Source organism: Aliiglaciecola sp. SL4 (assembly GCF_041538045.1).
In the GTDB taxonomy this organism is placed as follows: domain Bacteria; phylum Pseudomonadota; class Gammaproteobacteria; order Enterobacterales; family Alteromonadaceae; genus Aliiglaciecola.
The window spans coordinates 56,432-99,613 of sequence record NZ_JBGOSE010000014.1; the positions used below are offsets into that span (position 1 = coordinate 56,432).

Consider the following 43,182-nt stretch of genomic DNA (forward strand, 5'->3'; position numbering starts at 1 on the left):
AGGCAACTAGTTAACAGAAAATGAAATATACCCAGTTTTTGCCAGATGAGGCAGCTACACTCGATATTGCTAAACAAATCGCGCAACTCACTACTGAGCACTTAGTGATCTATTTAACCGGAGATCTTGGCGCTGGGAAAACCTCTTTCAGTCGCGGCTTTTTGCATGGTTTAGGGCATGTGGGAAATGTCAAAAGTCCCACTTATACTATTGTCGAACCATATGAAGTTTCATCTTGGCGAGTGTTTCATTTTGACTTGTACCGTTTGGCAGATCCTGAAGAGCTTGAATACATGGGAATTCGGGATTATTTCGCAGATGATTGTATTTGTTTGATTGAGTGGCCTGATAAAGGTGCTGGTCTATTGGCAACTGCTGATTTAGAGATTAGTATAGAATTTGAAGCTGATGGAAGGCGCATCCATCTAGCGTCCCAGTCTGAAGTCGGGCGAAAAATTGTTGAGATATTACAAAAATAATAATGATGAAAAGTGTATCTAGACTGAAGGTTCAAGTATTGAGTGGCATTTTGATGCTGCTAATCAGTCATTTGTGTTTCGCACAAAATGCCATTGAAGCATTACGAATGTGGCCATCTCCCGATAATACGCGTGTGGTATTAGACCTAACCCAAGAGCCTGAATATTCTTACTTTACCCTTTCCAACCCTGAGCGCTTAGTTATTGATTTAGCCAATACCAAAGGCAAGATTGACCTAGCTAAGTTAGCCAAGTCGTCAAATTTAGTTAAAAAAATACGCTACAGCACGGCCAAAGATCCCTCATCAGTTAGGGTTGTGCTTGAACTTAAACGGAAGTTGAATACGGAAATTTTTGCATTACCCCCAACAGCTCCCTATAAAAACCGTCTAGTGATAGATTTAAGTGATCAATCCGAAAGAACTCAGCAAGTGGTAATGAGTTCTGAGAGCTCTACTAGAGATCGCGACATTATCATCGCCATTGACGCTGGCCATGGTGGAGAAGACCCTGGCTCAGTAGGTCGTGCCGGGACCTACGAGAAAAATATTACGCTTAGTGTCAGTAAAAGGTTAGCTAAGTTGATTGATGCTGAACCTGGTTTACGGGCTGTATTAATCCGAACTGGGGATTATTATATTTCACCTAATGCACGTCCGGATATTGCGCGTAAAAATAAAGCAGACCTCTTTGTGTCCATTCATGCCGATGCCTTTACAACTCCTCAGCCCAAAGGTGCATCTGTTTGGGTGTTATCAATGGGCAGGGCGAATTCAGTGTTAGGGCGCTGGATGGAAAGAACTGAACGCCATTCAGAGTTGCTAGGCGGGGCGGCTGAGGTGATTCAAGATACCGCAAGTGAACGCTACCTAGCCCAAGCTTTGTTGGATATGTCCATGGATCACTCATTAACTACCAGTTATGACATCAGTAAAATGGTAATTTCTGAACTAAAACAAGTCACAAGCTTGCATAAAAAACTCCCGCAGGCGGCAAGTTTAGCGGTGTTAACTTCGCCTGATATTCCATCCATTCTTGTGGAAGTGGGGTTTATTTCCAACCCAAATGAAGAAAAGAATCTCAATTGGAATCAACATCGTCAAAAATTAGCGAGTTCAGTTTTTTCAGCCATTAAACAGCATTTTCGGAAACTGCCACCCGATGGTACCCTATGGGCTAACAATGCACGCTCTGAAAAACGAACCCACAAAGTACGAAGTGGTGAATCCTTGTCATTATTAGCACAACGATACAAAGTTCGAATTAGCGCCATAAAAGAAGCGAATAATATGCGTAATGATACGGTGAGAATAGGTCAAGTATTAACCATTCCAAGCACCTAAATAAAATCGTTTTTCGCCCCTCCAATTTTTAAAGGTTACCTGTGTCAATTCAAATTCTATCTCCACAACTTGCTAACCAAATTGCCGCTGGTGAAGTGGTTGAACGTCCGGCTTCTGTGGTCAAAGAGTTAGTTGAAAATTGCTTAGATGCGGGGGCAACTAATGTCGAAATTGAAATTGATAAAGGTGGCCATAAACGAATCGCCATTCGAGATAATGGCAAAGGGATCCCGCAGCAAGAGCTAGAGTTGGCGTTAAGTCGTCATGCAACCAGTAAAATATCCAAGTTAGATGATTTAGAAAATATTTGCAGCCTTGGTTTTCGAGGGGAAGCCTTAGCAAGTATCAGTTCAGTATCGCGTCTAACTCTAACCTCAAAGCCTGAAGCACAATCGCAAGCGTGGCAAGCCTGTGCAGAAGGCAGAGAAATGAAAGTCACATTGCAACCTGCTGCTCATCCAAAAGGCACCAGTATTGAAGTACTGGATTTGTTTTTCAATACTCCGGCAAGACGTAAATTTTTACGAGCTGAAAAAACCGAGTTTAGTCATATCGATGAGGTAATACGACGTATTGCTTTGAGTCGATTTGATGTGACATTGAGCCTTAAACATAATGGTAAAACCGTTCGTAAATACCCTGCAATTAAAGAGGAACGCTCTCATTTAAAACGGATTTCAGCTGTATGTGGTAGTGATTTTGCTGATCATTCTATTGCTATCGACAGCAGTTATGAAGGCATACGTCTTATTGGTTGGTTAAGTGCTGCTGGTGCCAGCCGCATGCAAAGTGACTTGCAATATGTTTATGTAAATGGACGAGTGATGAAAGATAAACTCATTAATCACGCAATTCGCCAAGCCTATGAAGGCCTAATTGAACCCAATACTCATCCTGCTTTTGTGCTTTTTTTAACGTTGGATCCCACCCAAGTGGATGTTAATGTTCATCCGGCTAAACATGAAGTGCGTTTTCATCAATCTAGGCTCGTCCATGATGTCATATTCCGTTCAGTATCCAAATCTCTGAGTGAATCCTTTACCGCATACTCGGACAATACCGATGGTGAAGAAGCTGTCTCACAAGTCACTCAAACAATCTTGGAGGAGGTTCGACCTTCACATCAATATATTCGACCATTGAGTCCGGAAATTGACAAGCCGATTCAAGCTGAGGTGTCTGCACAGCCTAGCGCCGAACCATACCAACAAGTTACAGCTCAGCCTGCTAAGGTATTTAATCATACTGCAGCAAGGCCCCATTCGAAAACAGCAGCAAAGCACTACAATAGCTTGATGACGCCACAATTTGGCGAGTCTTTATCCTCTAATATGCCTAGGTTTTTGCAGGTTGCTGAAAATCGATTGTTGATTGAGTGGGAAGCGGTCTTTTATTTATGTAAAGCACAAGATTTAGCAGCAAAAAAATTGTCTGACGATGCCCAATTTAACTCTTTGGTGATGCAACCGCTGTTAATGCCAATTTCTCTTGCTTTAGAGCAGATTGAATTAAACATAGACGAAACTCTAATTCAGCAAGTTAGACTTGTTGGACTTGAGCTTGCTATCATCAATAAACGATTGTTGTTAAAACAAGTGCCGTCAGGAACGCGGGCCTTAGATTGGGCGAGTGTGTTATTGAGTTTCTTTGATGCCCTAAATATCGCGTTTGAAAAAGGCCCAATCACCTCCGCTGTCAAAACAAATCCTGAAGTCGAAGAACAAACTATCAAGGCAATTTTACTCGAGTCTTTTTACTCGGTTTTGGCGCGCTATCAAATTCAAAGTTTGGCGGCAAAAAACAACGATTTGAGCTATCTTTGTGTGTGGTTACACAAACAAGCTAATGCCGCAGAAATACTTAAATCTTGCGCCACAGAAATCCCACTAAAAGATTGGTTATCACAATTTGATGAATAAAAAGCATACTGAAAACTTACCGCCAGCTATTTTTCTTATGGGGCCGACTGCCTCTGGTAAGACTGATTTGGCATTAGAAATAAGCAAAAAGCTACCCTGCGAGATCATAAGTGTTGATTCGGCGTTAATTTATCGTGGAATGGATATTGGTACGGCTAAACCAAGTGCAGAAGAGTTGTCTCAAGTTCCCCATCGGCTGATAGATATTCTTGATCCTAAAGAGTCTTATTCAGTGGCCAATTTTAGAAGCGATGCACTAAATGCGATGCAAGCGGTTACAGATGCTGGAAAGATTCCTTTGTTAGTTGGTGGGACTATGCTGTATTTTAAAAGTCTAGTTGACGGCTTATCAACTTTGCCAGCTGCTAACCCGGAGATTCGAGAGCACCTGCAAAACGAAGCAAACGCCCTTGGTTGGCAAGAGTTACATCACAGATTAGAGCAAGTAGACCCTGTATCAGCAAAGCGCATACATCCAAATGACCCTCAACGCTTATTACGTGCATTAGAAGTGTATATGATAAGTGGTAAAACAATGACTGAGCTAACTTCAGAAAAGTCCAGTAATTTACCTTATTCGGTAAAAGAATTTGCCATCATGCCTAGTGATCGGGGTATACTTCATGAACGTATAGAGAAACGATTCAATAATATGCTTGAAAATGGCTTTCAGCAAGAAGTTGAAAATCTTAGATGCCGCGATGACCTGCACCTTGATTTGCCTTCTATGCGTTGTGTCGGTTATCGGCAGATGTGGCAGTACTTGGACGGTGATTTTGATTATACCGAAATGGTATTTAAAGGGGTAGCGGCAACACGACAACTAGCAAAAAGGCAAATAACTTGGTTGCGAAGTTGGAAAAATATAACTTTTTTAGATGGTATTGAAAAAGAGAATTTGACTACCATATTGAATGTCAGCAATACTGTAAATTAATAGGCAGCTATACAGCCCCATATTTTACTGTATAATTTGTATATCAGGCGAAAATCATAATAAAAATAAAAGGATAAGGAATAGTGATGGCAAAGGGGCAATCTTTACAAGACCCGTTTTTGAATGCGTTAAGAAAGGAGCGTATTCCTGTCTCGATTTATTTAGTCAACGGAATCAAGTTACAAGGTCAAGTGGAATCATTTGACCAGTTTGTGATTCTGTTAAAAAACACTGTTAGTCAGATGGTATACAAGCATGCCATTTCAACTGTTGTGCCTTCTCGGGCCATTAATATGTCAACCGGCGCACAACCTGACTCTGATAACGGTGAATAAAACCTTATAGGAGAAAAGCTTGTTTGACCGTTACGAAGCAGGCGAGCAGGCTGTTTTAGTTCATATTGATTTTTCTGATGATTCTAGCAAAGAAGATTTGCAAGAGTTGCAAATGCTAGTGTCATCTGCCGGTGTTAATGCTGTTGAAGTAATTACGGCTTCACGACAAGCACCTCATCCCAAATACTTTACCGGTAGTGGGAAAGCAGAAGAAATAGCTAATTCAGTACGCACAAATAATGCAGATGTCGTTATTTTTAATCACCCTTTATCACCCTCCCAAGAACGAAATTTGGAAGCATTGTGTAAGTGTCGAGTGTTAGACCGTACTGGTTTAATATTAGATATCTTTGCTCAGCGCGCGCGAACCCATGAAGGTAAATTACAAGTGGAGCTTGCCCAGCTTCGGCATATTTCTACCCGATTGATTCGCGGATGGACTCACCTGGAGCGACAAAAAGGTGGTATTGGTCTTCGAGGGCCGGGGGAAACTCAGCTAGAAACCGATAGACGACTTTTGCGAGTAAGAATCAAGAGTATCCAGCGTCGTTTAGAAAAAGTACAGAAACAACGTGAACAAGGACGCAGGGCCAGAAAACGTGCTGAGATGCCGACGATTTCACTGGTGGGCTATACCAATGCGGGTAAATCAACCCTGTTCAATACCATCACTGACGCAGGCGTTTATGCTGCGGATCAATTGTTCGCCACCTTAGATCCAACGTTGCGAAAAATTCAGTTGCAAGATGTTGGACAAGCAATCTTGGCGGATACCGTAGGTTTTATACGCCACTTACCCCACGACTTAGTTGCAGCGTTTAAAGCCACGTTACAAGAAACGCAGGAAGCGGATTTGCTATTGCATGTTGTAGACTATTCAGATGAACAGTACCTCGACAACATCGATCAAGTGAATGACGTTTTAGACGAAATAGGCGCATCTGAAATTCAACAATTAATGGTATGCAATAAAATCGACCGAATGGACGGGGTTGAACCCCATATAGACTGCAACGATGAAGGCGTTCCCATTCGTGTTTGGATATCTGCACAACATAATCAAGGCATTGATTTATTGTTTAATGCCCTCACTGAATGTTTATCGCAAAGCATAGTGCAATTTACATTACGCATTCCGCCCAAAGAAGGTAAACTTCGAGGCGCTTTATTTCGTATGAACTGTATCGCTGCAGAATCCTATGCAGAGGACGGCGATTGGCTGGTGGATGTAAGAATGCCGACCAGTGATTGGCACCGATTGGAAAAAAGGTCTGAGATAGACTTATCCAGTTTGGTAGTAAAGCATTAGTATATGCAAATTAAGCAAATCTCGATGATAGAATCGGGGTTGCATAGATTTAGACTTAACCTAACGGAGAGTGATGATGGCTTGGAATGAGCCCGGTGGAAAGAATAACGACCCTTGGAAAAACAAGGGGGGGCGCGATCAAGGCCCACCTGATTTGGATGATATATTCAAAAACTTGTTTGGCAAATTTAGCAAAGGTGGCGGTGGAGACGGCTCGTCTGGCGGTAAAAGCATAGGTGGAGTTGGCCTAACTGTAATTGCAGTTTTGCTAGTTGTCATTTGGTTTATTAGTGGCTTCTACACAATTCGAGAAGCAGAGCGCGGTGTAGTTTTACGTTTTGGTGAGTTTAGTCAATTTGTAGAGCCAGGTTTGCGTTGGAAACCAACATTTGTGGATGAAGTTATACCAATAGACGTTCAATCTATTAAGTCTATGTCTTCCGAGGGCAGCATGCTTACTGAAGACGAAAATGTAGTTGGTGTAGAAATGGAAGTCCAGTACCGCGTAGTTGAACCTTATAAGTATAGTTTTGCGGTAACTAACCCTGAGCAAAGTCTTAGTCAGGCATTAAATAGTGCTATTCGCTACGTTGTGGGTCATTCAAAAATGGATGATATCTTAACCAGCGGTCGTGAAACTGCTCGCCAACAAGTATGGCAGGAGTTAGAAGGTATTATTAATCCTTACGATATGGGTATTTCTATCGTTGATATTAACTTTAAAGACGCGCGCCCACCGGATGCTGTGAGAGCCGCTTTTGATGATGCGATTGCGGCACAAGAAGATGAACAACGTTTCATTCGTGAAGCAGAAGCCTATTCTCGTGAAATTGAACCTCGTGCAAGGGGTCAGGTAAATAGAATGGCTGAGGAAGCGCAGGCTTATAAAGAGCGCGTTACCTTAGAAGCTCGTGGTGAAATTGCGCGTTTTGAGGAATTGTTACCTCAATATGAAGCTGCGCCTGAAGTTACACGTCAGCGTATATATCTAGAAACCATGGAACAGGTTTACCAAAACACCACCAAAATTATGGTGGATAACAAAGGCAGTGGAAATATGATGTATTTGCCTTTAGATAAAATTTTGGATAACCAGAGTAAACAAGCGCCTAAAGCAAACTTCCGCAGTACTTTAGAAGGGCTGCAGCAGAATGATGCCTCTAGTTCGCAAAGCTCTAACTCGGCACCGACGACATTACGTGGCGACAGAACTAGACAAGGGAGAAACTAAAAGTGAAAAATTTAAGTATTGGCGTAATCGTATTGGTTGTCATCGCTGTTTTCCTTTCTTTGTTTGTAGTGCCTGAAGGTCAAAAAGCAATTAAGATCCAATTCGGTAAAGTTGAACGAGATGCCGCCGGTGAAACTGTCGTGTTTAGCCCAGGTCTTCATTTTAAGTTTCCGTTGATTGACAGAGTCGTAAATCTTGATGCAAGAATCCAAACATTAGATGATCCAGCAGGGCGTTTTGTTACGTCTGAAAAGAAAGATCTAATAGTTGATTCTTATGTTAAATGGCGAATTAAAGACTTTGCGACTTATTACCTCTCTACGGGTGCGAATAAACTGCAAGCTGAGTCTCTTCTAAAGCAAAAAGTAAACAATGGGCTTCGCTCTGAGTTTGGTACTCGTACTATTTCTCAAATCGTATCAGGTGAACGTTCTGAGTTGATGGATGAGGCTATGAAACAGGCTTCTACTAGTTCAGACGAGTTAGGAATTGAAATTGTTGATGTAAGAGTCAAACAAATTAACTTACCGCCAGAAGTAAGTAGTTCTATTTTCCAACGTATGCGTGCAGAGCGAGAAGCTGTAGCAAAAGAGCACCGCTCTGAAGGTCGTGAACAAGCTGAAATAATCAAAGCGAATATTGATGCTAAAGTGACCGTCATGTTGGCAGATGCGGAAAGAAACTTACGTAAAATTAAAGGTGAAGGGGAAGCTCAAGCAGCGCAAATTTATGCTGAAACTTACTCTAAAAGCCCTGAGTTTTACGCATTCCTAAGAAGTATGGATGCTTATCGCGCCAGTTTCGACAGCAAACAGGATGTGTTAGTTGTCGAGCCCGATAGTGATTTCTTCAAATACATGAAAGATATCACAGGCACTAGAAACTAAGCTTTCCTACTTTAAAAAGCGCCTATATGGCGCTTTTTTTTATTACTAAGATAGGCATTTTGAGTTAAGGATTTTTATGCTGGAATTTCGTATCAGAGATGCGGTTCAAGATGATTTTTTTGAAATCAAACGCTTAAATGATAAGTTCGTTCACTTTACTAGTCCGATGGACCTAGCTCGTATTCAACATTTAGATTTCCTTAGTACTTATCATCGTGTAATCGAACAGTACGATCCGCAAACAAGTAATAGTTTGATTGTTGGTTTTTTAATGGCTATGGCGCCTGAAGTTGCTTACGCAAGTGACAACTATCAGTGGTTTGAGCAACGCTATCAGAGTTTTCTCTATGTTGACCGTATTGTCATTGATTCATCGGTGCAAGGGAAAGGTTTGGGTAAAGACTTGTATGATGATTTATTCCGCTTCGCAAGGGAACATAGGTTTGCAGCTATTTGTTGTGAATATAATTTAATTCCCGCCAATCAGACTTCAGCACACTTTCATCAATCTTATGGCTTTTCTCAAGTGGGGCGGTTGGGTTCAGAAGATAGTGATAAAGTTGTGTCTATGCAAATCGTAAAATTACCTAGTTAAGTTCAGTTTGAGAACATTAAAATGAAAAAATTTAATTGGCAAGATCCTCTTAATTTAGACTCTCTATTAAATGAAGATGAACGTATATTGCGAGATTCAGTTCATCAGTTCTGCCAACAACAGCTTATGCCTGATATTTTGCAAGCCAATCGAAACGAATACTTTGATATCGACATTATGAAAAAGATGGGGGAGTTAGGCTTACTTGGGGCTACTCTTCCTGAGAAATACGGTTGCTCAAACGTCAACTATGTCTCTTACGGTTTAATTGCTCGTGAGGTTGAGCGGGTAGATAGTGGCTACCGCAGTGCCATGAGTGTTCAATCTTCATTGGTGATGCATCCTATTTTTACTTATGGTAGTGAGCTTCAACGTCAAAAATATTTGCCTAAATTAGCCACTGGTGAATGGATTGGTTGTTTTGGCCTTACTGAGCCTAATTCAGGTTCTGATCCTGCAAGTATGAGTTCCCACGCTAAAAAACAAGAAGGCGGGTACGTTCTAAACGGTAGTAAAATGTGGATCACAAACTCGCCCATTGCCCATGTCTTTGTGGTTTGGGCTAAATTGGATGGGGTGATACGAGGTTTTATTTTAGAAAAAGGAATGACAGGGTTGTCAGCGCCTAAAATCGAAGGTAAGTTTTCTCTTCGTGCATCTATTACCGGTGAAATTGTAATGGATAACGTGTTTGTACCGGACGAAAATTTATTACCCAATGTTTCTGGATTAAAAGGCCCATTTGGTTGTTTAAACAAAGCGCGATACGGAATTTCATGGGGAGCTTTGGGAGCGGCGGAGTTTTGCTGGTACGCAGCGAGGCAATACTGCTTAGATCGCCAGCAGTTTTCCCGGCCATTGGCGGCTAATCAATTAATACAAAAAAAGTTAGCCGATATGCAGACAGAAATATCTCTTGGTTTGATGGCGTGCGTGCAAGCGGGTAGGCTTATGGACACGGACTCATTAGCCCCTGAAGCTATTTCTTTGATCAAGCGCAACTCCTGTGGCAAAGCTTTGGATATTGCTAGGAGTGCGAGAGATATGCATGGCGGGAATGGAATTTCTGATGAGTTCCATGTTATTCGTCATGTTATGAACTTAGAAGCGGTAAATACCTATGAGGGCACACACGATGTCCATGCACTAATTTTGGGTCGTGCACAAACCGGTCTACAGGCTTTTAGTTAATAACCTTTATGGGAGTTTTGTATCAACACAGTAATAAAAATAGTTAATTTTTACTACTGTGTTTCTCGGCTATCAAAAGTTCACAAAACTCGGTTAATGGTAGTGGCCTACTAAATAAATACCCTTGAGCGATATTACATTTATTTTCCAATAGAAAATCGACTTGATATTGATTCTCAACGCCTTCTGCAATTACACCCAACTTAAGACTATGGGCCATGGCAATCACAGCCAAAATTATGGCTTTATCATTTTCATTTTGTTCTAAGTCAATAATAAAAGAACGATCGATTTTAAGGTTATCAATTGGCAGTTTTTGCAAATATGAAAGTGAGCTATAGCCAGTGCCAAAGTCATCAATTGAGGTAGAGATGCCGATTTCTCTTACCTGATCCAGTAAGTGTTTTACTTTGTCATAATTATCAATCAACACGCCTTCGGTTAATTCTAACTCTAAGTTTTTTGCCGGCACTCCGCTATGATTAATAGCTTGAGTGACAAAATCAAATAGATGTCTGTCGGCTACCTGTCTGGGTGATAAATTCACAGAAATTTTCAAGTCGGGCTGGTATTGCATTATCACTTTCAACATTTCTGTTGCGCGGCAGATTACCCATTTGCCAATGGGTACAATTAACCCTGTCTGTTCGGCAATGGGGATAAATTTATCTGGGCTGGTAATCTTACCATCGGCTAAACGCCATCTTATTAAGGCTTCTGCTTTAGCAACTTTGCCGGTACTCAAATCTACTATGGGTTGTAAATAAAGTTCGAATTGATTATCGCTAATCGCTTTTTTCAACGCGTTTTCTAACTCAAGTCGATTTCGAGATGCTTCTTTTAGTTCTTTTGAATAAAAGCATAATTTACTTTTATCTTCTTTTTTAGCTGAAAACATCGCTAAATCCGCAAACTTCATTAACTCCTCAGAATCTGATGCGTCGCTAGGAAAGTGAGCTGCACCAAGATTAAGGCCAATCTGTACCTTTTGTTTTGAGGCGGTATAAAAGGGCGGTTCCATGGCTTCAATTAGTCGGTTGGCAACTTCGATGCAATCATTTTGCTCTTTACAGTCGGTTAAGATAATACCGAACTCATTGCCTCCCACTCTTGCACATAAATCTGTAGTACTGATGCATTGTTGTATTCGTTCAGCCAAGGTTACTAATATTTGATCGCCTGCTTGATGGCCATGTAACTCGTTGATTTGTTTGAAATGCTTTACATCTAAATAGACGATGAAAAATGCTTTGGCTTTTTCAATTTGGTATTCTAATTTCTGCCAGAAAAACTGGCGATTAGGTAAATTAGTGACATTGTCGTATAGGTTTAATTTTTCGTTTCTTTGTAATAAATACTTAACCCGACTGATATCGCTAAAAATAAATATCCAATGTTGTAAGTTTTGGTTTTCATCTGTTACCGGGTATAACGCTAATTTTAACCATTTACTCGAATAGGGGGGATTATGCCAGAAAAGTTCGCCATGCCATCGACTGCTAGTGCCGATAACTCTCTCAAACTCAGCACATTGATTCTTAAACAGTTCCATTAGTTTCTCAAATGGAGAAACCTCAAGGGGTAAATCGGAGGTTTCAAAAACTGTGTATGAATTCGGGTTTTGAGTTATAACATTTAATTGTGCATCAGTAATCACTACACCAAAGTCGGCATTTTCAATAACACGTTGTATTGGCTTTTGTAATGATTGCAGGGTTTGGTTTTCACGCAATACTTGATCTAGGCGTTCATGAATATATTCATGCTGAGCGAGTACCTTATCATTTGAAATCAGTAGTTCTCGAGCCGCCTGTAAAGTTTGCTGCTGTTTTTGGTATTCACCCTCTAAATTGTTAATAACTAGGTATGATTCACCGTCTGAAATAGCGGCAAGGGCCTCTAAACGTAGAAGTTTATCTTTAGATTGTTCGGACCAAATGCCGGAGTGAATTTGCCCTTCTTTACCAGTTTGCCAAAACTCCTCAGCATCAATGAAAAAGTCATCTAGATAAGCTGAGTTACCGGCAAACTCGAAGCGTTCACTGTCGATTGCTTCAGGCGCTATAGAATAGAACCAATCTTGGCTGCAATAGATAATCTGAAACTGCCCATGTTCTACTCGTTTTAAAATAGCGCAGTTTATAATACCTAAAGCTTGAATAAGTGACTGTTGCATAATGGATTAATTCAACGTTAGTTGTGCGATAAACTTAAACATTTCTTCAACCTGATCGCCGGTTTTAGCGCTGGTGGAAAAATTACGTATAAACTCTTTGCTGTAGCCATTGAGTTCACTTTCAGTCCAATGCCAGGCTACATCAAGGTCGCTTTTGTTAATAATTAGGATCGCAGGAATATCACTTACTTCTCTTACCATGCGATGTATTTCCATTGCTTCTACAAGACTTTGTGAGCGTGTATGATCGGTTACTATTGCATAAGCTGAAGCGCCCCGTAGGTATTTAGGTTGGAATCCACAGTAGCGGTCTATCCCTTCGATATCCCAAATCATGAGCTGAACTTGATCAACGGCTAAGTCAACGAGCTTTTTATCAATCTTGACACCAATTGTGGTTAGGTATTTTTCGGAAAAAATACCTTCAACATACTGTTTAACCAAACTGGTTTTCCCTACTCCTGATGGTCCAAGTAGGCAAATCTTTTTCTGGAACATAATGCGGTTAATGTCCTTATTTAATCATTCTTGAAATTAATTATATTAAAAATGACTTTTCGTAAGCCTGACCCTGAAGCTGCATTTTCAACAACACCTAAACCGATGGCGTTTAAATATTGCCCTTCAATACCTTCCTCGACTAAAAATTGACGTACTATTAAAGCTCGTTTTTGACTCAACGACTTATTGTAATTAATGGAACCAGAAGAATCACTTGCACCCATGATAATCAAACCTACATTTAAGCCCAGCTTTTTAGACAACTCTATAGTCGTTCTCAGATAGCTCGCAAAAGTGCGTAATTGATCTTTAGCTTTTTCATTTAAGGCGCTTTGTCCTTTTTCAAACTCAACTTGTGTACTATCAATGTTGGCTTTGTTGATTTCGAACAACGCCATGAGTATTTCTGGATTATCTTTATTAATTGTAGCCAATTCTTCAGCTTTGATACCAGAAATTAACTCTTCTGCGTAAGTTAAGCCAGGAATAGCATGTATTTTAGTCGCTAATGCTAAACGTTGAACATTCGGTAACGAGCCGGTTAAAACTGGTATCTTCTGTTGCCAGTCAACTTCTATCTGTGGATATTTAGCCAAAATCGTTTTCAAACGAGTTTTAATCAATGATGCTTCTAAAGATAGGTATTGTTTTTCCAACAGTAAAATTTTGCTCGCATCAATGCTCTGTTCAGTTAGCCATTTTTCTACTTCAATAGCATCTGGATCTCGTAATATAGAAAGCGCAATGTCCTGCCAGCCTGTTCGTTCTACTTTCCTGGTAACAATACCAGGTTGTTGACCGATTTGTGCTATTCGAGCAACTAATTGATTTTGTTGATAGTTGTGAAACCCTAAAAAGCCAAACCCAACCAACAAAATAATGACTAATCCAATGGCCATTATTGGTTTTTTATTCTTTTTCTTTAACGCTTCTGGGTGCATCTTTGCAACTAAACAGTCTTGAAGTTGCTGGGTGGCGGGCTCAAAAACCATTGTATCGCCATTAAAATTAGCAATTTCTTTCGCATATAATTTATGGATATATTCGTTAGTTATTTGAAACTTGGTGGAAATGTCTTGAGGAATATTACCAGTTACCGCGGCTACCAAGAGTAGCTTAGGACCGCGCTTTATCACCAATGAAAAGTCTTCTGTTTTGATTACTTCTAAGTTTTGTTCCGGTGATTCTTGTTGCGGATTGAACGAATCTGATACGAAATCATTTATCGCTGTCAGCATCGCTGAAACAAGATCTCCGTCGGCAGACTCATGAACCGATTGAGCAACCGAGTTTAGTAAAATTCCGGTTTCTCGATGGATTAATAGTACTTGTTCAACTTTAAATATAAAGGTCTGGCTTGCAACGTATTGGGAAAAGCTCACTCCCGATTGCCACGCCTTAAAACGCCATTTGATACCTTTAAAGGTCAAGCTGTTTTCAATTAAAACGTTGGTTTTTTCTAAAAATTCACTGAGGAAAGAAGTAACAGATTTACGGACTAAGCGACCTACGAGGGGGTATAAATAACCAACAAATTGTTCACTTTGTTGGTTGACCGACGTCTCTACGGATTTTTGCACCACAGGGGTTAGCATCTTACTAAAGTCGTCATTACGGTTCTGACGATCATGAATAGCTTCTATTACTACCTCGCTAACCATTTCTCTTGCATTGTCTTGTATAACTTGCTTAACAAATTCCTGATTTTTGCCCAGTATTAGTTCTCGTAGCTGCTGCATAGCTACTTCATCTTTACTGGGGACCTTAGAGTTTGGACAATCTGCCATGGAATTTGGCTTTAATCTTCGTCGGTTTCTAGGTTAACTGCCATGGTTGCAAGTAATTTGGCCAAGGTTTTTCTATCTGTTTTAGTTGAACTAAGCTCTTTGGTTACTTCATCCAATCTTTCTAATGCTTCTGAGAATCGAGCGTCATATTTTTCAGTCAGCATGGCAACCTCTTTGTCTACTCTAGTGTGCAATTCATCTGTCTCTTGGCGACCATTGCTGTCAGACATCTCCAATTCAGAAGACAGCTTATCTGCATATGCATTTAGTTCGGAGGTTTTATCATCATACATTTTATCAACAGAGTTAACTTTTAACTGCAATTCTTCAAATCCAGTTTGCATGGCTTTATTTAACTCGCTTACCTGCGCAGCTAATTTCTGGTCGGATTGTTGGAAGCGTTCTAACATCTTACTTTCTAATCGAGATAACTTGAGTTCAATATCTGCTTGAGCAGCACCAAATACAATTTGTCGCAAAGTGGCTAGATCTGTGGGGGTGTCACTATCGCCTTTGGCTGGATTATCTTCCAATGTTCTGTCATCGGTGTTTTTATTCGCCACTATCACTTCCTTCTGCTTGTAATACCGTTAATCAATCATAGCTCAAAAAAACTACTTAATGCACGGGAATTAATTGACACCTATCACTTTTTTTATTTTAAGATACTGGCAATAATAAAATTCAAGATTGTTTATTTATCACTTTGCCACTTTGCCACTTTGATTAACTTGCACTTTTGGTGTTCGAAAATTGGTATGTGCATTGTAATGATTTTTACAAAGTTAATTAGGAAGCATTGTGTCTCGATTTATCATTAATTTCTTAAGACGTTTTAGTGTCATCAAAATAACCTTAATCAGCCTTATTGTATTCTCCATTTTAGTGATTTTTTTAGCTTCTGTTAGCTTGCAAAGTGCATGGCTGCAAGTAAAACAAAGTGAAGACGATCAGCAATTACTAACCTTGTTGGATAAATTAGAAAAAGTGGCTCATCATCACGCGGTTGAACGGGGATTGACCGCAGGCTTTTTAGCTTCTGGTACTGCTTCCCAATTCAAAGCATTAAAACAGCAACGCCTGTTAGCGGATAGTGCCACTGAGGACCTTAACAACACACTAAACGAACAATGGTCAGATCCAAACCAGCTCAATGCTGCGCTGCGGTTGTACTTTAAGCATATTCAGCAAAAGGCGGCTATGCGTAAACAGGTTGATGCACAAGATGCTACTGGTGCATTTAGGTATTACAGTTTATTGAATCGTTTTGCTTTAGAGGCTATGCAGAATCTTCGCGGCAGCATCAACAATCAAGAGGTTTACCAAGGGGTTAGTGGAGCACTTTATTTGGCATGGTTAAAGGAGTATGCAGGTCAATCAAGAGGTAAAATAAACAGCTCTATAGCGAAAGGAGAGATTTCAGATATTGCTAAATATGAAATTGAAGGCTATGTCACCAATTTTGATATCACTAGCCAATATTTACCACTTTTCTTACCTATATCTCAGCAACGACAATTAGAAAATATTTTTACTTCCTCTTCGTATCAAAAGGTGTCCAAAATCCAAACCGAAATCTTACAATCTGCAAATGGCAATATTGAGTCGGCTTACACGCCTGCACAATGGTTTACATTAGCAACTCAACAAATTGTTGCGCTGAAAAAGGTGCTGGATCAACAATGGTTATCTCAGCACCAACGAACTCAGAATATCCGCTCTCAAGCCGCGATTTTCTTAGTCTTAGAAGCTGGAATTTTAACCCTAGTAATGGTGCTGTTAGCCATATTGAACATCTATTTAGTTAGGTCAATGCGTTTACGCTTAAATAAACTAAACATTGATCTGCAAAAAATCGCCGATAATGGCGATTTGACGGTTGATATTAGACTCAGAGGGAATGACGAGCTTGGGGTAATTTCAAGATCTATGCATTTAATGTTTGTGGCCTTTCGGGATCTGATAGTTAATTTAATTAATTCAATAAAATCAGGCCAAATGTTAGGAGAAGAGTTAAACGTCGCTAGCAAACTGGTACTTCAAAATGGCGAGCATAATCATTTGTTGGCGAGCAATATTGCAACGTCACTTGAAGAAATGTCTCAAACCAGTGAAGAGATTGCCAAATCTGCAGCTAACACTCTTGAAGCAAGTGATAAGTTGCAAGAAAAAAATAATCAAAATATCGAAGCGAATTTAACCAACAGTAACGCCTTAAAAACTATGTCGCAAAATATGCTGGAAGTTCGTCAAAAGGCAAACAATATGGAGCAGCAAGTTACCTCTATAAGCAGTATTCTGGAAACTATTAATTCTTTAGCCGATCAAACCAACCTTTTAGCTCTCAATGCAGCCATTGAGGCGGCTAGAGCAGGTGAGGCAGGACGCGGTTTTGCTGTTGTTGCAGATGAAGTTAGAAAACTTGCCAAAGGTAGTAAATCCAGTTCGGACTCTATCTCACAGTTGCTTAAAGATTTGCAAGGAGCGAGCAATGACGTAGTTCTGTCCATTGAAGAAAATGTATCAACTGCACAGGATTCGTTACAGCGAGCAGCCAATGTGGAGATATTGTCAGCAGAACTTATTAACCAAGTAAGTGAACTTGAGCAGTTATCCATTACAGTTTCCGCCGCAGCGGAAGAGCAGGCAGTAACCATCAAGCAGATTGCCGAAGATACCACTGAAGTCCTTGATTCATCGAATGAAGGGCTGTCGATTGCTAAAGATTTAGAGAGTATATTTGGTCGCCTTTCAGCAAACGAAAAGTCTCAGGAGCAGATGATAGAGAGCTTTGTTGTAATGCGATCGAATCTCTAATATCCAAACTATAAGGCTTATTTTAATCATAGGCTGCACTTTGCAGATATATTTCGCTATCATATGCAAAAAAATAATAAGGATTTTTGCCTAACGGAGTTGGTAGTAAAGTCCGTAAAGACAGAGGAATAGTTTTGGTACAAGAGCAAACAAACAATCAGCCGTCTAATGAACAAAGTTCGGGATGGTTTTCCAGGTTTCTAGCAACCGTAGAATGGCTAGGTAACTTACTTCCACACCCCATCACCTTATTCGCTATTTTGGCACTGTTCATTGTGATCCTCAGTGGCATCCTTGGTTATTTTGATGTTGCTGTTTTAGATCCACGGCCGTTAGGGGCTAAAGGCCGTGATCCAGATGGCTGGATTGAAGTGGTTTCCTTGCTCAATGCTGAGGGGCTGCAACGTATTGTCACAGGGTTAGTAACTAACTTCACTGGGTTTGCCCCTTTAGGAACGGTATTGGTTGCGTTACTAGGTGTTTCAGTTGCTGAACATTCTGGATTACTTTCAACTGCGATGCGTGCCATGGTGATGAACGCTTCAGAGCGTATGGTAACTATTACGGTAGTGTTAGCCGGTATCTTATCTAATACTGCATCTGAGTTAGGTTATGTGGTGTTAATTCCTTTAGCTGCGATGATTTTCCACTCCCTTGGTCGTCATCCCTTAGCCGGACTGGCAGCGGCTTTTGCCGGAGTTTCAGGTGGTTATAGTGCGAACCTATTGTTAGGGACAGTTGACCCATTATTATCTGGAATTACTGAATCTGCAGCGCATATGATTGCGCCAGACTATATCGTTGGTCCAGAAGTTAACTGGTACTTTATGATTGTTAGCACCTTTGTCGTAGCCGCTATGGGGGCTTTTGTAACTGAAAAAATAGTCGAGCCTAGGCTCGGCAAATACGACCCGAGTGAAGCGTCTGTTGAGTTAGAAAAACAAGAGATGACAGCACCCAGTGCGCAAGAAAAGAAAGGCTTAAAAATAGCCGGTTTATCTTTTGTGATTGTGTGTGCATTGTTGGCGCTTACCGTCGTACCGGAAAACGGTATTTTACGCAATCCTGATACTGGACTTGTGGCAGGCTCCCCATTTCTAAAAGGAATAGTTGCATTTATTTTTATCACTTTTGCCATTCCTGGGTTTGTTTACGGCAAAATCGTCGGCACTATGAAAAATGATAAAGACGTAATTAATGCAATGTCGAAAAGCATGGGCTCGATGGGTTTATACATTACCTTAGTGTTTTTTGCGGCACAGTTTGTGGCTTTCTTTAAATGGACTAATTTGGGTACTGTGCTTGCGGTTAAAGGTGCCTCTTTATTAACGGCACTAGGGTTAGACGGACCAGAAGTCTTTATTTTATTTATTTTCATGTGTGGCTTAGTAAACCTCTCCTTAGGCAGCGCATCTGCACAATGGGCGGTGACGGCACCTATCTTTGTACCCATGTTAATGTTGATTGGTTACTCTCCTGAAGTGATTCAAGCTGCATATCGAATTGGTGACTCGGTAACCAATGTTATTTCACCAATGATGAGTTATTTTGGTTTGATTTTGGCTATCGCCGCCCGTTATAAAAAGGATTTAGGAATGGGAACGTTAATTGCCACCATGCTGCCTTATTCAATCACCTTTTTTGTCGGTTGGACGTTACTTTTCTATATTTGGGTGTTTTGGTTAGGGATGCCAGTAGGACCAAATGTAGAAACTCTATATAATGGAGGCTAATAACCGTTAACGGTTTGAATTATTTAGCACTAGGTTTTACGTACTAATCCATTCATGGTTTTGGTGCGTAAAACTTATAAAATTGAGACCAAGTCATTAATGAAATATTCAGGCAGCCCCAAATTTAAGCACGACCAAGCGGATAAAGTAGGTGTATTGATTACCAACTTAGGTACACCAGAAGCGCCGACTAAAAAGGCTCTTAGAACCTATCTAAAAGAATTTCTATCCGATCCTAGAGTAGTCGAAATTCCCAGGTTGTTATGGTGGATGATCCTGAATCTAGTCATCTTAAATATTCGCCCTTCGCGCTCAGCTAAAGCCTATGCCACTGTTTGGGAAGATGAGGGCTCGCCTCTGATGACCCATTCAAAAAATCAAGCGGCTGCGTTGAAAAAGAAAATGCAAGAGACCCATGGCGAGGGAGTCGTAGTTGACTTTGCTATGCGGTATGGTTACCCTAGCATTTCTGGAACACTGGAAAAAATGATGCAACAGGGTGTACGTAAATTAGTTGTACTGCCTTTGTATCCTCAATATAGTGCATCAACTTCGGCTTCTACCTTTGATGCAGTGGCTGATGATTTCCAAAAGCGTCGTTGGATACCAGATTTACGCTTTATTTCGCAATATTGCGATCACCCTGATTATATTCAAGCAATAGCGGATAAAATACGTCAACATTGGCAACAACATGAACAAGCTGACAAACTCATTTTTTCTTACCACGGTATTCCTCAGCGTTATTTAACCAATGGCGACCCATATTTTTGTCAATGTCATAAAACCTCTCGTTTAATCGCTGAAAACTTAGGTTTGCAACAAGACCAATTTTTGATTTGTTTTCAATCTCGATTTGGACGCGAAGAGTGGCTAAAACCTTATACTGATCACACCCTCCAAGCTCTTCCTGCTAAAGGTGTTGAGTCTGTGCAGGTGGTCTGTCCGGGATTCTCCGTTGACTGTTTAGAAACCTTAGAAGAAATCGGTGTAGAGAATCGAGATTATTTTCTGGAAGCCGGCGGAAAACGTTACGAATATATACCAGCCCTTAATGATGACCCCGCTCATATCGAAATGATGGCTTCGATTCTTGCCAGCAATTTGCATGGATGGGAGTCAGTCGCTGATAACTCTACTAGATCGCAACTAGCTAAAAATCAAGGTGCAACACTATGAATGACAATTCACCAGGTTCCATTGCCGCTCCAAAAGCTTTAGTGGTTGCGCAAAAACTTGGCAATATGTCTGATACTGCAGTGCGTATCCCTTATACAAAAGTAAAATTTGGCCTCGACTTCCTAATTGGCCTTATTCCGGGAGTTGGAGATCTGATAATGTTCATTGTTGGGGCGGTGATTATTATCATGGGCAAAACCATAGGTATGCCAACGGCTCTGATTTTGAAAATGCTAAAAAATAGCTTGATCGATTTTGTATTAGGCTTAGTGCCTTTTGTCGGTGATATTGCAGATATATTTTACAAATCTAATCAAGCAAATGTGCGAATAATGGAGCGCTGGTGGCTGAGTCAAAATAAAGCAGCTATCGATGCTCATACTCAAGAAAAATTGGCTAATTGGCAGGACACCAAAAATGAAGATATATGACACCCATACAGCGCCTACTCCACGAAGAGTACGTATATTTCTTGCCGAAAAAGGCATCGACATGGAATATGTGCAAGTAGATTTGCAAAAGGGGGAAAACATCAGCCCTGAAATGCGACTGAAAAATCCCATTGGTAAAGTGCCTATTCTTGAGCTAGACGATGGCACTTGTATTGGTGAATCAGTAGCAATTTGTCGTTATTTCGAAGCATTGCAACCAGAACCTGCACTGATGGGAACTACGCCACTAGAGCAGGCGCAAATCGAAATGTGGCAGCGCCAGGTTGAGTTTGCTTTATTCATGCAAGTCGGTATGTGCTTTCAGCATTCAACCGGTTATTTTAAAGATCGCATGACCCCTGTACCCGAGTACGGCAAAGTCGCTGGAATTTCTGCAAGTAAGTATTTGAAAGTTCTGGAAAAACGTCTAGAAACTAACGAATTTATTGTTGGCGACAAGTTTTCTATAGCCGATATCACCGCTATGTGTGCAATTGATTTTGCTCGAGTGGTACAAATTAAGATGACCGACGAACAAGTCAATTTACAGCGCTGGTATAAGGCGGTTAGTGCCAGACCCAGTGCGAGTGCCTAATTCGTCATCCATTAGTTATTCTGCAAAAACAATAAAACAACCAGCATTTAATCAACACGCAATACGCAGCAGGTTAAGTGCTAGTTGTCATTTAAACTATGCTAATTTCCAAAAATCCATAGATAGCGCTTAATCACGCCAGCGACGAGTTAAATCTTGATAGTCGTCAATTCGACGGTCCCTGAAATAGGGCCATATCCTTTTGATCTGTTCTGTTCTGGCTAAGTCTAACTCTACCATCAAGGTTTCTTCGTTTTCGCTACTTGCTTGCGCAAGCACTTCACCTTGAGGACCGCTAATAAAACTCTGTCCCCAAAACTGAATGCCGGGATCACCAGCAACTGGTGAAGCTTCAAATCCTGTGCGATTGGCGACAATCACTGGTACTGAGTTGGCCACAGCATGTGAGCGTTGTATAGTTTGCCAAGCGTCAAATTGACGTTGCCTTTCTTCTGCCGTATCTGTGTTGTCCCAACCAATAGCGGTAGGATAAAACAACATATCGGCACCCGCCATCGCCATTAGTCTTGCAGCTTCTGGATACCATTGATCCCAACACACTAGCACTCCTAGTCGACCCACACTGGTATCTATGGGTTCGAATCCCAAGTCGCCAGGCGTAAAGTAGAACTTTTCATAAAAGCCAGGATCATCTGGAATGTGCATTTTCCGGTATTTGCCCACCATCCCTGCCTGTCGGTCAAACACCACGGCAGTGTTGTGGTATAAACCAGAACCGCGTTTTTCAAATAATGATGTGATCAACACTATATTGTGTTTTGCCGCTAACTCGGCGAAATAATCTGTAGCGGGGCCGGGAATAGTTTCTGCTAAATCAAAGTAGTCGGTATTCTCTTCTTGGCAAAAATAGAGGGTACTATGGAGTTCTTGCAACAACACTAATTCACAGCCGTCAGCGGCAAGTTTAGCCACTTGTTTTGCGCTGTTTTCCCAGTTTTGGGTTTTGTCGTTGCTGCTAATGGCTTGTTGAACCAAGCCTACTTTTAAGGTGTTTTTGTTCATTTTATGCTTCATATCCATAAACAGTTAAGCCATCTCTAAGGTTGTCGAGCACCTCAGGTTTTAACGTTCCCTTAGGAACCTGCATGCTAATACAGTGCACACTGCCAAATTGTTGAACTAAAGGCAAACTATCGATAGCCACGATTTGAAATCCTGGGTAGGCGTTTGCGATGATTTCCAACGCCAATTGATCTTCAGGTTGACGATAAATAGGGCACAACACCTGTTGGTTTGAAATTAAAAAATTAGCGTAAGATGCAGGTAAGCGCTCACCAACTTCATTGAGTATGTATGGTAAGGGGAGTTCAAAAATATCATGTTCAGGTAAGCGTGCTTTCACTTCTTTGACTAAGGCATTTAAGCCACTAGAGTGACTATCTTTCGGCCGATTGAAGCAAGACTGAATGACCACACCTGAGTGTTCAGTGAATCGTACCAAGGTATCGATATGGCCATCTGTATCGTCACCCTCTAGATGCCCATTTTCTAAAATACTGATTCGACTTGCACCTAAGTGTTTGCTAAACATAGCTTGATAGGTGGCGCTGCTCATACTGCCGTTGCGCTGGGGGTTTTGTAAACACATAGCCGTAGACAACAAGTGACCGTATTGGTCGATTTCTAAAGCGCCACCCTCAGCCACCAAATCGACACTTTTAAGGGGTTGCTTACACAAATTCGCTAACACAGCGGTATTAACCTTGTTATCCAAGTTGGCATCAAACTTATTGCCCCAACCATTGAATATGAATTCTATAGGTTGCATGGTACTTTCCTGCTTAACCGTCAAAAAACAGTAGTCTCTACACCAAGTATCGTTATAGTGAGTAATTACCAACATAAGTTTTCGGCAATCTTTGAGAAGCAATTTGGCAGCGTCTACTTCTTGCTCTCTAATGAGTAGAATCACCCCTGTATCGTTGTGGGTAATGGCTTCAATTAGTTGCTTGTAGGTATTCCTGACATCCTTTAACCAAGGTTCCCAATCAGTTTTTTCATCTGGCCAAGCTAAAATTACGGCTTCCTGTGCATACCATTCAGGCAGCAATATCAATTCTGGATTCATTGCGTTATTGGGTTAGTGGCATTCAACTTAAATTATAACCTTAAGGCATATTGTAGGGGTACATTTTTATAGCTTAAGAAGCAACGGAAACTGCCGGAATTTTGATGATGCAGCCAATGGACTTTAGCGACGGGCATGTTAACGTAAGGAGATGATTATCAAAGTTGGAGCAAATTATGGCGCAATGGCATGATGGAAAAGTTGTGAACCGTAAAGATTGGAATGATCATTTGTTTAGTTTGCAATTCAAATGTGCTGAGTTTCCTAAATTTAAAGCCGGTCAATTTACCAAAGTGGGACTCACCCAGGCTGATAATACGGTTTTGTCCCGCCCTTATTCATTGGTGAACTCGCCAAATGCGGAATATTTAGAAATTATCGCCGTGCCGGTGGAAGATGGCAGCCTTTCTCCTAAGTTACATGAACTCCAAATTGGCGATGAGGTGAAAATCATGTCACCTGCCACGGGGTTCTTAGTTTTAGATGAAGTACCTCACAGCCAAACATTGTTTTTAGTCGCCACAGGAACTGGAGTGGGACCTTTTATTTCGATATTAGAAGGTGAAGATGTTTGGACAAAATATACAAATGTCGTGCTAGTTTATGGGGCAAGACAAAAGACTGATTTAGCCTATTCAGACAAAATTCAACACTGGCTAAGTCACAAGTCTAAGCAATTTCATTTTGTTCCTATAGTTAGTCGCGAAGTGAACCCAGATACATTAAAAGGGCGTATACCTGAGTTAATCGAAAAAGGCGAGATTCAGCATAAATGCGGATTGGAGTTTGATCCCCTTATTTGCCAAGTCATGTTATGTGGAAACCCCGATATGATTAAGGATACCTTAGGGGTGCTTGAAAGCTTTGGTTTGAAAAAACATTTGCGCCGTTCACCAGGACAAATTAGTTTAGAAAGGTATTGGTAGCAGGCGTTGCATGGTTCGCGTTAAGTCATAATTTCAACAACCGGTGCTGTAACGAATGAGCAGTCAATCAAGCATCGGTAAAGGTAGTATAAATGACAAGAAATCTACTATTTGTAGCTAAAGTTTTTGGATTAGTCCTATTGTTAGTCGGATTAGTGGCGTGCCAAACAACTGATGCAGTGGTGAAGGATAATTCAACAGATAAGAGCGAACCATACATAGCACCGTTGAAATGGCAATCTACCTCATTTATCCCACAAGATGTGCCCTCCACAGATGATATTTTTAAGTTGACAGCTCAACAGCAAGAAGACTTCACAAAGTATTATTTTGCAGAAAAAAATGCCCACATTGAAGAACATGAACGTCTGTATAATTATTTAGAAATGATTCTTTATGGGTTTGACTACCGGGGTGATACTTACACGGCGTCCGTTGCACTAACAAAGCACAGTGGAAATTGTCTTTCTTTGGCGATCTTAACCGCCGCATTGGTGAATTTGGTTGATTTAGATATTCGCTACCAACGGGTTAATACAGCGCCAATATATCAACGTTTTCATAATGTCATGACCTTGTCCTCGCACGTCAGAACTTTTGTATTTGCACCGCAAACACCCCTGAAAAAGAATGAAATTGTTATTGCTAGAAAAAAAATGATAATCGATTACTTTCCTGAAAAAGGCAACGTAACTGGCGATTACATAGATGAATCTCAATTTATATCCATGTTTTATCAAAATTTGGCAGGAGACAGTTTAGTTGCCAAAGAATATGACCTTAGCTATGCGCTGCTATCCAAAGCCATGGCGTTGAATACTCAAAACCCTGAAACTTTAAACACCTTAGCGGTGTTATATAAAAGCCTTGGTGATGAGGCTAGCGCTGAGAGAATTTATCATTACGCATTAAATAATACTTCGGGTTCGGTCAACATCCTGAGTAACTATGCGTTGCTATTAGAGGAACAGGGGCGACAGATAGAGCTATCGGAAATTCAGGATAAACTAAACTCTGTGAAGGATGATAACCCCTACCGCTGGTATGATCTTGCTAACAAACATTTTGATAATGATGAACTTACCTATGCCTTAAGGTACTTCAAAAAATCTATCAAGGTGGCTCCCTATCTCCATGAAGGTTATTTCGGTGCCGCCAAAACCTACTATCAGATGGGTAGGACAAAATTAGCTAAGGAGTTTATGGATAAAGCTGTGGAGCTGAAGTTTACGCCTCAAGATAAAGTGTTATACAAAGCGAAATCTAGCGTGATTTCAGTTGAACACTAGCATCGACTATAGGTTGATTAGGCTATATTTAAAAAGCAGTTAATTAAGCTGTTTTTTTAACAGTTGACCATTACGTTCAATAACATCGATTAATGGAATAAATCCCGCAGGAGTGGATAAGTTTGCATATCCATTTGCCATTTCTACTAAAACATCACCAAACATAGAGTTTCTATTAGGTTGCGGCGCATAATCGACAGCCAAATTATCGCCATTTACCCATGTTGTTGGTCCGCCAGAAGCTGCAAATGCGATATCTAATTCAGAATGCTTAACTCGCGTTGCTAACTGATATAAATCTATATTTTTAATGACAGTAGAAATAAGGGCTCTTTCGTTTTCCACATTTTCCAATAAGCGCATTAGTTTATCTTGTGCGTGAAAAACGTAAATCATATTAACCTCTAGAAAATTTTGTTACCCCATCACTATCACATTCTTAACATCATCTACACCGTTGGCAATGATAATTTCAAAACTCGACATGCATTTTTCACAGCGCATAGTTTGAGGCTGATTCATTATTTCTTGTTGATGATTATCGAGGGAGTTTGCTGATAAGCAAATTGGGCACAAACATTCCAATGACGCTTCTGTTTTAATCATGACATTCCTTTTGTCTTAGTATTCATAGGTAGCTTAGAACGATAAGCTAACTGCCTGCATATTTTGAAGATATTTATTGGGGATGCAAGTGTTTTTGTTGAAATTATATTCAGCCTAGAGAAAGAAAGCACTCAACTGGTAAACAATCTTATCAATTAAGGGGTTCAAATTTTTTTTACGATAAATTTTTTATTTTTGATGACAGTCACTGCTAAAAATTAGGCTTAGTGGTGCGGCGTATCTTAGCGATCTAAAATTACAGGGCCAGGACCTTCCACTGCCAACTTGTCTTCAGGATTATAAATTGGACATGTTTTCATGGATAAACATCCGCAACCAATACAGCCATCCAACGAGTCCTTTAGTTTTATCATGGCTTGAATTCGTTTTTCGAGTTGTTGTTGCCAACTTTTAGAAAGTTTTGCCCAATCTTGTTTTGTTGGGGTTCTTGAAAGCGGTAAGGTATCAAAAGCGAGTTTGATATCTTGTAAGCTAATCCCTAATTTTTGCGCTGCTTTTATAACCGAAACTCGCCGTAATACGTCGGCTTCATAACGTCGTTGGTTTCCGGCATTTCGCCAACTCTGAATCAACCCTTTTTGTTCATAAAAATGCAACGTAGATACTTTCACGCCACAACGTTTGGCTACATATCCTACGCTTAGCTCTCTCACTGCCATGCTGCTCCTTTAAACTTTTTTTAAGAATATGAAAAAAAGCGCTTTACCTCAAGTTAACTTGAGGGGTTATTCTGTATCCATCGTCAATACTAAAAACAATTAGAGGAGTTAATATGCAAGCTAGTCATCCAAAACAGGCACAAATTAAAGGAACACAAAGTGAAACGTCATCTCAGCTCAAATTTTGTTTAGAAAAGGCTTCAACAGGTCGATTAGACAATTTTTTAAGTTTGTTCAATAACACAATGCAATTAAAGTGAGGTAAACGATGATCCGCTTAGAACATATCAACATTGTCGTTAAGGACATGCTCGAAACACTAACATTTTATCAAGCGGCCTTTCCCCATTGGACTATTCGCAATCAAGGTGAGGCCAATTGGTACGGTACACAAAGAAGCTGGTTACATTTTGGTGATGAATATAACTATCTCACCTTTAATGACAATGGAATTGGTGAAAATCGGGATTTAAAGGGAAGCCAGGTAGGACTTGCTCATATGGCCTTTGAAGTTAAGAATATCTCGGCTGTAATATCACGGTTACGGAGTGCGGGTTTTCTACCCCATAATTCTGGGGCTAAAAATCAATTTAGGAAAAACTGTTACTTCATCGATCCTAGTGGCTTTGAAATAGAGTTTGTTGAATATTTAACTGACCTACCCAGTCAACGAAATAATTCAGACGACTAACCTTGCTGGGTGAAAAAAGGGGATTATCCTTTGAAGTTTAATCTTGATAGATCTCTAACGGTAAATCGTCTGGATCGGCAAAAAAGGTAAAGGCTCGGCCTGTATATTCATCAATTCGAATTAGTTCTGGCGTGATACCTTTTTGCCATAAGTAATCACAAAAATCACTCACCGAGTCTACTTTGAATGCTAAATGCCGAAGTCCTTGTGCTTCAGGCTTTGAGGGCCGTTGCGGCGCGCCAGGGAATGAAAATAACTCTATTTGGCTACCATCGGGTAATGCTAAGTCGAGTTTATAGGAGTCTCGATGCGCTCGATAGTTTTCTGCCAATATTTCAAACCCTAAAATATCGGTATAGAAGGCTTTAGAGCGCGCGTAGTTACTGCATATAATCGCCACATGATGGAAGCCCTTTAATTTAGTCATACTTGCCTTAAGTTATTAATAATGGGTAAGTGATTCTTTTATACCAGCGCTTTTTTCAAGTGAGAAGGTGTCTACTCGAATATTTCCTTGCCAATTGCTAATCGAAACCCGAATCTCTTTGGGCGCATAGTCGTTAAATTTTTGCCTATCTATTATGGCTGAATAAGGAGGCGTATTGTCTTTTGCAATAACTTCATATTCTCCTTGTAAGTTTTTAACCTCAGTAGTTACCTCCAGTAAGGGGAGTGAATTGGCAGGCAACTGTGAAAGCTGATAGTCAAAACGTATGACTCGTTGTTGTTTTTCAAAGCCTAAAAACTCCAGAGCTCCTATTTCTGTATTTTCTATTGCCGAGTTTGCTTTAAGAACTGAATAACTTAAAGCTGGCAGGGTAATTTGTATAACGTCGCCATCCATACTGAATTGATTGCTACCCGCTATCCATTGATAGCCATTATGATTGGCGCTCAAAGTAATGGTTTGTGGTTCATTCATGGGGTTAAAGGCTAATAAAAACTCAGTGGCATCTTGTTTGTCCACGCGTGAAATGGCAAATGCATACTGGCTGCCTTTACTCGGGCGGTTAAATGTGACTCCACGACGCAGTGTTGGATGGTCCATACGTAATTGGGCGAGGGTCTGTAACGCTCGATATATGGGATGGTTTTGGTCAAAGTTCTCCGAAGCTGTTGTTGCATCTGTGCCAAGCAAATCCAATTGATTATATGCCGCAACTTGTGAGGCAAACATATCTTCCCGCGCGCCTACATCTCCCCCCGTACCGACGAAACCTTGCTCATCGCCATAGTAGATGACTGGAATGCCACGAGATAAGTACATGAAGCTATGGGATAGTATATTGCGTTTGAGTTTTTCTTGTTCAGACACATTTGGCAAACTCTGGTTTATAAACAAACCTGCACGTCCCATATCGTGATTGCCTAAAAAATTCATTAATACATCAGCTTGGCTGTCGTTGTCATTGTAAAAGTCATCATCTTCAAATAACTGGACTATCTTTGAGGCAGGCTTATTGCGGTAAAAAACATCAGTTACAGCTGCTTGAAAGCCAAAGTCTAATACTGAAGGCATTTTACCTATCGTGGTATAACTACTCAGTTCAATAGGATCGGCACTATAGACTTCACCAAAAATATGGAAGTTAGGAATACCCTGTTGTTTTGCATGATTTAAAATTGCAGGGCTGAATGTGGACCAAAAACTCATATCCACGTGTTTTACTGTGTCAATCCGAAACCCATCTGGCTTGAATTCGCTAATAATGTTTTTGTAAATATCAATCATGCCCGCAAGCACTTGTGGATCTTTTGTATTCAAGTCGTCTAAACCTGAAAAGTCACCATTAATAGCACTTTCACCTTGCCAAATGCTATCGCCTTGGTTGTTGTAATATTTGGGATCATTTAACCAAGCGGGTACTTTGACATTTTCGTAGCCTGATGGAATAAATGGCGTGTACTTGTCACCCGCTTCTACCTGAGCGGTAGATTTATAAGGGCAGGTCGGCTCGCCTTTGTAGCTACCATCGGGATTATGACATTCGCGATAACTAATCACATCCGCAGTATGATTGGTAATAATGTCGAAAAATATCTTAATACCCTTATTGTGGGCGGCGCTGATTAAATCTTTTAGATCTTGATTGCTGCCGAAGTGCGGGTCGATTTGCGTAAAGTCTAGGATCCAGTATCCATGGTGTCCATAGCCGTCATTCTGAATGGCTTTATTGCGTAAAATCGGGGTCATCCAGATTGCGCTAATGCCCAAATCTTTTAAGTAATCTAATTTTTGCTCCAGACCTTTAATGTCACCACCATGAAAACCTTTCATATCATCAATAACATAACCCCCTTGAGAAATTGAAGTGGTTGCAGAACCCATATCATTTTCTGGTTCACCGTTATAAAAACGGTCAGGCATCACAAAGTAAAAAATATCGTCACGCACATCTCGGTTTAGATAATCATTATAAATATCAGGGAAAGTTAAGTTGATTGGCTCTAGTGCAGGTTGCGGATTTTCTGTTTCTGCAACAGATTGGCCTTGTTCTGAACACGCAGATAAAACAGAGCTGGCAAAGATTAAAGCAAATAGGGTGTTGAATGATTTCATGATGGGCTCTCTTTTTTTAAGGTAGTTCACAACCACGAGCAGTAACAAACAATGAATACCAGTGTTCTCTCGACAATTCAATTTGTGCAGCTTGAGCGCAAGCTTTGATCCGCATGGTATTTGTCGTACCAATAATGGGTTGAATTTTAGCTGGGTGACGCATTAAAAAAGCTAACAAAATGGCTTCTGGTGATGTTTGATATTCTGCTGCTAGTTTGCACACTAAGTTAGCAGTTTGTTGAATATGCTCGTCTTGGCCAACTAAACTTTTACCCGTTAATGCGCCTTGGCAAAGACTGCCCCAAGCTTGCACTTGAATATTATTTAATTGGCAGTACTCCATGGTACCGGAAGCAAAGGATAAGTCTTTTGACTGAGGGTGATTAGCCAGTACTGCATCCTCTAAAAAATCTAAATGGGTTAAATTTAATTCAATTTGATTGGCCACTAACGGTACGTCAAGACTACGCTGTAATAGCTTCATTTGGTGTAAATTTTGGTTCGATACCCCAAAGTGCTTGACCTTACCATTAGTTTTTAAAATCGAAAAAGCTTCAGCAACCTCGTGGGCGTCCATCAGAGGGTCGGGGCGATGGAGTAGAAATATATCAATATATTCAGTATTAAGACGACTAAGAATGCCATCTACCGATTTCAGCAGATACTCTTTGGAAAAGTCGAAACGTTTAGGGCCTTTTTCATCTTCAAATACAATTCCACATTTAGATTGTATTAAAATGTTTTCCCTTAATTCTGGGCGGGCTTTTAGCACTTCTCCAAACACCTGTTCGGCTTTGCCCATGGTGTAAATATCGGCATGATCGAAGTTGTTAATTCCTGTTTCTAGTGCCGCATCAACAGCGTTGTGGGCTTGTTTCACGTGTTTGGATTCAAAGGGAGCTTTTCCCCAAGTGCCGCCTAATCCCATGCAGCCCAAAGAAATCGGGCTCATGCTAGGAAAATACGAATTTAACGGTATTTGTTTCATGCTAATGTCTTTTAAACTGAAGTAATTTGTTTATTCTAATCCGTTTACAAAAAGATTACATTGAATACGTATGCGATAGGCCAATTCAAGCTTGCGGTTGAATTGGCCTGTATTTTTAATTATCTCCTTAAAGTTTAAGGGACCCTGTAAAGTAAAAGCCTCGCCATCACTAAAAACGGCCGGCTAATGATATTTTAAATCTCTCACTTTCCCCCAAAACACACGATACGAGAATAGGGTGTAAGCAAAAATACAGGGGATAACAATCAGTGCGCCATATAATATGACTCGCAAAGACTCTGGTGCGCTGGCGGCTTGCCAAATATTAAGCTCCCCGGGTACGACAAAAGGATAAAAGCTAAAGGCGAGGCCTAAAAAGCTAAAAGTGAAAATAGCCGTACAAAGAACGAAGGGCAACCAGCAACCAGCATCATCTTTTAGGGGTAATTTTTGCAAGGTAAAATAACCAATTACAAAAAACGCGAAACATAATATAGGCACTAACGCGATTAAATACGCCAAGGGGGGTTGGGTCCAACGCTCAAATACAAATGAATTAATTAATGGGTTAATAATACACACAGCGAGGATTCCTATTAAACAGACCTTTCCTGCATTTTTGGCCCATTTCACAGAGCGTATTTGCAATTCTCCTTCCGTTTTCATGATTAACCAACAGGCTCCAATGAGTGCATAGGCCATGGCAACACCAGCGGCACTGAGCAGACTAAATGCAACAGACTCTAGACTAATTTCGAACCCCATTACAAACATGCCCAACATGTAACCTTGGGCTGCTGCGGCAATGAAAGAACCCAATATAAAGAGCTTGTCCCAACGATCTTTTTTATGAGCAATTACTTTGGCTCTAAAATCGAAAGAAACACCGCGAATAATTAAACCAATCAATAATATGGCGGTAGGTAAATAAAGGGCCTTTAAAATAATGCTGTGGGCACTGGGAAAAGCAACTAACATTAAACCAACCGCCAACACTAACCAGGTTTCGTTTGCATCCCAAAACGGACCAATGGATGCGATCATTTTGTCTCTTTGTTGCTGATTATCCATGGGTAGAAGCAATCCCACGCCTAAGTCGTAACCGTCGAGAATGGCGTATACCAGCACAGAAAACGCCATTAAACCGGCAAATATGATGGGTAACTGATGATCTAAAATCATTGGCTGGCCTCCGCAGGTGTGATTGTGCGGGCAGGTGTGTATTCCGCCGCATCGTATTCTTCAATCTCCACTGACTTTCTAGCCATGTAAAACAAGGTCTTGATGTAAGCAAATAACAAGAAAGCATAGAGGGATAAGTACATGGCTAAACTTACCCCCACATTTTCTGGTGCAATATCTGTTACTGCATCTGCGGTAGTTAAAATTCCACTGACTAAATAAGGCTGACGGCCAATTTCAGTGACATACCAACCTGCTAAGGTGGCTATCCAGCCTGAAAATGTCATGCCAACAAAAAACTTCAACATCCAAGGGGCGAGAGCACCTTTGCGCCACAAGAAAAAGCTTGCTAGCCAACTGCTAAATAACATCAACATGCCTAAACCAACCATTATTCTAAACCCATAAAACACAGGTTTAACGGGTGGGTGTTTGCCCTCAAACTCGTTTAAGCCTCGAATTTGTCCGTCAGGGTCATGGGTTAAAATCACACTCGCCATTTTAGGTATCGCAATCTCTAAATGGTTGGTGCGTTGCTCTTCATCTGGCACAGCAAATAGCAACAGTGGTGCGCCATTGGTGGTTTCCCAAACTCCTTCCATTGCGGCCACTTTCTGAGGCTGATGCTCGAAGGTATTTAAGCCATGCATATCACCCATTACTACTTGTAACGGAGTGAGTATGGCAGCTAAGAAAATCGCGGTTTTTAAGGCTAAATTTGGCGCTTTTTTATTGTCGCCGCGAAGAATTCGGTAAGCCGAAATCCCCGCAATTAAGAAGCATATGGTTAGTCCAGAGGCCAATAACATGTGCCCTAGTCGGTAAGGGAATGAGGGGTTGAAAATGATTGCAAACCAATCGACCGCATAAGCCACGCCATCGCGCATCTCGAAACCTGTGGGAGTATGCATCCATGAATTAAGGGCTAATATCCAAAATGCGGACAGTGATGTGCCTACTGCTACAATGAAGGTTGAAAGGGTATGAAGCCAAGGTGGCACACGATTAATACCAAATAACATGACACCTAGAAACGTGGCTTCTAAGAAAAACGCAGTCATGATTTCGTAGGCTAAAAGCGGCCCTGCAATATTACCCACTGTGGCCATAAAGCCCGGCCAGTTGGTGCCAAATTGAAATGACATAGTAATACCACTGACCACGCCCATTGCAAAGGTAAGGGCAAACACTTTTACCCAAAAGCGGTAGATCCGCATCCAAACTGGGTGCTTGCTTATGTGAAAACGAACACGAAAATAAAATAGCATCCAGCACATAGCAATGCTTATCGCTGGAAATAGAATATGAAAACTAATATTTGCTGCAAATTGAATGCGAGAGAGTAGCATTACGTCTGCCATTGATAACCCCTAGCGGCGCTGATTTTAGCCGTTGTTAATGTATATTTAAAACCCGATGTATTTAATCCTGCTTACGGCGATAATCTGCTGTTTAACTTGTACGCTTTTGATTTAACTGCTTTTTAAAAATTTATCCTTCATATCTAAAACTTTCCCCACCCCGGAACCTAACTTCATTAGAGTTGATAGCTTCTCTGGGCTCAGGCGTTGCAACTCTTCACTCCATTGGGTTACGTTTTCTAATAGATCATGGATTTCCTGTAGCTGCTGTTGAGCATATTCTTCCTGTGGATTTGCTGGTGTGACTAACAGGGTGTCTCTAAGTACGCTCATAGTCGGTTCAATTTCCCGCTTGCGACGCTCTTCAAACACTTTGTTTGCCATATCCCAAATACTGCCTAAGGATCTAAAGTAGTCTTTTCGGTCACCAGGAACATGATGCATTTGCACTAAGCGCCAGGCCTGCAATTCTTTTAACCCCATGCTGACATTGCCGCGGGATACATTGAGGGCTTCAGCAATGTCATTTGCACTCAATGGTTCTTCACTTATGACTAAAAGGGCATACATTTGACCAACCGTGCGGTTAAATCCCCAACGGCTGCCCATTTCACCGAAATGCATAACGAAGGTCTCTATCATGGGTGTCATTTTCATTGTGAATTATCTCTTTTCTGAAGTTTCAGTAATTTCTGAAAATTATAAACATTAATTGATGTAGATCAATTATTATTTTATTTGTTTGTGTTTATTAGCCAGCAACTTTGCTTTTTGGTGAAAGGGCTAGCTAATTGAAATTAATATTGAACTTGATGTTTTTTGTGCGTTTTTTAATCAACTTTCGCTAGTTTAAATTGTTCATTGAAATGTTTTTTTGAAATTTTAGAGAAAGTTTAAAGGTCTAGAACTTACATAAGGGATTCCACTGCTCAGATAAGAGCTCGTTTTTCACAATTAAATATTCTTGAGGATAGAACTTATGAAACATAACAACTCAATAAAAACTGCATTACTTATCGGTGCGACTTTAGCGGCTTCTCAAGTTGCTGTTGCTAAACCAAATGACCAATTATCTCTTGCTGAAGGGACACCTGAAAAAGTAAAAGTCGCTTTCCAAGAATGGAAAGAAGGTAAAAGATTACGCGGACGTAAAGATAAATGTTACGGGATTGCTTTAGCTGGTGAAAACGATTGTAAAGCAGGTGCAGGAACAAGCTGTGAAGGTACTTCTACCGTTGATTTCCAAAAAAATGCCTGGACTTACTCGCCTAAAGGTTCGTGTGAATTCATAGTAACACCTGATGGCACTGGCTCTAAAAAGCCTATCGCTTAGTACGTTAACTTTTAGATGAAAGCGTTAACTAAATTGCCCGTAGATGCGGGCATTTGTTTAAAACCAGAGCATTTTGATGACATTCCTAGCAGGGTTGATGGTCATTTGTGGTTCGAGGTACATGCAGAAAATTACCTAATGCAGGGTGGGCCTAGGCTCAAAAAATTACTGGATATTGCACAGCAGTTTCCGTTAAGTATTCACGGTGTTGGTGCGTCTCTTGGTGGTCCTAAACCAGTTAACACCGAACATCTCAAACGACTAACCAGTTTAGTTAACTCGGTGCCCACAGCCGCTTTTTCTGAACACATTGCGTGGTCGGGCACTGATAGCAATTATCTAGCTAATTTGATGCCAACGCCTATTACCTCTGAATCCCTTATTCGCACCGCTAACAATATTGAACAGTTACAAGATGCTATTCAGCGTCCAATATTGATAGAAAACCCGGCTAACTACCTTACTTTCAAATCTGACATGTCAGAGAGCGATTTTATGATGTCACTGGTGAGTAAAACGGGCTGCGGTATTTTGCTAGATGTAAATAATTTATTCATCAGTGCGAACAATACAGGAATTGACCCCATTAAATATATTCGTGCTCTCGATAGGAAAGTCATCGGTGAGATTCATGTGGCTGGGCATTCAGTAGATCCTGTTGAAAAAGATCTACTAATCGACTCCCATGATAGTGAGGTAGCAAGTGGTGTTTGGGCGCTGCTAAATGATGCATTAAGCCATATAGGCCCGTGTCCGGTGCTAATTGAAAGAGATGCGAACTTACCATCCTTTAAGGTATTGTTGGCAGAACGTAATATCGCGCGAAACTTAATTCTGCAAAATAACAAAAATGCTGGCTATGAGTGATTTTCATTTAGCTTTAATGAATTACGTGCAAAGCGGAGATTTAGTGGATATCGTCGAACATCTTGATGACACTATAAATACCCGTCGTTTGGCAGTCTATCGGAATACCTTTATAAGTAGTTGCATTGATGCGCTACTGCGCAAGTATCCAAGTGGTGAGAAATTATTAGGTGAAGATTTTTTTAAAGCCTTATCTAGGCAGTTCTGTTTATCACATCCACCAACAACCACAGTTTTAGCTGAGTACGGTGAAAACTTCCCTGATTATGTTCGGGACTCCATGCTAGATAGTCACCCTGAACTTGGCTATTTGTGGGACATCTGTAAATTGGATCGTGCTTGGTATCATGCCTACTTTGCGGATGAGAAACCTTCATTAAGCCAAGATCAGATTGAATCATTGTTTGACGACATCGAATCGAAATCACTTTCCTTACATCCCAGTGTGCAATTAATTCAAAATGACTGGACGGTATTGTCTCTTTGGTCACAGCTAAAAGTTGCCGAACTAAGCGAACAAGTCGCCATAGAACATAACCATGAAAATATTTTATTGTGGCGAGACAATGGCCGCATTTTACATCGACAAATTTCTGAACCAGAACACTTATTTATTTCTCGTATTTACGCTGGTCAAACCTTAGGGGATGCAGCACAAGTGGCGATGCAAAATGGTCCAATAGATATTAGCGAAATATTTAGTCAGTTACTCCTTAATAAATTAATAACTTAAGAGAAAAATATGATAAAACTCATTAACCTTTATGCTGGGTTAACGGCTAAACTTAGCTTGTACCTTACCGATATTTATTTATTACTCGCAAGATTATTGGTCGCGAGTGTATTTTTTCAATCAGGACTGACAAAGTGGAATGGATTTCTCAGCTTTAATCCTGATAAGTACGATTTGTTTTTATATGAGTTTTTCTGTCCAGATCCAGTCCGCGAAGGTGCTTTACTGCTATGTGACCCAATAACTTTAGATTATGTTGAAGGGTCCACAACTGTATCAATTATTGAAACCCTGGCGGTTTCTGCAGGAGTTGCTGAAATAGTGCTACCTATTATGCTTGCTTTAGGATTTTTAACTCGAGTTGGTGCTGCAGGTTTGATTGGAATGACGCTATTTATTAGCTTAGCTGTATTCCCGACTTGGGAGCACTGGTGGAACCCCGCAGTATGGTGGTTCATAGCGTTGCTGTCTGTACTTAGTATGGGGCCAGGAAGGTTATCTCTCGATAAGTTATTTGGCTTCGAAAAACGAGTTGCATAATCTACCCCTTTGCAGTTTAGTTAACTTGAATCCGGGTTAACTAAACTGGTTGTTAAAACGAGTTATGGTCACCTTCAAAAGGATGGCTATGCAAGTTACCTTCTCCACCTAATCTGCTATTAGAAAATCGAAAACGTCAACTAAATCATTAGCATTTTCCATTTCATGAATGTAATTCATGTGTTTATGAAATTATATCATTTTTATTCATGTATTGATCCGCGTATAAAACACACTCTCCTTTGACTTCTAACTTTTATAAAGATTGCAGTAGGTTCTTGATTGCAGCATTAATCAAGGTGCTGGCAAAGCGGCAATAGACTCAGTAAAGCCGCAACATAAAGTTGGAAAGTCCAAAAATGACAGGCGATAAATTTAGGTTTTATCTCAGATAAATTGGATACAAATCACCATGAATAAAGATTTTATATTTACCATTAACAGCATTGCTTTTGATGAAAACTATCATCCTTCAAACAACACCCGTATCACCACCAACTTTGCTAATTTGGCAAGGGGACAGAGCCGTCAAGAGAACTTACGTAATGCACTAAATATGATCGACAATAGTTTTAACGGCTTGGCATGCTGGGATAACCCTCAAGGAGATCGTTATTCGGTGGAACTAGATATCATCACCGTCGATATTGACATTGAAGGCAGTGGTCGTAGTTTCCCATCTATTGAAATATTAAAAACGAATATTGTAGATCATCGAACCAATAAACGTATCGAAGGCATTGTCGGTAACAACTTTTCTTCTTACCTACGAGATTATGATTTCAGCGTTTTGTTGTTAGAGCATAACAAGAATCAGCCGAAATTTAGCATTCCTGATAACTTTGGCGAACTGCACGGTAAACTGTTTAAATCTTTCATTAATTCAAATTCTTACAAGCAGCATTTCAAAAAACTACCGGTTATCTGCCTTAGCGTTTCGGATAGCAAGATTTATCACCGAACTGAAAATCAGCATCCGATTTTAGGGGTTGAATATCGGCCAAGCGATTCATCATTAACTGAACTGTATTTCAAAAAAATGGGTTTGCAGGTTCGATATTTTATGCCCGCTAATAGTGTTGCGCCTTTGGCCTTCTATTCCTGTGGTGATTTACTGAATGATTATACAGCCCTTGAGCTGATCAGTACCATCAGCACCATGGAAACCTTTCAGAAAATCTATCGGCCTGAGATCTATAACGCCAATGCGGTGGCTGGAAAGTGTTATCAACCAAATTTGCAGAATCAAGATCATTCTCTTACCCAAATTGTGTATGACCGAGAAGAGCGCAGCCAATTGGCAAGTGAGCAAGGGAAATTTGCCGAAGAGCACTTCATCAAACCCTATCAAAATGTACTTGAGCAGTGGTCTGCTAATTACGCCTAAACATTAACTTAAAAATAAGACGCTATTTATTATGAAAACTCTATTTCCTACCTCTACTGCTGGCAGTTTACCTAAACCTTCTTGGTTGGCGCAGCCTGAGACGCTTTGGTCACCTTGGAAGTTGCAAGATGAAGAACTAATTGCGGGTAAACAAGATGCTCTGCGTTTGTCACTGCAAGATCAACAACAAGCAGGAATTGATATCGTCAGTGATGGTGAGCAAACTCGCCAGCATTTTGTAACTACCTTTATTGAGCACCTTGATGGTGTTGATTTTGAAAAGCGTAAAACCGTTAAAATACGTGACCGCTATGACGCCAGCGTTCCCACCGTAGTTGGCGCTGTTACCCGTCAAAAGCCGGTGTTTGTAGAAGATGCGAAATTTCTACGTCAACAAACTACGCAACCTATAAAATGGGCACTACCTGGCCCTATGACTATGATAGATACCTTGTATGATAGCCACTACAAAAGTCGCGAAAAGTTAGCTTGGGAATTTGCCAAAATTCTTAATCAAGAAGCAAAAGAGTTAGAAGCCGCTGGTGTTGATATTATTCAATTTGATGAGCCTGCCTTTAATGTGTTTTTTGATGAGGTAAATGATTGGGGTATTGCCACTTTGGAAAAAGCACTTGAAGGACTTAAGTGTCAAACTGCTGTACATATTTGCTATGGTTATGGCATAAAAGCTAATACCGATTGGAAAAAGACGTTGGGCTCAGAGTGGCGACAATATGAAAAAGCCTTTCCTAAGTTGCAAACGTCGAATATCGATATAGTTTCATTGGAATGTCAAAACTCACGTGTTCCCATGGATTTGATTGAACTCTTGAGGGGGAAAAAGGTAATGGTAGGCGCTATTGATGTTGCAACCAATACCATAGAGACGCCAGAAGAAGTGGCTAATACCCTAAGAAAAGCCTTAGAGTTCGTCGATGCTGATAAGCTCTACCCTTCGACCAACTGTGGCATGGCACCTTTGCCGCAACAGGTGGCCAGGGCTAAACTCGCTGCGTTAAGCGCAGGGACTGATATATTGCGAATAGAGCTCTCAAGTTAACTCAGGCTCAACTTAACTAATATCTATCTTTATGTTCGCAACCTAAGTTAACTAAATGATAAACAAGGCTGTGAACATAAATTCTATGCACTTCTTTAAATACTTACTCTACTTGCAAATTTTTTTCGCTACTCAGGTTTTAAGTGGCGAGTCACCGGTATTATTAGATAATGGTGAATATAAAATTCCTGCAATTTATTCTACACCATCAGAAACAGGCAAATATCCGGCTGTGATTTTATTGCACGGAACTGCGTCGAACAAAAATGAGGTGGGTGATCTATATGCATTACTCGCCAAACAGCTAAGAGACAATCAAATTGCATCAATTAGAATTGATTTTGCTGGCACCGGCGATAGTCAAGTAGATTACCTAAAATACACCTTAGACAGTGCGCTTGCCGATGCAAATAGGGCGCGGCAGTTTTTAAGGGAACAACCCCAAATAGATAGTGATGACATCGCCGTTTTAGGATTTAGCCAAGGCGGCTTGATTGCTCAGTTATTAGTAATAGAACACCCAGAACTCGCCGCTTTAGTTACTTGGTCATCGGTAGCTGGTGATGGCATAGAGCCCTTTTCAAGTTTATTTCATCGCTACTATAAACAAGCATTGGATAATGGTTTTGCACCATTGACCTTCGACTGGCGGGGGCCGTTGAACTTAAGTTTGCAATGGTTTGAGCAAGTTAAAAAACAAAAGTCTTTCACGGGTTTAGTCGAATATCATGGCCCCACTTTAGCTATTGCTGGTGGTGCTGATACGCTTGTCGATGCAAATTCTTCCGTTAGGTTAATACAACGAGTAGGCTCAGAAGATGCCCAAGTAGTGATCCTAAAAGGAGCTGATCATATTTTTAATGTTTTCGATCCAGAAGCAAAACAACACGCAACTCTACAGAAAATTACCTTGCAATGGTTAGTAGAAAAGTTACATTAAATTTATGCTTAACGTTAGATTATATGCAGTTAACTAAAATAAACTAGGTGAATGCTACCATTGGAAAATGTAACTTTAAGAAAAGCGACACTAGACGACCTTGGAAAATTAATAGAGTTAGAGCAAAAGTTGATTGCGGCTGAACGCCCCTTTAACCCCATATTAAAAACAAAGGATGCAGTCTATTATGACATCGAGAATTTAATAACCAGCAAATCTTCGTATTTGGCTGTTGCTGAGGTTGATGGTGAAATAATCGCCACGGGTTATGCTCAAATTCGTGAATCTAAGATTGCCCATAGACATGATTTTCATGTGTATTTAGGTTTTATGTTTGTAGCCCAAGAGTTTCGAGGTTTAGGAATTAATAAGCGAATTATGCAAACGTTAATTGCATGGGGTAAAGAACAAAATTTGAGTGACTTTTATCTTGATGTTTACGCCACCAATGAGTCAGCAATCAAAGCTTATCGAAAAGCAGGTTTTGCTGAATCAACTTATGAAATGAAATTGAACCTTTAACCTTACAGAGTTTAAAAATTAAGCTTATAATTCAAATAAGTGATACAAAAGTTCGATTCACACGTTATAACATTTATAATTATTTAGTTAATTAAGTTTAAAGTTAATGAAATTAAAACTCTTCTTTCTATTAGTTGTGAGCTTCTTCGTTGTTTCATGCACCTCAATTCCTAAAGGGATAGAGCCCGTTAAGAATTTCGACCTAAATAAATATTTAGGTACTTGGTATGAAATTGCGCGTTTTGATCATAGTTTTGAAGAAGGTCTCCAACGTGTGACTGCCGAATATGCGCTTCTGGCTGATGGTGGCGTGAGTGTTATTAATCGTGGTTTTAACTCTGAAAATGGCGAATGGAAAGAGGCCGAGGGCAAAGCTTATTTTGTCGGCGAAGAGTCCATAGGACATTTAAAGGTATCTTTTTTCGGTCCGTTTTACTCCAGTTATATTATATTTTTTCTTGATCAAGATGATTACCAGTATGCCTTAGTGAGTGGCCCCAATCGGGAGTATCTTTGGATACTAAGCAGGGATAAAGCATTGCCAAAATCAACCATAGACATGTTAGTTCAAGAAGCCAGTGACGCAGGTTACGATATTTCAAAATTGATTTTCGTTGACCATAATTAGCCAGTGACTTTGGGTTTCATTCATATATATTGAAATTATTATTTGTGTATAAAGGTCTTAGCTAAAAAGCAAATTTGAAACCAGAAGAACGCGGAAGGAATAACATGCTCGAAAGTCAGCTTGAAGTTGTGCGCCAAGCCAAGCAATTTTTAACAAATACTGATATCAATGAATATCAAGAGATCTTAAAACCACACTTATCCGGAAGCGCTGGTATGCATATGCGGCACATTCTTGATCACTATCTGGCCTTAAAGAATGGATTTGACCTTAAGTTTATCGATTACGATAAGCGAAATAGGCATACTAAAACTGAAAGCTGCCCACAAGCTGCAATAACGCAATGGCAAGAAATTGAAGCTTGGTTAGAGAATGTTTGCCAACAAGACCTTAATATGGAGCTCGTGGTGAGCAGTGAAGTTAACACAAACAAGGTCGAACAGGCACGAGTACATTCTACTTTAGCAAGAGAATTAATATTCGTATCAAGTCACGCAATTCACCATTTCTCGTTACTCAGTGTCATTCAGTCATTAAGAGGAAATAATACACCTGAAAATTTCGGAGTTGCTCCCGCAACTATCAGTTTTCAGCGCGATGAAATGAATAAAGTCTCGCTTGCCAATCCATAATTTCATCTAAAAACTATACCTAATGCATAAAACCATAGAAATTTTGTGGTTTTTATGCATAATATCGCCGCTTAAATTCCATTCCACAAAGGTTTTAGCATGTCTATTGAACAAACTCTTTTATCTCGCAGTAACCAAGCCTGTGAATTATGCGGTGCCACCGACTCTCTTGTTGTATATGAAGTGCCGCCAGAAGAGGCCCATGCTGATAAATGTATTTTAGTCTGCGGAACATGCCAATCTCAAATATCGGGTGATGCAGAATTGGATATGACTCACTGGCGTTGTTTAAACGATAGTATGTGGAGTCAAGTGCCAGCAGTGCAAATCGTTGCCTGGCGCATGCTTAAAAAGTTATCTACTGAAGGCTGGGCTCAGGACCTGTTAGATATGTTATATCTAGATGAAGAAATGCTTAAATGGGCTGAGTCAGGTCTAGTTGAATTAAATGATGAGCCAACCTTAGATTGTAACGGCACAGCGCTGCAAGCTGGGGATACTGTCACCCTAGTAAAAGATCTCAATGTGAAAGGCGCTAACTTCACCGCCAAGCGCGGAACCGCAGTACGAGGCATTGCCTTGAGCAGTAATCCAGAACATATTGAAGGTAAAGTGAATGGTCAGCGAATTGTGATCATTAGTGCGTATACCAAAAAATCATAATTGTAGTTGTTGCAGCCCTAGGTGCTGTAGCACGGCATTTATGCCGTGGATGTTGTGTTT

Annotated in this window: 45 protein-coding genes (1 of these 45 running past the window's edge); 30 read left to right on the top strand and 15 right to left on the bottom strand. The window is 40.4% G+C overall.

Annotated features, from left to right (window positions below; translation table 11 throughout):
* From AB6T38_RS16620 to AB6T38_RS16670, 11 genes are all read left to right on the top strand, one after another.
* Positions 1-24, top strand: partial view of an NAD(P)H-hydrate dehydratase gene (locus AB6T38_RS16620; protein ID WP_372548372.1) — the 3' portion only. The gene continues 1,494 nt to the left of window position 1, outside the view; 24 of the gene's 1,518 nt are visible here — the last part of the coding sequence; the start codon falls outside the window, past its left edge; the stop codon is at positions 22-24.
* The gene (tsaE, locus tag AB6T38_RS16625; protein ID WP_348492384.1) at positions 21-479 is read left to right on the top strand and encodes a tRNA (adenosine(37)-N6)-threonylcarbamoyltransferase complex ATPase subunit type 1 TsaE; all 459 of its coding nucleotides are present in this window, start codon (positions 21-23) and stop codon (positions 477-479) included. The genes AB6T38_RS16620 and tsaE overlap by 4 nt, the downstream gene beginning before the upstream one ends.
* Positions 480-532: 53 nt before the next feature.
* Positions 533-1,822, top strand: a complete 1,290-nt coding sequence (locus tag AB6T38_RS16630) for an N-acetylmuramoyl-L-alanine amidase (RefSeq protein ID WP_372548413.1) — start codon at positions 533-535, stop codon at positions 1,820-1,822.
* A 41-nt stretch (positions 1,823-1,863) separates the two neighbouring features.
* Complete coding sequence (gene mutL, locus AB6T38_RS16635; protein WP_372548373.1) at positions 1,864-3,741, top strand: DNA mismatch repair endonuclease MutL; 1,878 nt, start codon at positions 1,864-1,866, stop codon at positions 3,739-3,741.
* Entirely contained in the window at positions 3,734-4,678 is a 945-nt protein-coding gene (gene miaA, locus AB6T38_RS16640) for a tRNA (adenosine(37)-N6)-dimethylallyltransferase MiaA (RefSeq protein WP_372548374.1), read from the top strand. Before mutL ends, miaA begins: the two co-directional genes overlap by 8 nt.
* Before the next feature lie 86 nt (positions 4,679-4,764).
* Complete coding sequence (gene hfq, locus AB6T38_RS16645; RefSeq protein WP_008843456.1) at positions 4,765-5,013, top strand: RNA chaperone Hfq; 249 nt, start codon at positions 4,765-4,767, stop codon at positions 5,011-5,013.
* A 19-nt stretch (positions 5,014-5,032) separates the two neighbouring features.
* A complete protein-coding gene (gene hflX, locus AB6T38_RS16650) occupies positions 5,033-6,322 on the top strand; it encodes a ribosome rescue GTPase HflX (protein ID WP_372548375.1) in 1,290 nt (429 codons plus the stop codon).
* Positions 6,323-6,398: 76 nt separating this feature from the next.
* Complete coding sequence (gene hflK / locus AB6T38_RS16655) at positions 6,399-7,553, top strand: FtsH protease activity modulator HflK (RefSeq protein ID WP_372548414.1); 1,155 nt, start codon at positions 6,399-6,401, stop codon at positions 7,551-7,553.
* A 2-nt stretch (positions 7,554-7,555) separates the two neighbouring features.
* The gene (gene hflC / locus AB6T38_RS16660) at positions 7,556-8,440 is read left to right on the top strand and encodes a protease modulator HflC (RefSeq protein ID WP_372548376.1); all 885 of its coding nucleotides are present in this window, start codon (positions 7,556-7,558) and stop codon (positions 8,438-8,440) included.
* Between the two features lie 76 nt (positions 8,441-8,516).
* A complete protein-coding gene (locus AB6T38_RS16665; protein ID WP_372548377.1) occupies positions 8,517-9,035 on the top strand; it encodes a GNAT family N-acetyltransferase in 519 nt (172 codons plus the stop codon).
* 21 nt (positions 9,036-9,056) lie between these two features.
* The gene (locus tag AB6T38_RS16670; protein WP_372548378.1) at positions 9,057-10,226 is read left to right on the top strand and encodes an acyl-CoA dehydrogenase; all 1,170 of its coding nucleotides are present in this window, start codon (positions 9,057-9,059) and stop codon (positions 10,224-10,226) included.
* Between the two features lie 43 nt (positions 10,227-10,269).
* Here the strand turns inward: AB6T38_RS16670 and AB6T38_RS16675 are convergent, their stop codons facing one another.
* From AB6T38_RS16675 to AB6T38_RS16690, 4 genes are read right to left on the bottom strand one after another with little or no spacing between them, the layout of a single operon-like run.
* Complete coding sequence (locus AB6T38_RS16675; protein ID WP_372548379.1) at positions 10,270-12,402, bottom strand: putative bifunctional diguanylate cyclase/phosphodiesterase; 2,133 nt, start codon at positions 12,400-12,402, stop codon at positions 10,270-10,272.
* A 6-nt stretch (positions 12,403-12,408) separates the two neighbouring features.
* Complete coding sequence (locus tag AB6T38_RS16680) at positions 12,409-12,900, bottom strand: Rab family GTPase (RefSeq protein WP_372548380.1); 492 nt, start codon at positions 12,898-12,900, stop codon at positions 12,409-12,411.
* A gap of 20 nt (positions 12,901-12,920) precedes the next feature.
* Positions 12,921-14,690 (bottom strand): OmpA family protein, encoded by a 1,770-nt coding sequence (locus AB6T38_RS16685; RefSeq protein WP_372548381.1) that lies wholly within the window; start codon positions 14,688-14,690, stop codon positions 12,921-12,923.
* 11 nt (positions 14,691-14,701) lie between these two features.
* Positions 14,702-15,253, bottom strand: a complete 552-nt coding sequence (locus AB6T38_RS16690) for a hypothetical protein (RefSeq protein ID WP_372548382.1) — start codon at positions 15,251-15,253, stop codon at positions 14,702-14,704.
* Positions 15,254-15,491: 238 nt separating this feature from the next.
* Here AB6T38_RS16690 and AB6T38_RS16695 point away from each other — a divergent pair, with 238 nt between their 5' ends.
* The 5 genes from AB6T38_RS16695 (at position 15,492) to AB6T38_RS16715 (ending at position 21,445) form a co-directional block, all read left to right on the top strand.
* Positions 15,492-17,507 (top strand): methyl-accepting chemotaxis protein, encoded by a 2,016-nt coding sequence (locus AB6T38_RS16695; protein WP_372548383.1) that lies wholly within the window; start codon positions 15,492-15,494, stop codon positions 17,505-17,507.
* Positions 17,508-17,641: 134 nt separating this feature from the next.
* Complete coding sequence (locus AB6T38_RS16700; RefSeq protein WP_372548416.1) at positions 17,642-19,240, top strand: AbgT family transporter; 1,599 nt, start codon at positions 17,642-17,644, stop codon at positions 19,238-19,240.
* Positions 19,241-19,339: 99 nt separating this feature from the next.
* A complete protein-coding gene (hemH, locus tag AB6T38_RS16705; protein WP_372548384.1) occupies positions 19,340-20,419 on the top strand; it encodes a ferrochelatase in 1,080 nt (359 codons plus the stop codon).
* On the top strand, positions 20,416-20,850 hold the full coding sequence (locus tag AB6T38_RS16710) for a DUF4112 domain-containing protein (protein ID WP_372548386.1): 435 nt from the start codon (positions 20,416-20,418) through the stop codon (positions 20,848-20,850). The genes hemH and AB6T38_RS16710 overlap by 4 nt, the downstream gene beginning before the upstream one ends.
* The gene (locus AB6T38_RS16715) at positions 20,837-21,445 is read left to right on the top strand and encodes a glutathione S-transferase family protein (protein WP_348492401.1); all 609 of its coding nucleotides are present in this window, start codon (positions 20,837-20,839) and stop codon (positions 21,443-21,445) included. The genes AB6T38_RS16710 and AB6T38_RS16715 overlap by 14 nt, the downstream gene beginning before the upstream one ends.
* 129 nt (positions 21,446-21,574) lie before the next feature.
* Here AB6T38_RS16715 and AB6T38_RS16720 read toward each other — a convergent pair whose 3' ends face one another.
* Together AB6T38_RS16720 and AB6T38_RS16725 are read right to left on the bottom strand one after the other, a co-directional pair.
* Complete coding sequence (locus tag AB6T38_RS16720; RefSeq protein ID WP_372548387.1) at positions 21,575-22,468, bottom strand: carbon-nitrogen hydrolase; 894 nt, start codon at positions 22,466-22,468, stop codon at positions 21,575-21,577.
* A 1-nt stretch (position 22,469) separates the two neighbouring features.
* Positions 22,470-23,534 carry an agmatine deiminase family protein gene (locus AB6T38_RS16725; RefSeq protein ID WP_372548388.1) on the bottom strand — a complete coding sequence of 355 codons (1,065 nt, stop codon included), beginning with the start codon at positions 23,532-23,534 and terminating at the stop codon, positions 22,470-22,472.
* A 176-nt stretch (positions 23,535-23,710) separates the two neighbouring features.
* Here AB6T38_RS16725 and AB6T38_RS16730 point away from each other — a divergent pair, with 176 nt between their 5' ends.
* Positions 23,711-24,460 carry a ferredoxin--NADP reductase gene (locus AB6T38_RS16730; protein ID WP_372548389.1) on the top strand — a complete coding sequence of 250 codons (750 nt, stop codon included), beginning with the start codon at positions 23,711-23,713 and terminating at the stop codon, positions 24,458-24,460.
* Between the two features lie 92 nt (positions 24,461-24,552).
* Positions 24,553-25,749 (top strand): tetratricopeptide repeat protein, encoded by a 1,197-nt coding sequence (locus AB6T38_RS16735; protein WP_372548390.1) that lies wholly within the window; start codon positions 24,553-24,555, stop codon positions 25,747-25,749.
* Positions 25,750-25,788: 39 nt separating this feature from the next.
* On the opposite strand, the gene AB6T38_RS16740 is transcribed toward AB6T38_RS16735, so the two are convergent.
* From AB6T38_RS16740 to soxR, 3 genes are all read right to left on the bottom strand, one after another.
* On the bottom strand, positions 25,789-26,145 hold the full coding sequence (locus tag AB6T38_RS16740) for a hypothetical protein (protein ID WP_348492406.1): 357 nt from the start codon (positions 26,143-26,145) through the stop codon (positions 25,789-25,791).
* A 21-nt stretch (positions 26,146-26,166) separates the two neighbouring features.
* Positions 26,167-26,355 (bottom strand): hypothetical protein, encoded by a 189-nt coding sequence (locus AB6T38_RS16745; RefSeq protein WP_372548391.1) that lies wholly within the window; start codon positions 26,353-26,355, stop codon positions 26,167-26,169.
* A gap of 242 nt (positions 26,356-26,597) precedes the next feature.
* Positions 26,598-27,035 (bottom strand): redox-sensitive transcriptional activator SoxR, encoded by a 438-nt coding sequence (gene soxR / locus AB6T38_RS16750; protein WP_372548392.1) that lies wholly within the window; start codon positions 27,033-27,035, stop codon positions 26,598-26,600.
* 268 nt (positions 27,036-27,303) lie between these two features.
* Between soxR and AB6T38_RS16755 the strand changes: the two genes are divergently transcribed.
* Positions 27,304-27,726 (top strand): VOC family protein, encoded by a 423-nt coding sequence (locus AB6T38_RS16755; protein WP_372548393.1) that lies wholly within the window; start codon positions 27,304-27,306, stop codon positions 27,724-27,726.
* A 37-nt stretch (positions 27,727-27,763) separates the two neighbouring features.
* Here AB6T38_RS16755 and AB6T38_RS16760 read toward each other — a convergent pair whose 3' ends face one another.
* From AB6T38_RS16760 to AB6T38_RS16785, 6 genes are all read right to left on the bottom strand, one after another.
* Positions 27,764-28,153: a VOC family protein gene (locus AB6T38_RS16760; protein ID WP_372548394.1), complete on the bottom strand. Its 390-nt coding sequence runs from the start codon at positions 28,151-28,153 to the stop codon at positions 27,764-27,766.
* Positions 28,154-28,168: 15 nt separating this feature from the next.
* Complete coding sequence (locus AB6T38_RS16765; RefSeq protein ID WP_372548395.1) at positions 28,169-30,286, bottom strand: alpha-amylase family glycosyl hydrolase; 2,118 nt, start codon at positions 30,284-30,286, stop codon at positions 28,169-28,171.
* A 16-nt stretch (positions 30,287-30,302) separates the two neighbouring features.
* Positions 30,303-31,274: an aldo/keto reductase family oxidoreductase gene (locus AB6T38_RS16770; RefSeq protein ID WP_372548396.1), complete on the bottom strand. Its 972-nt coding sequence runs from the start codon at positions 31,272-31,274 to the stop codon at positions 30,303-30,305.
* A 183-nt stretch (positions 31,275-31,457) separates the two neighbouring features.
* The gene (gene cydB / locus AB6T38_RS16775; protein ID WP_372548397.1) at positions 31,458-32,456 is read right to left on the bottom strand and encodes a cytochrome d ubiquinol oxidase subunit II; all 999 of its coding nucleotides are present in this window, start codon (positions 32,454-32,456) and stop codon (positions 31,458-31,460) included.
* On the bottom strand, positions 32,453-33,817 hold the full coding sequence (locus AB6T38_RS16780) for a cytochrome ubiquinol oxidase subunit I (protein ID WP_372548398.1): 1,365 nt from the start codon (positions 33,815-33,817) through the stop codon (positions 32,453-32,455). The genes cydB and AB6T38_RS16780 overlap by 4 nt, the downstream gene beginning before the upstream one ends.
* 111 nt (positions 33,818-33,928) lie before the next feature.
* The gene (locus AB6T38_RS16785; RefSeq protein ID WP_348492415.1) at positions 33,929-34,474 is read right to left on the bottom strand and encodes a GbsR/MarR family transcriptional regulator; all 546 of its coding nucleotides are present in this window, start codon (positions 34,472-34,474) and stop codon (positions 33,929-33,931) included.
* 322 nt (positions 34,475-34,796) lie between these two features.
* Here AB6T38_RS16785 and AB6T38_RS16790 point away from each other — a divergent pair, with 322 nt between their 5' ends.
* The 11 genes from AB6T38_RS16790 to AB6T38_RS16840 all read left to right on the top strand — a co-directional run bounded on the left by AB6T38_RS16790 (position 34,797) and on the right by AB6T38_RS16840 (position 43,122).
* A complete protein-coding gene (locus AB6T38_RS16790; protein WP_372548399.1) occupies positions 34,797-35,150 on the top strand; it encodes a DUF2282 domain-containing protein in 354 nt (117 codons plus the stop codon).
* A 15-nt stretch (positions 35,151-35,165) separates the two neighbouring features.
* Positions 35,166-36,017 carry a DUF692 domain-containing protein gene (locus tag AB6T38_RS16795; RefSeq protein WP_372548400.1) on the top strand — a complete coding sequence of 284 codons (852 nt, stop codon included), beginning with the start codon at positions 35,166-35,168 and terminating at the stop codon, positions 36,015-36,017.
* Positions 36,010-36,750, top strand: a complete 741-nt coding sequence (locus AB6T38_RS16800) for a putative DNA-binding domain-containing protein (RefSeq protein WP_372548401.1) — start codon at positions 36,010-36,012, stop codon at positions 36,748-36,750. Before AB6T38_RS16795 ends, AB6T38_RS16800 begins: the two co-directional genes overlap by 8 nt.
* A 9-nt stretch (positions 36,751-36,759) precedes the next feature.
* Positions 36,760-37,290: a DoxX family protein gene (locus AB6T38_RS16805; RefSeq protein ID WP_372548402.1), complete on the top strand. Its 531-nt coding sequence runs from the start codon at positions 36,760-36,762 to the stop codon at positions 37,288-37,290.
* Positions 37,291-37,702: 412 nt separating this feature from the next.
* Positions 37,703-38,677, top strand: coding sequence for a DUF1852 domain-containing protein (locus AB6T38_RS16810; protein WP_372548403.1), 975 nt, complete (start codon positions 37,703-37,705; stop codon positions 38,675-38,677).
* A gap of 31 nt (positions 38,678-38,708) precedes the next feature.
* Positions 38,709-39,737: a methionine synthase gene (locus AB6T38_RS16815; protein WP_372548404.1), complete on the top strand. Its 1,029-nt coding sequence runs from the start codon at positions 38,709-38,711 to the stop codon at positions 39,735-39,737.
* A 55-nt stretch (positions 39,738-39,792) separates the two neighbouring features.
* Positions 39,793-40,677 (top strand): alpha/beta hydrolase family protein, encoded by an 885-nt coding sequence (locus AB6T38_RS16820; protein WP_372548405.1) that lies wholly within the window; start codon positions 39,793-39,795, stop codon positions 40,675-40,677.
* A gap of 60 nt (positions 40,678-40,737) precedes the next feature.
* Positions 40,738-41,199 carry an N-acetyltransferase family protein gene (locus AB6T38_RS16825; protein WP_372548406.1) on the top strand — a complete coding sequence of 154 codons (462 nt, stop codon included), beginning with the start codon at positions 40,738-40,740 and terminating at the stop codon, positions 41,197-41,199.
* Positions 41,200-41,305: 106 nt separating this feature from the next.
* Positions 41,306-41,827, top strand: coding sequence for a lipocalin family protein (locus tag AB6T38_RS16830; protein WP_372548407.1), 522 nt, complete (start codon positions 41,306-41,308; stop codon positions 41,825-41,827).
* 104 nt (positions 41,828-41,931) lie between these two features.
* Positions 41,932-42,459: a hypothetical protein gene (locus tag AB6T38_RS16835; RefSeq protein WP_372548408.1), complete on the top strand. Its 528-nt coding sequence runs from the start codon at positions 41,932-41,934 to the stop codon at positions 42,457-42,459.
* 99 nt (positions 42,460-42,558) lie between these two features.
* A complete protein-coding gene (locus AB6T38_RS16840) occupies positions 42,559-43,122 on the top strand; it encodes a PhnA domain-containing protein (RefSeq protein WP_372548409.1) in 564 nt (187 codons plus the stop codon).
* Positions 43,123-43,182 lie beyond the last annotated feature (60 nt).

Bases quoted from the DNA above. Each gene is read 5' to 3' on its own strand.
- AB6T38_RS16745 (WP_372548391.1), bottom strand. From the start codon at position 26,355: ATGATTAAAACAGAAGCGTCATTGGAATGTTTGTGCCCAATTTGCTTA.
- AB6T38_RS16835 (WP_372548408.1), top strand. From the start codon at position 41,932: ATGCTCGAAAGTCAGCTTGAAGTTGTGCGCCAAGCCAAGCAATTTTTA.
- AB6T38_RS16795 (WP_372548400.1), top strand. From the start codon at position 35,166: ATGAAAGCGTTAACTAAATTGCCCGTAGATGCGGGCATTTGTTTAAAA.
- AB6T38_RS16710 (WP_372548386.1), top strand. From the start codon at position 20,416: ATGAATGACAATTCACCAGGTTCCATTGCCGCTCCAAAAGCTTTAGTG.
- AB6T38_RS16665 (WP_372548377.1), top strand. From the start codon at position 8,517: ATGCTGGAATTTCGTATCAGAGATGCGGTTCAAGATGATTTTTTTGAA.
- AB6T38_RS16630 (WP_372548413.1), top strand. From the start codon at position 533: ATGCTGCTAATCAGTCATTTGTGTTTCGCACAAAATGCCATTGAAGCA.
- AB6T38_RS16770 (WP_372548396.1), bottom strand. From the start codon at position 31,274: ATGAAACAAATACCGTTAAATTCGTATTTTCCTAGCATGAGCCCGATT.
- AB6T38_RS16715 (WP_348492401.1), top strand. From the start codon at position 20,837: ATGAAGATATATGACACCCATACAGCGCCTACTCCACGAAGAGTACGT.
- AB6T38_RS16780 (WP_372548398.1), bottom strand. From the start codon at position 33,817: ATGGCAGACGTAATGCTACTCTCTCGCATTCAATTTGCAGCAAATATT.
- AB6T38_RS16800 (WP_372548401.1), top strand. From the start codon at position 36,010: ATGAGTGATTTTCATTTAGCTTTAATGAATTACGTGCAAAGCGGAGAT.
- AB6T38_RS16810 (WP_372548403.1), top strand. From the start codon at position 37,703: ATGAATAAAGATTTTATATTTACCATTAACAGCATTGCTTTTGATGAA.
- AB6T38_RS16670 (WP_372548378.1), top strand. From the start codon at position 9,057: ATGAAAAAATTTAATTGGCAAGATCCTCTTAATTTAGACTCTCTATTA.
- AB6T38_RS16680 (WP_372548380.1), bottom strand. From the start codon at position 12,900: ATGTTCCAGAAAAAGATTTGCCTACTTGGACCATCAGGAGTAGGGAAA.
- hfq (WP_008843456.1), top strand. From the start codon at position 4,765: ATGGCAAAGGGGCAATCTTTACAAGACCCGTTTTTGAATGCGTTAAGA.
- AB6T38_RS16820 (WP_372548405.1), top strand. From the start codon at position 39,793: ATGATAAACAAGGCTGTGAACATAAATTCTATGCACTTCTTTAAATAC.
- tsaE (WP_348492384.1), top strand. From the start codon at position 21: ATGAAATATACCCAGTTTTTGCCAGATGAGGCAGCTACACTCGATATT.
- AB6T38_RS16730 (WP_372548389.1), top strand. From the start codon at position 23,711: ATGGCGCAATGGCATGATGGAAAAGTTGTGAACCGTAAAGATTGGAAT.
- AB6T38_RS16830 (WP_372548407.1), top strand. From the start codon at position 41,306: ATGAAATTAAAACTCTTCTTTCTATTAGTTGTGAGCTTCTTCGTTGTT.
- AB6T38_RS16790 (WP_372548399.1), top strand. From the start codon at position 34,797: ATGAAACATAACAACTCAATAAAAACTGCATTACTTATCGGTGCGACT.
- AB6T38_RS16840 (WP_372548409.1), top strand. From the start codon at position 42,559: ATGTCTATTGAACAAACTCTTTTATCTCGCAGTAACCAAGCCTGTGAA.
- hflK (WP_372548414.1), top strand. From the start codon at position 6,399: ATGGCTTGGAATGAGCCCGGTGGAAAGAATAACGACCCTTGGAAAAAC.
- soxR (WP_372548392.1), bottom strand. From the start codon at position 27,035: ATGGCAGTGAGAGAGCTAAGCGTAGGATATGTAGCCAAACGTTGTGGC.
- cydB (WP_372548397.1), bottom strand. From the start codon at position 32,456: ATGATTTTAGATCATCAGTTACCCATCATATTTGCCGGTTTAATGGCG.
- AB6T38_RS16805 (WP_372548402.1), top strand. From the start codon at position 36,760: ATGATAAAACTCATTAACCTTTATGCTGGGTTAACGGCTAAACTTAGC.
- AB6T38_RS16675 (WP_372548379.1), bottom strand. From the start codon at position 12,402: ATGCAACAGTCACTTATTCAAGCTTTAGGTATTATAAACTGCGCTATT.
- AB6T38_RS16815 (WP_372548404.1), top strand. From the start codon at position 38,709: ATGAAAACTCTATTTCCTACCTCTACTGCTGGCAGTTTACCTAAACCT.
- AB6T38_RS16740 (WP_348492406.1), bottom strand. From the start codon at position 26,145: ATGATTTACGTTTTTCACGCACAAGATAAACTAATGCGCTTATTGGAA.
- AB6T38_RS16785 (WP_348492415.1), bottom strand. From the start codon at position 34,474: ATGAAAATGACACCCATGATAGAGACCTTCGTTATGCATTTCGGTGAA.
- AB6T38_RS16725 (WP_372548388.1), bottom strand. From the start codon at position 23,534: ATGAATCCAGAATTGATATTGCTGCCTGAATGGTATGCACAGGAAGCC.
- AB6T38_RS16755 (WP_372548393.1), top strand. From the start codon at position 27,304: ATGATCCGCTTAGAACATATCAACATTGTCGTTAAGGACATGCTCGAA.
- AB6T38_RS16720 (WP_372548387.1), bottom strand. From the start codon at position 22,468: ATGAACAAAAACACCTTAAAAGTAGGCTTGGTTCAACAAGCCATTAGC.
- AB6T38_RS16760 (WP_372548394.1), bottom strand. From the start codon at position 28,153: ATGACTAAATTAAAGGGCTTCCATCATGTGGCGATTATATGCAGTAAC.
- hemH (WP_372548384.1), top strand. From the start codon at position 19,340: ATGAAATATTCAGGCAGCCCCAAATTTAAGCACGACCAAGCGGATAAA.
- AB6T38_RS16685 (WP_372548381.1), bottom strand. From the start codon at position 14,690: ATGGCAGATTGTCCAAACTCTAAGGTCCCCAGTAAAGATGAAGTAGCT.
- AB6T38_RS16735 (WP_372548390.1), top strand. From the start codon at position 24,553: ATGACAAGAAATCTACTATTTGTAGCTAAAGTTTTTGGATTAGTCCTA.
- AB6T38_RS16765 (WP_372548395.1), bottom strand. From the start codon at position 30,286: ATGAAATCATTCAACACCCTATTTGCTTTAATCTTTGCCAGCTCTGTT.
- miaA (WP_372548374.1), top strand. From the start codon at position 3,734: ATGAATAAAAAGCATACTGAAAACTTACCGCCAGCTATTTTTCTTATG.